Below are 57,194 nucleotides of genomic sequence, written 5' to 3'. Positions count from 1 at the left end.
TTGACCGGGTCGTACCAGTGGCGCGCGTTCGATGCGTTGATCGCGTATTCGCGCGTATCGGCCGGGATCTGCATGTTGCTCTGCGTGAGCACCCACGAGCCGACTTCGCGGTCGAGCGTGAAGCAGTTCACGCCGTTGCCGGTCGTCAGCACGAACACCGTCTGCGGGCCGTATACGGCATAACCCGCGGCGACCTGTTCCGTGCCGGGCTGCAGGAACGATTCTTCGGTCGCCTGCTTGCCGTCCGGACAGCGCAGCACCGAGAAGATCGTGCCGATCGACACGTTCACGTCGATGTTCGACGAGCCGTCGAGCGGATCGAACACGAGCAGGTATTCGCCGCGCGGGTAGTTCGCCGGGATCGGGAAGAACGTTTCCATTTCTTCCGATGCCATCGCGGCGAGGTTGCCGCCCCATTCGTTCGCGTCGAGCAGGATCTCGTTCGACAGGATGTCGAGCTTCTTCTGCACTTCGCCCTGGACGTTCTCGCTGCCGGCGGTGCCGAGCGCTTCGCCGAGCGCGCCCTTCGACACGTTGTAGCTGATCGCCTTGCACGCGCGTGCGACGACTTCGATCAGCAGGCGCAGGTCGGCGGGGAGGTTGTTGGTCTCACGTTGCTGTTCGATCAGGAACTTCGACAGCGTGGTGCGGCGGGCAATGGACATGACAGACTCCGAAAGGCCAAAGAATCCTTGAATGGCCGCAATTTTACCTGTCGCGCCTCCCGCGCCGCCGGCTTTTTTCGTCCGGTTACATCGCCGGGCGGCCGGGCCGGCCCGGTTTCCGGCGGCGGAGGCGGGCGCGGCGCGTATCGCCACGGCGGCCAGCCGCGCGGTCAGACCCCGAGAATCCGCGCGATTTCATCCGCGTCCGCGCAATAAAAAAGCCGGCGCCGCATCGGGCGGCACCGGCTTCATCGCGCGAATGCGATGCGCGCGATGGCGTTATGCGAGCGCCTTCTCGACGATCTCGCGCACGTCGCGCGACTTCGCACCGGCCGCGACTTGCTCGAGCGCGCCGCGCATCCGGTCACGCAGCGCCGGCGTGAAGCGGCGCCAGAGTTCGAGCGAGCGCGCGAGGCGTGCGGCGACCTGCGGGTTGATCGCGTCGAGCGTGAGCACCTGTTCGGCCCAGAACGCGTAGCCCGAACCGTCCGCCGCGTGGAATTGCGCGGGGTTGGCGGCACAGAAGCTGAAGATCAGCGAGCGTGCGCGGTTCGGGTTCTTCAGGTTGAACGCCGGATGCGCGAGCAGCTTGCGCACCTTCGCGAGCGTCGGTTGCGCGGCCGTGCCGCGTTGCGCCGCCTGCATCGCGAACCACTTGTCGATCACGAGCGCTTCCTTCTCGAAACGACGGTAGAAGTCGGCGAGCGCCTGCTCGGCCGGCTCGTTCGCGCCCGCGGCTGCGGCGGACAGCAGCGCGCCGAGCGCGGCTGCGCGATCGGTCATGTTGTTCGCCGCGTCGTACTGCGCGGTCGCGAGGCGTACGGCATCGGCCGGATCCTCGAGTTCGGCGAGATACGCGAGCGCGAGGTTCTTCAGCGCGCGGCGGCCCGAGGCCTCCGGTGTCGGCTCGTAGGCGCCGGGCGTCTGGTGCTGCTCGTACGCGGCGAGCCATTCGGCGCGCAGCGCGGTCGCGAGCTGGCGACGCACGAACAGGCGCGCACGATGCACGGCGGCCGGATCGGCCTCGGCCATCTGGTCGGCGAGATAGGTTTCCGACGGCAGCGTCAGCGCGAGTTCGCGGAACGCGGGCGACAGCGTCGCGTCGGTCAGCACGCGGCGGAATGCGGCGACGAAGTTCTCGCCGAGCGTGAGCGGTTCGTCCGCGGCGGCACGCGAGGCGAGCGTCAGCAGCGCGCGCGTCGCGAGGCGCTGGCCGGCCTCCCAGCGGTTGAACGGATCGCTGTCGTGCGCGAGCAGGAACGCGAGATCGTCGTCGCTGTAGTCGTACTCGACGATCACCGGCGACGAGAAGTTGCGCAGCAGCGACGGCAGCGGCGCTTCCGGTACGTCGACGAACGTGAAGGTCTGCTCGGTGTCGGTGAAGTCGAGCACGCGCGTCGTGCCCGACGCGGCGGCTTCGCCGTCGAGGCGCAGCGGCAGGTCGCGGCCGTCGCGGCCGATCAAGCCGATCGCGAACGGAATCAGCAGCGGCCCCTGCTGCGTTTCACGCGCGGCCGGCGACGCGTCGCCGTAGCCCTGCGCGAGCGTGACCGTATAGCGGCGCGCGGCCGCGTCGTACGCGGTGCGCACCGACACGCGCGGCGTACCGGCCTGGCTGTACCAGCGCTCGAACTGCGCGAGGTCGCGCCCGTTTGCGTCGGCCATCGCGTGACGGAAGTCGTCGCACGTCACCGCATGGCCGTCATGACGCTTGAAGTACAGGTCCATCCCCTTGCGGAAGCCGTCGCGACCGAACAGCGTCTGGTACATCCGCACGACTTCCGAGCCTTTCTCGTAGACGGTCATCGTGTAGAAGTTGTTGATCTCGACGTAGCTTTCCGGGCGCACCGGGTGCGCCATCGGGCCCGCGTCCTCGGCGAACTGCAGCTGGCGCAGCACGCGCACGTCCTCGATGCGCTTGACTGCGCGGGCCGCCGAGTTGATCTCGTCGCCCGCGGCCATGTCGGCCGAGAATTCCTGGTCGCGGAACACCGTCAGGCCTTCCTTCAGGCTCAGCTGGAACCAGTCGCGGCAGGTCACGCGGTTGCCGGTCCAGTTGTGGAAGTACTCGTGGCCGACCACCGATTCGATGTTCGCGAAATCGGTGTCGGTCGCGGTCTCGGGGTTCGCCAGCACGTACTTCGTGTTGAAGATGTTGAGCCCCTTGTTCTCCATCGCGCCCATGTTGAAGTCGCCCACCGCGACGATCATGAAGCGGTCGAGATCGAGCTCGAGGCCGAAGCGCTTTTCGTCCCAGCGGATCGAGTGGATCAGCGAATCCATCGCATGACGCGTCTTGTCGAGATCGGCCGGTTCGACCCACACCTGCAGCAGCTTTTCCTTGCCCGAGCCGGTCGTGATCTTTTCCTCGATCGCGACGAGCTTGCCGGCGACCAGTGCGAACAGGTAGCTCGGCTTGCGGAACGGGTCTTCCCACTTCGCGAAGTGGCGGCCGTCGGGCAGGTCGCCCGAATCGACGAGGTTGCCGTTCGACAGCAGCACCGGGTACGCGGCCTTGTCGGCACGCAGCGTGACGATGTACGACGCCATCACGTCGGGGCGGTCGAGGAAGTAGGTGATGCGGCGAAAGCCTTCGGCTTCGCACTGCGTGAAGAAGTTGCCGCTCGACACGTAGAGGCCCGACAGCGTCGTATTCTGGTCGGGTGCGCATGCGCTTTCGAGCGTCAGCTCGAACGCATCGGGCACGTTCTCGACCGTCAGCCCGTGCTCGTGCGTGCGCACGGCGCCATACGGCGCGCCGTCCAGCCATGCGCCGACGAATTCGAGCGCTTCGCCCATCAGCTCCAGGTGCGGCGCGGGCGCGGCGTCCGGATTGCGGCGCACGCGCATCGTATTCCTGACGATCGTGCGGGCCGGCGCGAGATCGAATTCGAGCGCGACGGAATCGATGAGGAAGGCCGGCGGCGTGTAGTCGGCGCGGCGGATCACGGTGGAGGAGGCGTTGTCGGACATGGTCGTCGAGATCGGTGGAGTGGGGGGCGGGCCCGTCACGCGGGCCAGGCGAACCGGGCCATTGTACAAAGGCTTGCGGCTGCGTGCCGGGCGAACTTTTTACCGCTTCCGGCAGTCCGCGTATTATCGGCATCCCGTTACGGTTCGCACGGTGCGACGAACGGGTGACGGATCGACGAGGATCAACATGAAACGCGATTGGATTTTTCGCGGTGCGGGCTGGGCGGCGGCGCTGTGCGTGGCGCTGCTGACGGGCTGCACCAGCTATGTGACGACCCAGGTCACGGCCTTCTCCGACTGGAGCGGCAGCGACGCGACACGCACCTATGCGTTTACGCGCACCGATGCGCAGAAGAACAGCATCGAGCAGTCGACCTACGAGCCGATCGTCGCGAACGAGCTGTCCGCGTATGCGTTCCGGCAGGTGCCGCCGGCGCAGGCGCGCTATCTCGTCGGACTGACCTATGCGGTCGGCAGCGATCTCGTGACGGTGCCGCAGCCTGTCTATTACGATCCGTGGTTCGCGCCCGGGCCGTACTGGCGGCGCGGCCCGTGGGGCCCGTGGGGTCCCTGGGGGCCGATGCCGGCCGGCTATGTCGCGCAGACTTACCAGGTGTTCGACTACACGCTCGGCATTCGCATCACCGAGCGGGCGACGGGCAAGGAGGTGTACAACGTGTCCGCGCGCACGACCGGCGACAACGGCACGCTGCTGTACGCGATGCCGTTCCTCGCGCGTAGCGCGCTCGCCGATTTCCCGCTGTCGAACGGCGCGGTCCGCTCGGTCCGGCTGCCGGTCGACAAGCGCGGCGGGCCGGCGGCGCCGGCCGCCAACGAACGCGCGGTGCCGGTTGCACCGGCTTCGGGCGCGGCCGTCGCGAAGTAACGCGGTATCCATTTCGGCGCGGCCGTCCGGCCGCGCCAGCCAACCCTTTCCGTCAGACCCCGATACCCAGCAGCGCCAGCGCGCCGAGCACGACGAACAGCACGGCCGCGATCCCGTGCACGAGCTTGGTCGGCAGGCGGTGCGCGAAGCGGTCGCCGAGCAGGATCGCCGGCACGTTCGCGAGCATCATCCCGAACGTCGTGCCGGCCACCACGCCGATGTAGTCCTGGAAGCGCGCGGCCAGTGCGACGGTCGCGATCTGCGTCTTGTCGCCCATTTCCGCGAGGAAGAACGCGACGAGCGTCGCGCCGAACACGCCGAGCCGCGAACGGTTGGCGTTGGCTTCGTCGGCGTCGAGCTTGTCCGGCACGAGAATCCACAACCCCATCGCGATGAACGAGAACGCGAGCGCCCAGCGCATGATCGACGGCGTGACGAGCGCGCCGAGCCATTCGCCGAGCGCGCCGGCGAAACCGTGGTTCACGAGCGTCGCGACGAGCACGCCGAGAATGATCGGCACCGGCTTGCGATAACGCGCGGCCAGGACGAGGGAAAGCAGTTGGGTCTTGTCGCCGATTTCAGCGAGGGCGACGGCGCCGGTGGAGATCAGGAAGGCTTGAGACACGGATGGGGTTCCACGGGCCGATGTTGTGCGTGCGAGCGACGATCCACGGCGCGCCGGGCCCTGATGCGGCGCACTGTGAACCATCGGTCTCGCCAGGCCCAGGTGGCTGCGTCCGCCATGGCCGTACGGCCAAGTCTGTTGACGGACGCCTCCGTCACGATGCGCGCCGGGGGCGCGGGACATCGAGCGGAGCGGCTACTCCCCAATGAGCGGCGAATTCTAGCACGGCGCATTGCGTGCTGGAAGGCGGTCGGGCAGAGAGTCGGGGCCCGATCTGCGTCCGGCTGCCCGGCAGGCGCGGCGGCGAATGTGCCGCGCCTGCCGGGGCAGCGTTCCGGCGGGCCGTTACCGTTACGTTACGCGGCGGCCGGGCGGCGCGCGGCGCCGCGCTCGTGGACGAGCTCGCCGGCCGCATAGGTGCGGTACACCGCGCGGTCGTCGCCGAGCAGTGCGAACGCGAACAGCAGTTCCTCCAGCGAATCCGCGCGCTTCGTGCGGCGCGCGAGCAGCGGCGTGGCCTGAGGGTCGAGCACGACGAAGTCGGCCTCAGTGCGCGGCTTGAGCGTGCCGACCGTGTCGGCGAGGTCGAGCGCCTGCGCGGCGCCGGCCGTCGCGAGCCAGAACATCCGCGTCGCGGTCAGGTGGTGGCCCGACAGCCGCGCGACCTTGTGCGCCTCGTTCATCGTCTGCAGCATCGAGAACGACGTGCCGCCGCCGACGTCGGTCGCGAGCGTGACGGGCACGTCGTGCTCACCGGCCTTGTCGAAGTCGAACAGTCCGCTGCCGAGGAAGAAGTTCGACGTCGGGCAGTGCGCGACGACGGTGCGCGTCTCGGCCATCCGGCGGCGGTCCTCGTCGTCGAGGTGGATGCAGTGGCCGTACACCGCGCGCGGACGCAGCAGACCGTAGCGGTCGTAGATGTCGAGATAGCTGCGATGGCCCGGGAACAGCTCGGCCACCCATTTCACCTCGTCGACGTTTTCCGCGACGTGGCTCTGCACGAACACGTCCGGATGGCGGCGCGCGAGTTCGCCGCACGCTTCGAGCTGGGCCTCGGTCGACGTCGGCGCGAAGCGCGGCGTGAGCGCGTACATCTGGCGGCCCTTGCCATGCCAGCGGTCGATCAGCTCGGCGCTGTCGTCGTAACCCGATTGCGCGGTGTCGCGCAGGAACTCGGGGCAGTTGCGGTCCATCAGCACCTTGCCCGCGATCATCCGCAGGTCGCGCGCGTCGCTCGCCGCGAACAGCGCATCGGCCGACTGCTTGTGCACCGTGCAGTAGACGAGCGCGCTCGTCGTGCCGCACGCGAGCAGTTCGTCGACGAAGAAATCGGCGACTTCGCGCGCATGCTCGGGGTCGCCGAACTGGCGCTCGGTCGGGAACGTGTACTTGTCGAGCCACGGCAGCAGGCCCGGCGCCGGCGACGCGATCATGTCCGTCTGCGGGTAGTGGATGTGCGTGTCGATGAAGCCGGGCACGATCAGCTTGTCGCTCAGGTCGTGGACGACCGCGTCGCGCGCGAGCGTCGCCGCGAGCTGTGCATACGGGCCGGCCGCGACGACCTTGCCGTCGGCGACGATCAGGAGGCCGTCGGTCTCGTAGTTCGCGGCCTGGCTCGATTGCGCCGGGTCGCCGTTGAAGGTCAGCAGCTGGGAACGGAAAGCGGTTTGCGTCATGACGAATGGTCCTGCATCAAGGTAAGGCGAACAGAAGAAAGCGATCGACGCCGCACGGGGGCGGGACGGTGCTTCGCGAGCGGTTGCGGCACGCTGCGTGCGGCACGACCGAAGGCGATTGCGCGGGCGAACGTGGCGGCCGAAGCCGCCAGCCAGTGGTTGCCGGCTAACCTCGCAGCCGTTGCGCTCGCGACCGATGCGGCGGCGAACGGAACGGCACACCGCGACGGCAGGCACACGCGGGCGACGACGAACCGTGCCGTCGCCACGCGCGCACGCCCGCGACCGGCCCGGCGCAAGGCCGAACCGATGGTCGCGAAGCGGATGCCGTTTCCGTGTCTCATCTGTCAGCGTTCCTCGATGCGGGCCGTCACGCGGCCTGCCAGTACGCGTCGAGGCGCGCGTACAGTGCGTCGCGCTGCGCCGGTTCGATGAACGACGCTTCGAAGCCGTTGCGGATCACCGCATGGACTTCGGCATCCGTGAGCTGCAGCCCTTCGGCCGTCGCGAAGTAGTTTTCATTGACGTAGCCGCCGAAATAGGCCGGATCGTCGGAGTTGATCGTCACCGCGACGCCGCGATCGAGCAGCGCCTTCAGCGTGTGCTTCGTCATGTCGTCGAACACGCACAGCTTCAGGTTCGACAGCGGGCAGACGGTCAGCGCGGTGCGCGTTTTGGCGAGGCGTTCGACGAGCGCCGCGTCTTCGATGCTGCGCACGCCGTGGTCGATCCGGTCGACCTTCAGGACATCGAGCGCTTCGTAGATATATGCGGGCGGGCCTTCCTCGCCCGCGTGCGCGACGAGCTTCAGCCCGAGCGCGCGCGCTTTCTCGAACACGCGCGCGAACTTGACGGGCGGATGGCCGAGCTCGGACGAGTCGAGGCCCACGCCGATCAGCCGGTGGCGATAGCGCTCGAACAGCGGCAATGCGGATTCGAACGTCGCGAGCGCGTCCTCTTCGGACAGGTGACGCAGGAAGCACAGGATCAGCTTGCTCGACAGCCCGCGCTGTTCGGCATCGGCGAGTGCGCGCTCGATGCCCGCAACGACCGTCTCGATCGGCACGCCACGCTCGGTGTGCGTCTGCGGATCGAAGAACAGCTCGGTGTGGACGACGTTGTCGGCAAGCGCGCGTTCGCAATACGCAGCCGTCATGTCGTAGAAATCCTGCTCGGTCAGCAGCACGCTCGCGCCGGCGTAATAGATGTCGAGGAACGACTGCAGGTCGGTGAACGCGTACGCGGCGCGCAGCGCGTCGATCGAGTCGTACGCGAGCTTCACGCCGTTGCGCTGCGCGAGCGCAAAAATCAGTTCGGGCTCGAGCGAGCCTTCGATGTGGATGTGCAGCTCCGCTTTCGGCGCACGGGCAATCTTGTCCTTGAATGTCGGGGTCATGGCGTCGTTCTTGGTCGGTCAGTAGGTAGGGGAAGCCTGCACGGACGCATTCGCCTCGACGGCCTGCAGCAATTGCGCAGCCACCGAGATCGCGATCACTTCGGGCGCCTTGTCGATGATGCCTTCGACACCGATCGGGCAGCGCATCCGCGCGACCTGGGCCGGGTCGATGCCGATCGCCGCGAGGCGATGATCGAACTGCACGCGTTTGGCGTGCGAGCCGGTCATCCCGAAGTACGCATAGTCGCCGCGACGCAGGATGCGCTCGGCCAGCACGAAATCGAGTGCGTGGTCGTGCGTCATCACGACGAAGTAGGACTGCGGCGGTGCTGCGTCGACTGCGTCGGCCGGGGCAGCGGCCGCTTCGATCGCGAGGTTGCCGATGCCGGCGAGCGCGTCGGCCGGCGGGAACACCGCATCGGGCCCGTCGATCCAGCGCACGTGGCAAGGCAGCGTCGCCAGCACCTTCACGAGCGCGGTGCCGATGTGCCCGGCGCCGAACAGCACGACGGGGAACGCATACGGCGCGATCGTTTCGGTCATCAGCGACACGCCGCCGGTTTCCCACAGCAGGCAGTCGGCACGCGCGGCTTCCGATTCGGGCTCGCTCAACAGCGGCGCGCCCGGCGAGGGGCCGAATGATACGCTACGCACGGTCGCGGCGCCGGCCGCGACGCGCTTTGCGAGCGACATGATCCAGCCGAGATCGCCGACGTCGAGCCGCTCGAACGCGAGCACCACGGCGCCGCCGCAGCACTGGCCGAGACTCGGGCCGAGCGCGAGCCGTTCGAGCCGGCGCGCGTGCGGCACGTGCGCGCCATCCTTCAGCAGATGCCGCGCGATCTCGATCGCCTTCCATTCCAGATGACCGCCGCCGATCGTATGGCGGGCCATGTCGCGCGTGACGAGCATCTTGGTGCCGGCTTCACGCGGCGCCGAGCCGTCGGTATGCGCGACCGTCACGAGCACGGCCGCTTCGCCGTGCGCAAGCAGTTGCTGCAGATCGCCGAGCCAGGCTTCCATCAGCACACCCCGTGCGAAACGACGCGGCACGACACGCGGCGCGGGCTGGCGGGCGTGGCGATGACGAGGACAGACGGGAGCAGGGCAGGCCGGCCGCACGGCTGATGCAGTGCGACGGCAGCGCGCTGACGACGCGCGCGAACGGCGCCGCCGGACACGCGGACGCCATGAGGGTGACGGATGCGGATGGTTTGCGTTGTCATGATGAATCCAGTCGACATTGCGGATCGGGCGCGCGTTACGCAGGGGTGGTGAGACCGCCTGGCCTCGCGCACGTAGATCGCCATCCAGTCCCGAAGATAGCACCGCCATGCGGCGCGAACATGGCCGGGCGGTGATCCGGGCTATCAGGAGGCGATCATGTCGATCATAGGCCCGCCGCGCGGGATCGGGGCGCCGATGCGTGCACATCGGGCTGAAACGCACGCGTGACGGGGCGTGGGCGCGACGGTCGCGCGCCGCGCGTTTGCCCGTTGATCGGGGCGGCGGCGGAGTAGGTGTTTACACGCGACCGGCCGGATGCGGCCGGCAAACGCGTGAATCTGAGCCGGGGGACGTGTCGGCGACGTGCGGCCCGATCGGTCGGGCCGCACATGCCAGGGGCCGGCAAAGCGGCCGTCAAAGCGGCCGTCGGGTCAGCCCGCGAGCTTGCGGCGATGGCGCCAGAGGCTCGCGACGACGGCAACCAGGATCACGGCGAAGCCGATCAGCGCCCAGCCCGGCAGCAGGATGCCGAAGATCGGCGGATAGACGGTCTCGCACAGCCCGGCGACCTTGAACATGCCGGGGAACCACTGCGCGGGCGGCAGGCTGTCGACGATCGGCTGCAGCGTGTCGAAGCCGCAGCTGAAGCCCGGATTCATCTGGATCGACAGGTGTCGCGCGGCCGTGCCGACGCCGCCGGCCGCCGCGATCGCGATCAGCAGTTCGAGCACCCAGATGCCGCGCCAGTTGCGGATCCCGGCGGCCAGGAACGCGAAGATCCCGATCGCGGAGAAGAAGTAGCGCTGGATGATGCACAGCGGGCACGGATCCTCGTTCTTCACGTACTGCAGGTACAGCGCACCGGCCAGCAGGGCGATGCAGCCCCATCCGAGCAGCATCAGCAGGCGGCGTTCACGGCGTAGCGCAAGCGTGTAGTCGTTCATGTCAGCGGGGTTCCTCGTCGGTCGGTCCGGAAAACAATCGCGCGATTTTAGCGCGAACGGTCTGGCACGAAACTGACAGCGCGCGTGCGGCACCCTGCCGCACCGCGCGCGTTGCCCGCCGGCGACCGGCCGGTGCGGTCAGCGGATCGTGTTCAGCACGGCCTCGACCGCCTGGCCGATCGCGAGCAGCGCGTCGTCCCGATGCGGCGCCGCCGCGAGCATCAGGCCGACCGGCGCCGCGTCGCGCGGATGGCACGGCAGCGACAGGCCGCACGCGTCGAGGAAGTTGAACGCGCTCGGATTGCGCAGGATCAGCGCATTGGTGCGCGTGAACGCGTCGTCGTCCGTTTCGAGGTCGGCGATGCGCGGCGGCACGACCGGCACCGTCGGCGCGACGAGCGCATCGAAGCGTGCCCAGACCGTGTGCGCGGCTTCGTCGAGCATCGCGGCGCGCGCGGCGAGCAGGTCGAGATAGTCGGCCGCGCTCGCGGGTTCGCCCTTCAGGATCCGCGTCAGCACGCGCGGGTCGTACTGGTCGCGATGCTGCGCGAGCAGCGGACGATGCCAGGCGTACGCCTCGATCGGCGAGAAGCCGAAGCGGTTGATCTCCGGCAGCCGGTCGAGCGCGGGGAAGCGCACTTCGGTGACGATCGCGCCGGCGGCTTCGAGATGCTTGAGCGCGGTGTCGAGCGCGGCCGCGACGTCGGCATCGACACCGTCCGTCACGTAGTTCGTCAGCACGCCGAGCCGCACGCCTTCGAGCGGCCGGGCGGCCGGCACGTGCGGCTCGAGGCCCGCGAGCATCCGGTCGACGAGCGCGCAGCACGCGACCGTCAGGCCGATCGGGCCGAACGAGTCGAGCGTCGTCGACAGCGGCACGCCGCCTTGCGTCGGAATCCGGCTCGCGGTCGGCTTGAAGCCCGTCAGCCCGCACAGCGCGGCCGGAATGCGGATCGAGCCGCCCGTGTCGGTGCCGAGCGCGACGGCGGCCATCCCGTCGGCGACGGAGGCCGCCGCCCCCGACGACGAGCCGCCGGAAATCCGCGCATCGCCCGGTACGTCGCGGTGGTATGGCGAGCGCGGATTGCCGAAGTGCGGATTTAGTCCGAGCCCCGAGAACGCGAACTCGCTCATGTTGGTGCGGCCGACCAGCACCGCGCCCGCACGCTTGAGCCGCGCGACGGCGACCGCATCGGTGCGCGCGGCCGGCGCGCCGTCGAGCACGCGCGAACCCGCGCGCGTCACCTGGCCCGCGACGTCGAACAAGTCCTTCACCGACACCGGAATGCCCGCAAGCGGCGACAGCACGGTGCCTGCGGCGCGCAACCGGTCGTGCGCGTCGGCGGCTGCGCGCGCGTTGTCGGCGTCGACTTCGGTGAAGACGGCAGCGCCCTGGCCCGACGGATCGGCGATCCGGTCGAGCGCGGTATCGACGAGCGCGCGGCTCGTGGTGCGGCCGGCCGCGAGGTCGGCGGCGAGCTGGGCGAGCGGGGGGAAGGGCGTGAAAGTGGTCATGGGCGGCTCAGGGGCGAAGATGTTGAAGAAGCGTGGAGCGGAACGAATCGATATGGCCTTCGACGGCCGCGCGCGCACCGGCGGCATCGCGTGCGGACAGCCGTTCGAACAGCTCGCGATGCTCGTGCTGGACGTCGGCGAGGTGGTGCGGTTCGGACAGCGTGACGAACCAGAAGCGTAGCGAGCGTTCGTGCAGTGCGCGCAGGATTTCGGCGAGAACCGCGTTGCGTGCGGCCACGGCGATCGCCTGATGAAATGCGCGGTCGAGTTCCATCATTCCCTCGACGTCGTGCGTGTCGACGCGTACCTGTCCGTCGTCGAGCAGCGCGGCCATGCGCGCGAGGTCGTCCGGCGTCGCGTGGCGCGCGGCGAGTTCGGCGCAGTGCGCTTCGTTGATGCGTCGCACGTCGATCACCGCGACGATGTCGTCAAGTGACAGCGGCTGCACCATCAAGCCCTTGCGCGGCATCACGGACAGCAGCCCCTCGAGCACGAGCCGATGCACGGCCTGGTGCACCGGCGTGCGGCCGATCCCCGTGCGCGCGACGAGGTCGGCTTCATTGAGTGCGGCGCCCGGCTTCAGGCGCATCGTGATGATGTCGCGCTGGATCAACGCGTACGCACGGTCGGCGAGGCTGGCCGCGGGCGTGGCGGGACGGTCGTGGGTGACGTCGGTCAGGGTGCTCATGCGAGGTGCGGCGGGGCGGCTGGACGGGGCGCGATCATGGCGCGGGCGATCGGGAAGCGTGGACGATGTCTGGATATTATTGTGATATATCACAGATGTCCAGTGCGGGCGGCAAGACGCCGGTGGCGCCGACTCACGAACTGGGACGCGCCCCGGCGTCGCCTGCATCCACTTGCAACAATGGCGACAGGATGTTGCAGGTTTGCCGCGCGATCGTGCACTGAAGCATAATGAATCCTCGTCTATCCATACGCGTGAGCGACGTACCAGACCATCGTCATGAGCGAACACACGCCTTCCCCGGCCGGTCTGCCCGGCACCTCTTCCGCTTCTTCCGATTCCCTCCGTCCCGATCCGGCGCAAACGCCCGATGCGCCGGCCGTGCAAGCCACCGCGCCGAACGTTGCTGCGGACGGCGCGTCGCCGGTCACGGCCGCGTCCGAGCCCGGTGCGCCCGGCGCGGCGGCTGCCGCCGTCGATGGCGTTGCCGCGCCGCCGAAGCCGGGTGCGCCGCCGCCCGGCTTCGGCGCGCAGCCGGATTTCGAAACGGCGCGCCCGCCGCCCGCGAGCGCGCAGAATGCACCGCCGGCCTACCTGAAGCAGAGCGACACGCCATGGTCGGTGTTCGGCCGGATCATCGCGGCGCGGGCCCGCCGGCTGTTCGATCGCGCCGGCCAGCGCATTACGCAACGCACGCTGCGCATCGGCGTGTCGGCGCGGATCTTCCATCCGGAGCCGGGCGCGAAAGGGCTGCGCGGCAAGACGCTGCAGTATCTCGAGGAATCGATCGCCCACTGGGTGATGTCGCGCGACGTGCTCGTGTTCATGATTCCGACCGTCGGCCACCAGGGGATGATCCACCCGAGCAACATCCGCCTGCGTGACTATGCGAAGCATCTCGACGGTCTGCTGCTGCAAGGCGGCGCCGATGTGTCGCCGCAAACCTACGCGGCATCGGATGTGCGCCCGGAATGGCCGGGCGATCGCGTGCGCGACATGTACGAACTCGAGCTGCTGCATGAATTCGTCGAGTCCGGCAAACCCGTCCTCGGCGTGTGCCGCGGCTGCCAGTTGATCAACGTCGCGTTCGGCGGCTCGCTGTACCAGGACATCGCCACCGATGTGCCGACCGCGAATGCGCACGTGAGCGAGCACTACGACCAGCATCGCCACGCGATCCGTTTCCCGGATTCGTCGACGCTGGCGAGCATGTTCCCCGGGCGCAACGAAGCGATCGTCAACTCGATCCATCACCAGGCGATCCGCGATCTCGGCCGCGACCTGAACATCGAGGCCGTGTCGGCTGGCGACGGGATCATCGAGGGCATACGCCATCGCCGTTCGCCGTTCGTCGTCGGCGTGCAATGGCACCCGGAGTTCCATCGCGCGGGCGGCTCGGAGCTGCTGGACTGCACGCCGCTGCTCGATGCGTTCCTGCGCGCGGCGCGCGAAACGCGCCTGTAGCAGCGCGCATGCTTCGCGTCGCGCGAAGGCCGGCCGCATCCCGATAAATTCGAGATGCGGCCTTTTCGTTTTGAACGATAATCGCGAGTTCCGATTCGTTCGCCGGAGTCTGACGTTGGCTTTCCGAAATTTTTCCCCTGCCCGATGCGCAACGTGGATCGTAGCGCTGGCGGCCTGCGCGCAAACGGGTGCGGCTTGGTCTGCCGACGCGACCGCCCCCGTCGCCGGTACGCGTCCGGCGGTGACGAGCCTGAGCGGCGGCGCAGCGCCGGCGGCCGCGTCGACGGACGCCGCCACGCAAGGCAACGTCGCCGAACTGACGCAGATGCTGCACGACGGACGGATCGTCGAGATGCGCACCACGTACAACGGCAGCTACGGCGCGAGCCTGCTGTTCGATCCGCGCGAGATGACGTACTACGTCGCGCTGTTCCAGGACAAGAATCTGTGGCGTGTGATCCGCTCGCAGGAGAAGAACCGCGCGGAGATGGTGTACGCGAACTTCGTCCAGCAGACCGTGCAACTTGCCGATATCGAAATTCGTCGTACTGAACTGCAGGCGCAGAAGGCGTTTCTCGAACGCGTGATCGCGCTGCAGTCGAATCGTGCGCAGCAACTGCAGGCCGACCTGAGCGTCGCGCGCAGCCAGCAGGCCGAAGTCGCGCAGCGTCAGAAGTCGGCGCAGGAGCAGACGCAGGCGCTGCAGGTCGAGAAGCGCGCCGCGCAGTTGCAGTTGCGCGATCTGCAAGAGCAGGTGCGGCAACTCGAGAAGCAGACCGAGACGGGGCTGCCCGCGCACAAGTAACGAATCGTCTGATGGACGGCGGAGACGAGCGAAACCCGGCGAAGCGATCTTCGCCGGGTTTTTTATTGGGCGGGTGTTATCGGGAAATCGTCAGCGCGCGAATGCGCCGGGTGCGTCGATCAATCGGCGGTGGGACAGTTGCGACGTCCAGTCGAAACCGGTGGCGCTCGCGTGCGTCGTGCGGGCAGGTTCGGTGCCGCGCAGTGCGTTTGCCATTGCGATCAGCGTGAGCGGATCGTCGAGCGCGTCGGTCGTGAGCGGCGGCAGGGCGCGTCGCTCGCGCGTCGCGACGGTGGCTGCGGTGTGCCGGAGCGGTGAATGTGCGGTGAGCCGCCTGACGGCCGGCGTTCGGGCCGGCGTCGTTGCCGGCTGACGACCGTCTGTCCGATGCAGCGATGCCGCGGCCGTGCGTTGCGTGTCGAACGTTGCCTGCGGGGGAAGCGGTGTTGGACGACGGGCGACGCGGTGCAGGGCCGGCTGCGATTCGGCCAATTTCGTGACGGGTGTCGCCACCGTGTGCGGCGGCGCGGTGTGCATCGGCTGAACGGGCTGAACGGGCTGAACGGGCTGAACGGGCTGAACGGGCTGAATGGGCTGAACGGGTTGAACGGGTTGTACGGGTTGTACGGGTTGTACGGCGGCGACGCGCACAGTGCCGTTGAACGAGGTAGCGTGATCCGGCACGGTGCTCGCCGTATGAATCGCATGCGTGGACCCGAAACCCGTGGGCGGCTCATGCACGGCGATCAGCCAGCCGATGATGCCGAGCGCGCCGATGCTCCAGCAGGTTGCGTACGTCGCGCGCCGGTCTCGACGGTTGCCGGCGGAGCGGCGGAAGCGCCAGCCGGTGACGGCAGGCGCGACAGGCGCCCCGGCCGACGCAGGCACCGGTTGCCAGTGACACGCGCGGTGCGGCCGGTCGACGTCGATGCAGGACGTCGTCAGCGTCGCGAGGCAGTTCCTGCTGGGCCGCGCGCCGGGCGCGCCGCGAAATTTCCATTCACGGCCGAACGGCGGGACGTTGTCGAGCGGGGCGACGCGAGGGCGGGCGAGCGCGCCTTCGACGGGGACGAGGGGCGTTGGGGTCATGAGGGCGGTGCGCCGTGCGACACGGGCAACCGTGCCGGCGCGGCGCGGAAATGTCGTCGCAAATCGTGACATTGTGGTCAGTCAGCGAAGGCCGGTCGATCAGATCAATCTGATTCTTGTGCCCGTTTCAGGGCGACTCGTACGAGGCGGATGCCGCGACCGCAACGACAGCGGCGCTACAAGGCAAATGTCGGCTTCGCGTGGCATCATGCGCGGACCATACCGGTGCACGCGTCGTTGTGCGATGCGCCGCCGGAGGGCACCGATGCCCGTGCGCGCCAGCCAGGCGCGTCGCGTATCGCCGGGTCCACGCGGCGCGAATTCGCGCCATCCGAGCTGAGCGAGAAAAACATGTCCACAGCGTCACACGCCATCGCGCAGGAATCGAAAGTCCGCACCGTGTTCCGGGTCGTCAGCGGCAACTTCCTGGAAATGTACGACTTCATGGTCTACGGGTATTACGCGTCGGCCATCGCGAAAACCTACTTCCCGAGCGGCGACGCATTCGCGTCGCTCATGCTGTCGCTGTCGGTGTTCGGCGCGGGCTTCCTGATGCGGCCGGTCGGCGCAATCGTGCTCGGCGCGTACATCGACCATCACGGCCGCCGAAAGGGGCTGATCCTGACGCTCGGGCTGATGGCGATCGGCACGCTCGCGGTGGCCGCGATACCGGGCTACGCGACGATCGGCGTGCTCGCACCGGTGCTCGTGCTGCTCGGCCGGCTGCTGCAGGGCTTCTCGGCCGGCGTCGAACTCGGCGGTGTGTCGGTCTACCTGTCGGAGATCGCGACGAAGGGGCACAAGGGGTTCTATACGTCGTGGCAGTCGGGCAGCCAGCAGGTGGCCGTCGTGTTCGCCGCGCTCGTCGGCGTGCTGCTGAACCGCGCGCTGCCGGCCGAGGAGATGACGGCGTGGGGCTGGCGCATTCCGTTCCTGATCGGCTGCCTGATCGTGCCGTTCCTGTTCCTGATCCGCCGTTCTCTGAAGGAGACCGACGAATTCCTCGCGAAGCGTCATCGCCCGACGATGGGCGAGATCATGCGCTCGATGCTCGACAACTGGGGCGTCGTGGTTGCCGGCATGGGGATGGTGATCATGACGACGGTGTCGTTCTACATGATCACCGCCTATACGCCGACCTTCGGCAAGGAAGTGCTGCACCTGTCGTCGCTCGACGCGCTGGTCGTGACCGTCTGCGTCGGTATCTCGAACCTCGTGTGGCTGCCGCTGTCCGGTGCGCTGTCCGACCGCATCGGCCGCCGGCCGGTGCTGATCGCGTTCACCGTGCTGACGCTGTTGACGGCTTACCCGGCCGTGCTGTGGCTCGTCGGCGATCCGTCGTTCCTGCGGCTGCTCGCGGTCGAGCTGTGGTTGTCGTTCCTGTACGCGTCGTACAACGGCGCAATGGTCGTCGCACTGACCGAAGTGATGCCGGCCGACGTGCGCACGGCCGGCTTCTCGCTCGCGTATAGCCTCGCGACGACGATCGGCGGCTTCACGCCCGCGATCTCGACGCTGCTGATTCACCAGACGGGCAACAAGGCGGCGCCGGGGCTGTGGCTGAGCGTGGCGGCTATCTGCGGGCTGATCGCGACGCTCGTGCTGTATCGCACGACCGAGGCGCGCAACCAGTACAAGGCGGCCTGACGGGCGCCGTTACATCGCGCCAGAACGCGCGGCACGGGCCGCGCGGATCACATTGAAAAAGGGAGCGCCGCGCGCTCCCTTTTTTTGTCTGCGTTCAGGCTTCGCGCAGTTTGCCGGCAACCGCGGCCGCGACGTCGAGCCATTCGCCCGGCGCGGGCTGGCGGGCGATCCGGGCCTGCGGATACCACGGGCAGTCGTCGCCGGTGAACCAGCGCCAGTCGGGCGCGAACGGCAGCATGACCCACAGCGGTTTGCCGAGTGCGCCCGCGAGGTGCGCGACGGCCGTGTCGATCGTGACGACGCCGTCGAGCCGCTCGATCAGTGCGGCCGTATCGGCAAAGTCGTTCAGCCGGCCGTCGAGGCGATGCACGCGCGGATGCGCGTCGACGCGCATGCGTTCGTCGTCGTCGAGGGCCGGTTGCAGCACGATCCAGTCGATGTCCGGCAGTGCGAGCAGTGGCGCGAGTGCATCGAACGGCATCGAGCGGTTTTCCTGCGCCTGCCGGCGCCCCGACCAGGCGAGGCCGAACTTGCGCTTCGATTGCCCGCCGAGCGAGCCGCGAAAGCGCCGGCGGGCGCCGTCGGGCGCGTCGAGGTAGCGCGAGCCGCCGACGATGTCGTCCGGTTGAAGCCCGAGCAGGAACGGCAGGCTCATCAGCGTGCAGGCGACCTCCGCCGCAGGCGGCCTGGCCGTGCCCTGCGCGACGAGCGTCACGCGCCAGCGTGACGCAGCCGGCGCCAGCAGCGGCACGAGTTCCGGCTGGACTTCGAGCACGACGTGCGCGCAGCGCGCGCGGGCAAGCGGCACGAAGCGGACGAACTGCAGCGTGTCGCCGAACCCCTGTTCCGCACGGATCAGCAGCGTGCGTGACGCAATCGGCTCGCCTTGCCAGCGCGGCAGCGTGCCGAGCGGTGTGGCGCCCGGCGTGTCGTGGCGCGCTTCGTATGCAGGCAGGCCGCGCGTGAAGTCGCCGAGCGTCAGCAGCGTGACCGCGCGGTGCAACCGCGCGAGCGTGAGATCGGGCGCGACGCGCAGCGCCTGGTCGAATGCGCGCAGCGCCATCTCGTGTGCGCAGAGCGCGTGATGCGCGTTGCCGAGATTCAGCCATGCGAGGCCGAACGACGGATCGAGACCGACGGCGCGCTCGTAGTAGGGCAGCGCATCGCGGTGGCGCGCCTGCGCGCACAGGGCATTCGCGAGCCCGAACAGCGCGAGCGGAAACGGCGGGTGCAGCGCGAGCGCGGTTTCGAACGCAGCTGCCGCTTCGGCATGCCGGCCGACCGCATCGAATGTATTGCCGAGATTGAAATGCGCGGCGACGAAACGCGGTTGCGCGGCGATCGCAGCCTGGAAGTGCGCGATCGCATCGTCGGCGCGGCCGGTCGCGTTCAGCGCCATCGCGAGGTTGTTGTGCGCGCCCGCATGCCCGGGGCGCAGTTCGAGCGCACGGCCGAACGCGGCGAGCGCGTCGTCGTGGCGGCCGAGCGCGTTCAGCGCGTTGCCGAGATTGTTGTGGATCGAAGCGTCATCGGGCGTGAGCCGCAGCGCGCGGCCGAACGCATCGATCGCATCGTCGTGACGCTGCAGTGCCGCATACGCGTTGCCGAGGTTGTAGTGCGCGAGCGGAAATTCGGGCGCGAGCGTCAGCGCGTTGCGAAAGCGGTCGATCGCTTCGTCGAGCCGGCCGAGCGCCTTCAGCGCGTTGCCGAGATTGAGCTGCAGCGCGGCATCGTCCGGGCGCAGCGCGACCGCGCGGCCGACGAGATCGGCTGCTTCGGCATGCTGGCCCTGCTGGTGCCGCAGCACGCCGAACAGGTGCAGCGCGTCGGCGTCGGCGGGGTTGGCGGCGAGCGCGTTGCGATAGCCGTGCTCGGCCTCGGCGAGGCGGCCCGCGCGGTGTGCGGCATATGCCCGGTCGAATACGGAATCCATGACGCGAAAACTGACGGAAAGCCGGTATTTTCCCACACCGCGAGCCGCGGCCGCGCTTCGGCCGGTCGGCATATGGCCCCGTCACGCCGAGCGGCGTAGACTTGCAGGGTCGCGGAGGTTCTCATGGCTGACACACTGCCCGATATCCCGCCCGTGCTGATCGTCGGCGCGGGGCCGACCGGTCTTGCCGCGGCGATGAGCCTCGCGCGGGCCCGCGTGCCGGTGCGCATCATCGATCGCCTCGCGGTGCCCGCGCCGTATTCGCGCGCGATCGGCATCCAGGCGCGCACGCTCGAACTGCTGGAGCAGCATCGCACGGTCGAGCCGTTTCTCGCGCTCGGTCATCGTGCACATGCGGCCGCGCTGCACGCCGACGGCCGCGTGATCGCGCGGCTCGATTTCGATCCGCTGCAAACGCGCTATCCCTATCTGCTGTTTCTCGACCAGAGCATCACCGAGCGCCTGCTGGCCGAACACCTGGCGCGGCTCGGCGTGACGGTCGAGCGCGGCGCGACGCTGACCGCGTGCGACGCGGGCGGCACGTCGCTCGACGTGTCGATCCGCCGCGCGGACGGCCGCGACGAGTCGTTCGCGCCGTCGTACCTGATCGCGGCAGACGGCGCGCACAGCACGGTCAGGCATCTGCTCGGCCTGGGCTTTGCCGGGCAGGCATTCGAACAGACGTTCCTGCTGGCCGATTTCGCGGCGATACCCGACTGGCCTGACGAAGAGATCCACCTGTTCACGTCGCCCGAAGGCATGGCCGGCCTGTTTCCGATGGGCGACGGCCGTTACCGGCTCGTGGCCGACCGTCCGCCCGGCAGCGACGCGTCGTCCGATGCGCCGACGCCGACGCTCGCGGAGTGCGACGCGATCGTGCGCAAACGTGCCGGCGTGTCGATCTCGCCGAGCGATCTCGCGTGGTCATCCTATTTTCACCTGCATAGCCGGATGGTCGACCGGTTGCGTCACGGGCGCGTGTTTTTCGCGGGCGACGCCGCGCACGTCCACAGCCCGGCCGGCGCGCAGGGCATGAACACCGGCATCCAGGAAGCGTTCAATCTCGGCTGGAAGCTCGCGCGCGTGCTTGGCGCCGGCACGCCCGAGCGGCTGCTCGACACGTACCACGCGGAACGCCATCCGATCGAGCGCGACGTGTTGCGGCAGACCGGTTTCGTCACGCAGATGGTCGAAGCCGAGCGCGGCGCGATGAGGCTGCTGCGCGATCATGTCGTGCCGCTGCTGGCGTCGTTCGGGCCGATGCGCGACGCGGTGCGGCGCACGGTCAGCGAGCTTGGCGTGCAGTACCGGAAGAGTCCGCTCACGCTCGAACGCGTGCTCGACGGCGGGCCGCGCGCAGGCGAGCGGGCGCCCGATGCACTCGTCCATGTGCTCGACGGGCCGCTCGGCCGCGCGCCGGGAACGGCGCGGCTATACGATCTTCACGATCCGGCGAGCTTCGCGCTGTTGCTGCTGGAAGAGCCGGTGAATGAAGATGCCGGCGGCGCACCGGCCATCGCGGCCGATGCGCAGGCGCTCGTGCAGGGGCTCGAGCGGATCATGCCGGATGCGGTGCGCGTGTGGCGCGTCACCGATACCGCCGGCGACGGGGCCGCCGGGCTGGCGCAGGAATACGGCCGCTCGCGGCCGTCGTTCTACCTGCTGCGGCCCGACGGTTATGTTGCCGCGCGCGGGCGCACGGCAACCGACGCGAACGCGCTGCTGCGCCACTGCGAAACCTGGTTCGCGGGCATGACGCAGTCCGCGTAGCGGTGCGGTCAGGCGCTCGCGGCGGCGGGCACGAGCGATGCGCGGTGCGCGGCGATCGCGTCGCGCACGATCGGTGCCGCGCGTTGTGCGCCTTCGCTCGACGGATCGTCGAGCGCGGCGAGAAACGCACGGCGCATCCGCGGTTCCCAGAAGCGCCGGATATGGTCGGCGATGCCGGCCAGCGCTTCGTCGCGATCGGGCATCGATTCGAAGAATGCGCCGATCTGGTTGGCCATGTCGATCAGGTGTTCTTGGTCCATCGCAGCCTCACTTGCCTGTCGTCACGGTGTCGGGCGTGGCCGCGCGGCGCTCGAGCAGGTCGATCTGCTCCGCGTTGAAGCGCGCGTACGCGCGCTGCCAGTCGGACGGTTGCGCAACCGGCAGCACCTGCACCGCCGTCACCTTGTATTCCGGGCAGTTCGTCGCCCAGTCGGAGCTGTCGGTCGTGATCACGTTCGCGCCCGATTCGGGGAAGTGGAACGTCGTGTACACGACACCCGGCTGCATGCGCTCCGTCACGAGCGCGCGCAGCACCGTGTGCCCGGCGCGCGATTCGATGCCGACCCAGTCGTCGTTCCGGATCCCGCGATCCTGCGCGTCGTGCGGATGGATCTCGAGACGGTCCTCTTCGTGCCACCGGACATTTTCGGTCCGGCGCGTCTGCGCGCCGACGTTGTATTGCGACAGGATGCGGCCCGTCGTCAGGATCAGCGGATAACGCTGAGTGACCTTTTCCGGCGTCGGAATGAACTTGGTGATCACGAACCGGCCCTTGCCGCGCACGAACGCGTCGATGTGCATCGTCGGCGTGCCTTCCGGCGCGTGTTCGTTGCACGGCCACTGGATGCTGCCGAGCGCGTCGAGCTTCTCGTACGACACGCCCGAGAAGGTCGGCGTGAGCCGCGCGATCTCGTCCATGATTTCCGACGGATGCGTGTAGTGCATGTCGTAGCCGAGCGCCTGCGACAGCAGCAGCGTCACTTCCCAGTCCGCATAGCCCGCGAGCGGCGGCATCACCTTGCGCACGCGCGAGATGCGGCGCTCGGCGTTCGTGAACGTGCCGTCCTTCTCGAGGAACGTCGAGCCCGGCAGCAGCACGTGTGCGTATTTCGCGGTCTCGTTCAGGAAGATGTCCTGCACGACGATGCATTCCATCGCCGACAGCGCGGCCGATACGTGCTGCGTGTTCGGGTCCGACTGGACGATGTCCTCGCCCTGGCAGTAGAGCCCCTTGAAGCTGCCGTCGAGCGCGGCATCGAACATGTTCGGGATGCGCAGCCCCGGTTCCGGTTGCAGTGTGGCCGACCAAGCCTGCTCGAACTGCGTGCGCACGACCTCGTCGCTGATGTGCCGGTAGCCGGGCAGTTCGTGCGGGAACGAGCCCATGTCGCACGAGCCCTGCACGTTGTTCTGGCCGCGCAGCGGATTGACGCCGACGCCTTCGCGGCCGATGTTGCCGGTCGCCATCGCGAGGTTCGCGATGCCCATTACCGTCGTCGAGCCCTGCGCGTGTTCGGTGACGCCCAGCCCGTAATAGATCGCGGCATTGCCGCCGGTCGCATAGAGACGCGCGGCCTCGCGCACGCGTTCGGCCGGCACGCCGGTCACGTCGGCGGTCGCCTCCGGCGAATTCTCCTCGCGCGACACGAATTCGCGCCATTGCTCGAATGCGCGCGTGTCGCAGCGCTCGGCGACGAATGCGTCGGCTACGAGCCCTTCGGTGACGATCACGTGCGCGAGCGCGTTGACGATCGCGACGTTGGTGCCGGGACGCAGTTGCAGGTGATGCGCGGCCTTCACGTGCGGGCCGTCGACGACGTCGATGCGGCGCGGATCGATCACGATCAGCTTCGCGCCTTCGCGCACGCGGCGTTTCATCCGCGAGCCGAACACCGGATGGCCGTCGGTCGGATTCGCGCCCATCACGACGATCACGTCGGCCTGGCCGACCGACGCGAACGTCTGCGTGCCGGCCGATTCGCCGAGCGTCGTCTTCAGGCCATAGCCGGTCGGCGAATGGCACACACGTGCGCAGGTATCGACGTTGTTGTTGCCGAACGCGGCGCGCACGAGCTTCTGCACGAGATAGGTTTCCTCGTTCGTGCAACGCGACGACGTGATGCCGCCGATCGAATCGCGACCGTACTTCTGCTGCAGCTTGCGGAATTGCGTTGCCGCGTAGGTGAGCGCTTCGTCCCAGCTGACTTCGCGCCACGGGTCGGTGATCTTCTCGCGGATCATCGGCTTCGTGATGCGGTCCTTGTGCGTCGCGTAGCCCCAGGCGAAGCGTCCCTTCACGCACGCGTGACCTTCGTTCGCGAGGCCGTTCTTGTGCGGCGTCATGCGCACGACCTGCGTGCCCTTCATCTCGGCCTTGAACGAGCAGCCGACACCGCAGTACGCGCAGGTCGTGACCACGGAGTGTTCGGCCTGCCCGAGCTGCACGACGGATTTTTCCTGCAGCGTGGCCGTCGGACATGCTGCGACGCACGCGCCGCACGACACGCATTCCGACGCCATGAACGATTCGCTTTCGCCCGCGGCCACACGCGATTCGAAGCCGCGCGCGGCGATCGTCAGCGCGAACGTGCCCTGCGTTTCCTCGCACGCACGGACGCAGCGGTTGCAGACGATGCACTTCGACGGGTCGTACGTGAAGTACGGGTTCGATTCGTCCTTGCAGTCTTTCAGGTGATTCGCGCCGTCGAAGCCGTAGCGCACTTCACGCAGCCCGACGACGCCCGCCATGTCCTGCAGCTCGCAGTCGCCGTTGGCGGGGCAGGTGAGGCAGTCGAGCGGGTGGTCGGAGATGTACAGCTCCATCACGTTGCGGCGCAGCGACTGCAGCCGGTCCGACTGCGTGCGCACCTTCATGCCGGCTTCGGCAGGTGTCGTACACGACGCCGGATAACCGCGCCGGCCTTCGATCTCGACGAGGCACAGCCGGCACGAGCCGAACGGCTCGAGCGAATCGGTTGCGCAGAGTTTCGGGACGTTGACGCCGGCTTCGATCGCCGCGCGCATCACCGACGTGCCGGCCGGTACCGTCACCGGCTGGCCGTCGATTTCGAGCGTGACGTCGGTATCGGCATGCCGTTGCGGCGTGCCGTAATCGGTATCGTCGAACGGGTCGCGCTCGCGCGCCTGTGCGGCGCTCTTGCACGCGCATTGGCCCGAGCCGCAGCCGCCTTGGCGGACGTTGTTCGTGTCGAGGGACATGCAGGGCTCCTTCTGGGTCAGGCCGCAGCCTTGACCGGGCCCGACGCGGCATCCTTGCCGGCAGCGAGCCCGAAATCTTCGGGGAAATGGTCGAGTGCGGACAGCACCGGGTACGGCGTCATGCCGCCCATCGCGCACAGCGAGCCGGCCAGCATCGTGTCGCACAGGTCGCGCAGCAGCGTGACCTGGCGCTCCGACGTGTCGCCGTCGCGGATGCGTGCGATCGTCTCGACGCCGCGCGTCGAGCCGATCCGGCACGGCGTGCACTTGCCGCACGATTCGATCGCGCAGAACTTCATCGCGTATTCGGCCAGCTCGGCGAGGTTCGACGTGTCGTCGTGCAGCACGATCCCGCCATGGCCGACGACCGCGCCGATCGCCGTATACGCCTCGTAGTCGAGCGGCACGTCCCACTGATGGTCGGGCAGGTAGGTGCCGAGCGGGCCGCCGACCTGCGCGGCGCGAGCGGGCCGGCCGCTGGCCGTGCCGCCGCCGAAATCGAACAGCAGTTCGCGCAGCGTGACGCCGAACGCGAGTTCGACGAGGCCGCCTTGACGGATGTTGCCCGCGAGCTGGAACGGCAGCGTGCCGCGCGAGCGGCCCATCCCGTAGTCGCGATAGAACGCCGCGCCGCGCGCGAAGATCACGGGCGCCGTCGCGAGCGTGATCACGTTGTTGATGACGGTCGGCTGGCCGAACAGGCCGGCGAGCGCGGGCAGCGGCGGCTTCGCGCGCACGACGCCACGCTTGCCCTCGAGCGATTCGAGCAGCGCCGTTTCCTCGCCGCACACGTACGAGCCCGCGCCTTTCGCGACGTGCAGCTCGAACGCGTGCGCGGAGCCGAGTACGTGGTCGCCGAGCCAGCCGGCTTCGCGGGCGCGGACGATCGCGGCTTCAAGCGTGGCGATCGCGTGCGGGTATTCGCTGCGCACGTAGATGTAGCCGATCGTCGCGCCTGTCGCGATGCCGGCGATGATCATCCCTTCGATCAGGCAGTACGGATCGCATTCCATGAGCAGGCGGTCGGAGAACGTGCCCGAATCGCCTTCGTCCGCGTTGCAGACGATGTACTTCTGCGTGGCGCGCGCGTTCCGCACGGTGCGCCACTTGATGCCGGCCGGGAACGCCGCGCCGCCGCGGCCGCGCAGCCCCGATTCGAGCAGCGTCTCGCATGCGGCATCGCCGTCGAGCGCGAGTGCGTTCTTCAGGCCCGCGAGGCCTTCGTGCTGCAGGTAGTCGTCGATCGACAGCGGATCGGTCAGGCCGATCCGCGCGAACGTGAGGCGTTGCTGGCGCGCAAGATAGGGCAGCGCATCGACGAGGCCGACGGCGCTCGGGTGCGTGCCGCCGTCGAGCCAGCTGGCGTCGAACAGGGAAGGCACGTCGGCGGCCGACAGGTTCGCGTAGCCGACGCGGCCCGCGGCCGTGCCGACCTCGACGAGCGGCTCGAGCCACAGCAGCCCGCGCGAGCCGTTGCGGACCAGTTCGATCGCGACGCCGCGCCGTTCGGCTTCGGCGACGATCGCGGCTGCGAGCGCGTCGGCGCCGAGCGCCAGCGCGGATGAGTCGCGCGGAACGTAGATGCGGGTCGTCATGCGGCCTCCGGCGTGTGGGCGACCGCGTCGGCGAGCAACGCGTCGAACTTCGCCGGCGTGACCTTCGCGTGCAGCACGCCGTTGACCGTCAGCGACGGCGACTGCGCACACAGGCCGAGGCAGTACACCGATTCGAGCGCGATGGCGTCCGGCGCGTGCGCAGCCGCGGTTTCGCCGTGTGCTGCATCGAACCGGCAGCCCGTGCGCGCTTCCGCGTGTGCGGCCAGCGTTTCGCAGCCCATGCTGCGGCACGCTTCGGCGCGGCACATCTGGATCGTCACACGCGCGGGCGGCGCGGTGCGGAAGTGGTGGTAATAGGTCAGTACGCCGTGCACTTCCGCGCGCGACAGGTTGAGTGCCTTGGCGAGCGGCGCGACGCAGCCCGGCGGCACGTAGCCGGCGTCGTCCTGGATCGCGTGCAGGATCGCGACGAGCGACCGGCCGGCGCGCGCATGACGCTCGACCAGCGCGTCGGGCGCAGGGGAATTCGGGGACATCGGTTATGCTCCTCCAAAGTCTCATATGCGCTCGAAATTCATATAGTGCGCACCGTGACTTCGTTTAGATTGATTTTGACCAACGATAAGCGGAAGATTTCGCGGTCGCAATAGGAAATCGGAGTGCATAATTGATTCGAATCGAATGCGACGCGTATCTGACCGTACGCGACACGGAAGGCCGGTCGGCCAGCCTGTCGGACGTTGCGCCGTTACTGGAACTCGTGGCCGACACGGGCAGCATTGCGCAGGCGGCGCAAGCCAAAGGACTGTCGTACCGGCACGCTTGGGGCCTGCTCCGCGCGCTGGAGGCATGCATCGGCGGTGAGCTGATCGAAACGGCACGCGGCAAGGGATCGACGTTGTCGGCGCTCGGGCAGGCGGTCGTCGATGCGCAGCGCCTCGCGCGCAGCCGGCTCGACGGGAATTTGCGCACGCTCGCGGCCGAAGTGGCGAGCGACCTGAACCGGCGGCTCGCGCAGCGCGACGGCGCCGTGCGCATCCACGCGTCGCACGGCTACGCGGTCGCGACGCTCGTCTCCGCACTCGTCGATGTGCAGGCCGCCGTCGACATCAAGTATCGCGAGAGCGTCGAAGCCGTACAGGCACTCGCGCGCGGCGAATGCGACCTGGCCGGCTTTCACCTGCCGCGCGGCGCGTTTCGCGCGCAGTGCGCGCAGATCTACCGGCCGTGGCTCGACGACACGCGCCATGTGCTGATCCACCTGACGCGCCGCCAGCAGGGGTTGTTCGTGCCACGCGGCAACCCGAAGCAGGTCCGCGGGCTCGCGGATCTCGCGCGCAACGACATCCGCTTCGTCAACCGGCAGCCCGGGTCGGGCACGCGCATGCTGCTGGACCTCGCGCTGCGCGCGATCGGCATCGATCCGGAGCGCATCGACGGCTATGCATCGGCCGAGCTCACGCATTCGGCGATCGCGGCGTTCGTCGCGAGCGGGATGGCCGATCTCGGCTTCGGCGTCGAGCCGGCCGCCCATCATTTCGGGCTCGATTTCATCCCGGTCGTCGACGAGGACTATTACTTCGCGTGCGAACGCGCGCGGCTCGACGCGCGGCCGCTCGCCGGCGTGCTGGCGCTGCTGCGCGACGCACGTTTCGTCGAGCGCGTCGCGCATCTGGACGGCTACGATCCGGCCGCGTGCGGCACGCTGACGAGCGTTGCGACCGGGCTGGCCGGCGGCGACGGCACGCATGCGCAGGACGGCAACTCCCGGTAACGGGGACACGATCGAGCCGCGCTGCAGCAGTAGGGGATTTGCGCTACGCTTGCCGCTTGATCAACGTTCCAACAAGCACGCCGTTCAGGCGTCATTCCGCCATGAAATTTTCCGTTTCCCTCGCCGCGGCAGCGTTGACCGCGGGGCTGCTGGTCGTCGCTTCGCCGTTTGCGCTCGCGCAGAATTCCCCAGGTGTGCCGGGCGGCATCCTGAGCGAGCAGTTTCGTTTGAACGAACATCCGCAGATGCCTTTCGCGGCGTCGGCGCCGTCGCAGAAATACCAGGGCAGCAAGAAGTCGGCGTTGCGCCGCAAGGGCGACCTCGGCGATCCGAACGGCTGCAACCTGAAGTGCCCGATGGATACGCAGTAATGCGCTGACTGGCGCGTTTGCGCCCGGGGTGGGGCGCCGTGCTTTCGCACAGCGCCAAGTCACCTGACCGACAGGCGTACGAGCGCCGTCCCCGGATCTGACCATGTTCGAGCCCCGCGAAGCGTTGCCGCTTCGCGGGGCTCGTGCTTTTCGGCGAGGCTGCATGCAATGGGTTGCCGGACGAAGCCGCCGTTTGCACGCGTCGCCGCCGTGGCAACTGATCTAGGGTTAACCCGTAATCCAGGAAGGATGTCTTCCAGAAACCTGCCTTATTCTTAAGCATCCGCCTACATAAACTTCGGTTTGTCAGCGATGAACAAGGTGTTCACCGCGAACACAGACAAATCTGGAGGTAGGTCATCATGAAGTCGCTCGTTCAAGCTGTTGTCGTTGCCGCCGCTCTCGTTGCCCCGGTCGTGTCGTTCGCCCAGCCGGGCTCGACGATCACCCGCGCGCAGGTCCGTGCCGAACTGGTCCAGCTCCAGCAGGCCGGTTACAACTCCGCCCGCGGCGAAGATCCGCACTATCCGGAAGCGATCCAGGCCGCCACGGCCCGTGTTGCAGAGCAGCAGCGTGCGCTGGCGCAAGCGCAAGGCGCCGACGCCAGCGGTTACGGTGCACAGGCTCAGGGCGCATCGGCGTCGGGTTCGCGCGCGATGGGCGTGCGTCCGGCCAGCGCTGAAGAAATGAAGTCGCTGTATCGCGGCAGCTAAGTCGCGCATCGCTCGGCGTGCGTGAGCGCCGGGTGCGACGACGCGTCGTGCCCGACGCTGCGGTAGCCGGGCAGGCCGCGGTCAGGCGCGGCCAATCGCTGCGCGGGCGCGGCCGACCATCCGTCACCTCCTGCCGCCGGAGCACCGGTGGCATTCCGCCCGGCCGCCCGTCCGTGGCTGGGCGCTTTTTCGGCAGGAGAGGGGTGCATGCGTTTCGCCGGCAACAAAAAACCCCGCAGACTTGCGTCATGCGGGGTTCGTGCGACGAGCGCGGAATTTGGTGGAGGCGGCGGGAATCGAACCCGCGTCCAGAAGCGCTCCACGACTAGTTCTACATGTTTAGTCCAGTCTTTTGATTTAACCGCAGCGACGCGGACGAACACGCTGCACTACGGCGATTCGCTAGGTTTTCGACCCTGGCGTCGCGACGCCGACAGGGCTTAACTGACGTAAATGACCTCTGGCGGTATTGCTACCGGTCTTGCGACACTAGCCCGTCAGTGAACTAGGCAGAGGACGGCGGCCGTTAGGCTGCCAGTGCGAACGTATCGTCGTTTGCAGTTACGATTTTCCCATTGATTAACGAGGTGACGGGTCCTCGACATGCCCTAGCCGCTTCACAACCCCTGTCGAAACCAGGTCGCCCCCGCGGATAAGATCAAACATTATAGCCCAACATCGCGCAACAGTTCGCGCAGTTCCTGCGTCGTATCGACGAGATGCTGCGCCTGCCAGTCGGCCGGTGCGACGCCGTCGCCGCAATAACCGTACGCGGCGGCGACCGTCGCCATGCCGGCAGCGCTGCCGGCCTGAATGTCGCGCAGGTCGTCGCCGACGTAGACGATGCGCACGGGCGCGAGCGTCAACTGGTCGGCTGCGTGCAGCAGCGGGGCCGGGTGCGGCTTCGGGTGCGGCGTTGTGTCGCCCCCGACGACGCAGGCGGCGCGCGGCGCGAGGCCGAGCAGGTCGACGAGCGGCGCCGTGAGTCGCATCGCCTTGTTCGTGACGATGCCCCAGCGCACGCCGCGCGCGTCGAGTTCGTCGAGCACGTCACCGATGCCGGGGAACAGCACCGTATGCACGCAGAGATCCGTCGCGTAGTTGGTCAGGAACTCGTCTCGCATCGCTTCATAGCCGGGCGTGTGCGGATCGATGCCGAACGCGCCGCCGAGCAGGCCGCGCGCGCCGGCCGAAGCCAGCGGCCGCAACACGTCGAGCGACGTTTCGGGCAGGCCGCGCTCGCGCTGCATCTTGTTGACGGCCGCCGCGAGATCGGGCGCCGTATCGGCAAGCGTGCCGTCAAGGTCGAACAGCACGGCATCGCAGTGCAGCAGGCGCGGTTCGTCTGCAGCCCGCGCGGTCGAGAGGGGAGTCGTCATGCCGGTAGGAAGGTCACGCGGCGCGGCGGCACGCGATGAGGTAGTTGATGTCGGTGTCGTTCGACAGCGCGAAGCGCTTGCCGATCGGGTGGTACGTGATGCCCTTGATCTCCACGATGTGCAGATCGGTCGCGCGCACGAAGCCGGCGAGTTCCGACGGGCGGATGAAGCGCGCGTAGTCGTGCGTGCCCTTCGGCAGCATCTGCGCGATGTACTCCGCGCCGATCACCGCGAACAGGTAGGACTTCAGGTTGCGGTTCAGCGTCGAGAAGAACACCCAGCCGCCCGGTTTCACGAGCGTCGCGCATGCGGCGACGACATCGCCGGGCGACGGCACGTGCTCGAGCATCTCCATGCACGTGACGACGTCGTAGGTGCCCGGTTCGCGCGCGGCGATTGCTTCGGCGGCGATGGCCTCGTAGTCGACCGTGATGCCGCTTTCGAGGCTGTGCAGGTCGGCGACGCCAAGTGCTTCGGTCGACAGGTCGATGCCCTTCACGTGGGCGCCGAGTCCGGCCATCGATTCGGACAGGATGCCGCCGCCGCAGCCGATGTCGAGTGCGCGCTTGCCGGCCAGGTGCGCATGCGCATCGATCCAGCCGAGCCGGACCGGGTTCAGGTCGTGCAGCGGCTTGAATTCGGCATTCGGATCCCACCACAGGTGGGCGAGGTCGCTGAATTTCTGGAGTTCGTGCGGATCGGCGTTGGTCATGTCGGCAAACGGGCTACGGAAGGAGGGCGGTGCTGCGGTTCGTCAGACCCGAGTATATAAGAAGCGGACGAGCGGCGAAGCGGCGAGCGCCCGGACGGGCATCAAAGAAAAAGCCCCGCCGGAGCGGGGCTTTGAAGCAGTCGAAAACCGCGGCTTAGTTTGCCGGAACGGTCGTCTTCTGGACTTCTTGCGTACCAACCACTTCGACTTCCACGCGGCGGTCCGGTGCGAGGCAGGCGATGAGTTGCTTGCGGTTCTTCTGGTTGCAGCCAGTCGTAACCGGGTTGCGCTTGCCCTTGCCTTCCGTGTAGATCTTGTTGGCCGGCACACCCTTGGTGACCAGGTACGACTTCACGGCTTGCGCACGGCGCAGCGACAGACGGTCGTTGTACTTGTCCGAACCGATACGGTCCGTGTAGCCCGTTGCAACGACGACTTCCGTGTTCATGCCTTCGATCTTCGAAGCCAGTTCGTCCAGCTTCTGCTTGCCCAGCGGCTTGAGCGTTGCCTTGTCGAAGTCGAACAGTGCGTCAGCTTGATACGTGATCTTCTGGCTCGTGATGGCCGGAGCGACCGGAGCGACCGGCGGCTGCGGTGCCTGGGCGACCAGTGCGCCATCGCACTTCGCGTTGGCGGTGGCCGGCGTCCAGAATGCATCGCGCCAGCAGAGCTCGTTCGTGCCGTTCATCCACACCCATTCGCCCGTGCCGTTCACCCAGTTGTCATTGACGGCTTGACGCGACGCCGGCACCGACTGTGCCGAAGCGGATGCAGCCATAACTGCGGTAGCTGCAATGAACGCGAGCTTTGAAAGTTTATTCATATTTCTCCTCTCGAAATTGAGATTACCGCAGGTTTACTGCGAGCCTGTTGACGGTGACAAGTCATACATTGCTCGAAGTATAACATTGGTGCGGTACAAAAAACGCGGCACCGCTCTGTGTAGACTTTAGACTTCGAGCAGCGTCTAACCCTCAGTGCGTTGGCATTTTGCCATATCGTTCCCTTCCTACGAAAAAAAATCCTCCCCACCCTAAGATCGCTTCAACTTTGTGGTGCATGCGCAACACCGGCCTGCCGCAACTTTTAGAGATTGTCAAGAGTGTGTCGGCGAAATTGCGCGAATGTGTGCAGTTGTTTACTCGTGCGCGTGAAACGAGCGTGACGGGATGGCCTGCGACGTCGAGTCGCGTGCGATTTCCGTCGAATCGCCGGCGCCGCGATTTTTGCTATTTATATATAGAGGGGGTGGCGAATTGGCGGCTGATGGGCGCATGTTAGAATCTTGCGTTGCGTTGCGCATGCAGCGCCCACGCGAAAGGCGTTCGCCGTCTTCGCTCCGAAACGATACGGATACATGGATCAATTCGCCAAAGAGACCCTGCCCACCTCCCTAGAGGAGGAAATGCGCCGTTCGTATCTCGATTACGCGATGAGCGTGATCGTCGGACGTGCCCTCCCGGATGTCCGCGATGGCCTGAAGCCCGTGCACCGGCGCGTGTTGTTCGCGATGCACGAACTGAACAACGACTGGAACCGTGCGTACAAGAAGTCGGCGCGTATCGTCGGCGACGTGATCGGTAAATACCACCCTCACGGCGATACCGCGGTCTACGACACGATCGTGCGGATGGCGCAGGACTTCTCGCTGCGCTACATGCTGATCGACGGGCAGGGCAACTTCGGCTCGATCGACGGCGACAACGCCGCGGCGATGCGTTACACCGAAATTCGCATGGCGAAGATCGGTCACGAACTGCTCGCCGACATCGACAAGGAAACGGTCGATTTCGAGCCGAACTACGACGGCAACGAAACGCAGCCGTCGGTCCTGCCGTCGCGCATCCCGAACCTGCTGATCAACGGCTCGTCGGGCATCGCGGTCGGCATGGCGACCAACATCCCGCCGCACAACCTGAACGAAGTCGTCGACGCGTGCCAGCACCTGCTGGGCAACCCGGAAGCGACGATCGACGAGCTGATCGAGATCATCCCGGCGCCGGACTTCCCGACGGCCGGCATCATCTACGGTGTCGCCGGCGTGCGCGACGGCTACCGCACCGGGCGCGGTCGCGTCGTGATGCGCGCGGCCACGCACTTCGAGGAGATCGACCGCGGCCAGCGGATGGCGATCATCGTCGACGAACTGCCGTACCAGGTGAACAAACGCTCGCTGCTCGAGCGGATCGCCGAGCTCGTCAACGAGAAGAAGCTCGAAGGCATCTCCGACATCCGCGACGAGTCCGACAAGAGCGGCATGCGCGTCGTGATCGAGCTCAAGCGCGGCGAAGTGCCGGAAGTGGTGCTGAACAACCTGTACAAGGCGACGCAGCTCCAGGACACGTTCGGCATGAACATGGTCGCGCTCGTCGACGGCCAGCCGAAGCTGCTGAACCTGAAGGAAATCCTGCAGTGCTTCCTGTCGCATCGACGCGAAGTGCTGACGCGCCGCACGATCTACGAACTGCGCAAGGCCCGCGAACGCGGCCACGTGCTCGAAGGTCTCGCGGTCGCGCTCGCGAACATCGACGATTTCATCGCGATCATCAAGGCCGCGCCGACGCCGCCGATCGCGAAAGCGGAATTGATGGCGAAGCCGTGGGATTCGTCGCTCGTGCGCGAAATGCTGACGCGTGCCGAAGCCGAGAACGCATCGGCGGGCGGCCGCTCCGCGTATCGTCCGGAAGGCTTGAACCCGGCGTTCGGCATGCAGGGCGACGGGCTGTACCGCCTGTCCGACACGCAGGCCCAGGAAATCCTGCAGATGCGTCTGCAGCGCCTGACCGGCCTCGAGCAGGACAAGATCATCGGCGAGTACCGTGAAGTGATGGCGCAGATCGCCGACCTGCTGGACATCCTCGCGCGCCCCGAGCGGATCACGACGATGATCGGCGAGGAGCTGACCTCGGTGAAGGCCGAATTCGGCGACGCGCGCCGCTCGAAGATCGAGCTGAACGCGACCGAGCTGAACACCGAGGATCTGATCACGCCGCAGGACATGGTCGTCACGATGTCGCATGCGGGCTACGTGAAGTCGCAGCCGCTGTCCGAGTACCGCGCGCAGAAGCGCGGCGGCCGCGGCAAGCAGGCGACGCAGATGAAGGAAGACGACTGGATCGAGACGCTGTTCATCGCGAACACGCACGATTACATCCTGTGCTTCTCGAACCGCGGTCGCGTGTACTGGGTCAAGGTCTATGAAGTGCCGCAGGGTTCGCGCAACTCGCGCGGCCGCCCGATCGTCAACATGTTCCCGCTGCAGGAAGGCGAGAAGATCAACGTCGTGCTGCCGGTCAAGGAATTCTCGGCCGACAAGTTCATCTTCATGGCGACGTCGCTCGGCACCGTGAAGAAGACGCCGCTCGAGGCATTCAGCCGTCCGATGAAGAAGGGCATCATCGCGGTCGGCCTCGACGACGGCGACTTCCTGATCGGCGCGTCGATCACCGACGGCGCGCACGACGTGATGCTGTTCTCCGATTCCGGCAAGGCCGTGCGTTTCGACGAGAACGACGTGCGTCCGATGGGGCGCGAGGCGCGCGGCGTGCGCGGCATGCAGCTCGAGGACGGGCAGCAGGTCATCGCGCTGCTGGTTGCCGGCAGCGAGGAGCAGACCGTGCTCACCGCGACCGAGAACGGTTACGGCAAGCGCACGCCGATCACCGAATACACGCGTCATGGCCGCGGCACGAAGGGTATGATCGCGATCCAGACGTCCGAGCGTAACGGCAAGGTGGTGGCCGCGACGCTCGTCGACGCCGAGGATCAGATCATGCTGATCACGACGGCCGGCGTGTTGATTCGCACCCGTGTGTCCGAGATTCGCGAGATGGGGCGTGCTACGCAAGGTGTTACACTCATCAGTCTCGATGAGGGTACCAAGCTCTCCGGCCTGCAGCAGATCGCGGAGGCCGAGGAGGGCGATGGCGAGGCCGACGAGGCGTCGGACGGCGAAGCCTGAAGAACGGATGAGACTCTGGCCGCCGCGGGCGAAAAGCGCCGCGGCCGGCGAGCAACCATTCATATTTCCAAAAGGGAGTGATGATGCAAAAGCAATTCAAGCAACTGGTCCTGCTGGCTGCACTGGTGCCGACGTTCGCGATGGCGCAAGCGCTGTCGAATTCCGCACCGGCGCCTGCCGCGGCAGCTGCGCCGATCGACGCCGACAAGAAGGCGGCGATCAAGGATCTGCTCGACGCGATCGACGCGCCGAAGCTCGTGTCGGCAATCGGCAACAGCGCCGAAATGCAGGCCAAGCAACTCGTGCCGGCGATCCTGTCGGACGCGCTGTCGGAAAACAAGACGCTGAACGACAAGCAGAAGCAGGCTGCCGTTCCGACGCTGCAGAAGAACGCCGTGCCGAAGCTGGTTGACGGCGCAGGCAAGGTGTTCGGTACGCAACAGTTCCAGAACGACGCAATGTCGGCTCAGTACGACGCCTACGCGAAGTACTACAGCACGTCGGAGATCAAGGATCTGACGACGTTCTACAAGAGCCCGACGGGCCGCAAGTTCATCCAGGTTCAGGATCAGGTCGGTCGCGACGTGGTCAACGGCCTGATGCAGAAGTACATGCCGCAAGCGATCCAGGCAACGCGTACGCAGGCTGACAAGGAAGTCGCAGCAGTCAAGCCGGGCAAGTAAAGCCGTCCGGGCACGCCACCGGCCGTTCGGCCGGGTTTGGCGGGAGCCTGACGACAGTGCGATAATGGCCGTTTGCGCGTGAGCGCAAGCGGCCATTTCTTTTCTGGCGCGTTCTGCCGGCGGCGAGCCGGTCGCGTCCCTCCGAGGTTTTCACGATGCGCGTCTTTAATTTCTCCGCCGGCCCTGCGGCGATGCCCGAGGAAGTGCTGCGGCAAGCCGCCGACGAAATGCTCGACTGGCACGGCAGCGGCATGAGCGTGATGGAGATGAGCCATCGCGGCAAGGAGTTCATGTCGATCCACGAGGCCGCGCTGACCGACCTGCGCGACCTGCTCGGCGTGCCGGCCAGCCACCGGATCCTGTTCCTGCAGGGGGGTGGTATCGCCGAAAACGCGATCGTGCCGATGAACCTGCTCGGCTCGCGCAAGACGGCCGACTTCGTCGTGACGGGCTCGTGGTCGCAGAAATCGTTCAGCGAAGCGAAGAAATACGGCACGCCGCATCTCGCCGCAACCGGCAAGACCGAAGACGGCTTCACGCGCGCACCCGCACGGGCCGAATGGCAGCTGTCGGACGATCCGGCCTACGTGCATCTGTGCACCAACGAGACGATCGACGGCGTCGAGACGTTCGAGATTCCGGATCTCGGCGACGTGCCGCTGGTCGCGGATGTCTCGTCGCACATCCTGTCGCGCCCGATGGACGTCGCGAAGTACGGCGTGCTGTTCGGCGGCGCGCAGAAGAACATCGGGATGGCCGGCGTGACGGTCGTGATCGTGCGCGAGGATCTGCTCGATCGCGCGCTGTCGATCTGCCCGTCCGCATTCGAATGGAAGACGATTGCCGCGAACAACTCGCTGTACAACACGCCGCCCACCTACGCGATCTACATCGCGGGCCTCGTGTTCCAGTGGCTGAAGCGGCAGGGTGGCCTCGAAGCGATCGAGGCCCGCAATACCGAAAAAGCGAAGCTGCTCTACGACACGATCGACGCGAGCGGCTTCTATCTGAACAAGGTCGAGCCGTCGGCGCGTTCGCGGATGAACGTGCCGTTTTTCCTGGCCGACGAAACGCGCAATGAAGACTTCCTTGCCGGCGCAAAGGCGCGCGGGCTGCTGCAGCTGAAGGGCCACAAGTCCGTCGGCGGCATGCGGGCGTCGATCTACAACGCGGTGCCGCTCGAGGGCGTGAAAGCGCTCGTCGAGTACATGAAGGACTTCGAGCAGCGCGGCGCCTGACGGCGGCGCTGTTCAAACAGCACGGCAAAACGCATGGACGACGAACTGAATTCCCGCCTGAAACCGCTGCGCGATCGCATCGATGCGATCGATGCGCAGCTGATCGCACTCCTGAACCAGCGCGCCGCGGTGGCGCTGGAGGTGGGCGAGGTCAAGAAGCATTTCAACGCACCGGTGTTCCGGCCCGAGCGCGAGCTGCAGGTGATCGCGCGGCTGCAGGACATGAGTGCGGGGCCGCTCGCGAGCGAGCATATCAGCGCCATCTGGCGCGAGATCATGGCCGCGAGCCGCGCGCTCGAGCAGACGATCCACGTCGCGTTCCTCGGGCCGGTCGGCACGTACAGCGAACAGGCGATGCTCGAGTATTTCGGCCAGTCGATCGAAGGGCTGCCGTGCCCGTCGATCGATGAGGTGTTCCGCTCGGTCGAGGCCGGTGCGTCCGCGTTCGGCATCGCACCGGTCGAGAATTCGACCGAAGGCGCCGTGTCGCGCACGCTCGACCTGCTGCTGCAGACGCAACTGCTGATCAGCGGCGAACTCGCGCTGCCGATCCACCACAATCTGCTGACGCAAAGCGGCACGCTCGACGGCGTGAAGCGCGTCTGCGCGCATGCGCAGGCGCTCGCGCAATGCCAGCAGTGGCTCGCGGCGAATGCGCCGCAGCTCGAGCGGCAGGCGGTGGCGAGCAACGCGGAAGCTGCGCGTCTCGCGGCGGCCGACCCGAGCGTCGCGGCGATCGCGGGCGATCGCGCGGCCGCGCACTACGGCCTGCAGATCGCGTTCTCGCTGATCCAGGACGATCCGCACAACCGCACGCGCTTCGTGATCATCGGCAAGCAGCCGGCCGGGCAAAGCGGTCACGACCAGACGTCGCTGATCGTGTCGGTGAAGAACGAGCCGGGCGCCGTGTTCAAGCTGCTCGAGCCGCTCGCGCGGCACGGCGTGTCGATGACGCGCTTCGAGTCGCGTCCGGCGCGCGTCGGCACGTGGGAGTACTACTTCTACATCGACATCGAAGGGCATCGCGACGATGCGTCGGTGGCGGCCGCGCTCGCGGAACTCGGCCAGAAAGCCGCGTTCCTGAAGATACTCGGTTCGTATCCGCGCGCACGTTGACGCGCGGCGGTCCGTCGCCTGCACGTGCAGGCGCGGCGGCCAGGCGGGCAGGGCAGGCCGGTCGGCGCTGCCGAAGGCGGGTTCGGGCGGCATTCGGTGCAGGTTGCGCCGGGTGCGGGCCCGTTGCCCGGAATCTGGAATTCCGCGTGCGGGGCAACGCTTCGCGCGCGTAACTTGGCTCTTGTCGTGTCAGGCTTTGCATTCAACAAACTGGTCATCTTCGGTGTCGGCCTGATCGGCGGATCGCTGGCCCGCGCGCTGCGCGAGCGTGCGCCGGGCGGTGCGGGCGAGATCGTCGGCGTGGGCCGTTCGCGTGCATCGGTCGAGCGCGCACTGTCGCTCGGCGTGATCGACCGCGCGGCGGCGCTCGACGACGATGCGCAATTGCGCGCCGCGCTTGCCGGCGCCGATCTCGTGTTGCTGGCCGCACCCGTCGCGCAGACGGGCCCGTTGCTCGCGCGCATCGCGCCGTGGCTCGACGATGCGACGATCGTCACCGATGCGGGCAGCACCAAGTCCGACGTCGTTGCGGCCGCGCGTGCAGCGCTCGGCCCGCGGATCGCGCAGTTCGTGCCGGGGCATCCGATCGCCGGCCGCGAGTCGAGTGGCGTCGAGGCCGCGCTGCCGGACCTGTACGTCGGGCGCAACGTCGTGCTGTGTCCGCTGCCGGAGAACGCGCCGGAATCCGTCGCGCGCATCGAAGCGATGTGGCGTGCGACCGGCGCCGACGTGCGCATGATGAGCACCGAGCAGCACGATCGCGTGTTTGCATCGATCAGCCATCTGCCGCACGTGCTGTCGTTCGCACTCGTCGAGCAGATCCTCGGTGAGACCGACGCGGAACTGAAATTCTCGTACGCGGCGGGCGGCTTCCGCGATTTCACGCGCATCGCCGCGTCGAGCCCGGAAATGTGGCGCGACGTATGCGTCGCGAACCGCACGGCGCTGCTCGACGAACTCGACGGCTACACGCGCGTGCTCGCGCGGCTGCGTGAGGCGATCGACGCCGGCGACGGCGCGGCGCTCGAAGCCGTGTTCACGCGCTCGCGCGCCGCACGCAAGGCATGGCAGGAGCGCGGCGGCGCGCCCGTTGCCGAACCGGTCAAGAAATAACAGGACGATTCCCATGGACTATCTCGATCTCGGCCCGTACTCCAGCGCATCGGGCACCGTGCGCCTGCCCGGCTCGAAAAGCATTTCGAACCGCGTGCTGCTGCTTGCGGCGCTGGCCGAAGGCGAAACGACGATCACCAACCTGCTCGACTCCGACGACACGCGCGTGATGCTCGATGCACTCGGCAAGCTCGGCGTGAAGCTCGCGCGTGACGGCGACACCTGTGTCGTCACGGGCACGCGCGGCGCGTTCACCGCGAAGACGGCCGACCTGTTCCTCGGCAACGCGGGCACGGCCGTGCGGCCGCTGACCGCCGCGCTCGCGGTAAACGGCGGCGACTATCGCGTGCACGGCGTGCCGCGCATGCACGAGCGGCCGATCGGCGATCTCGTCGACGGCCTGCGCCAGATCGGCGCGCAGATCGACTACGAGCTGAACGAAGGCTTTCCGCCGCTGCGGATCAAGCCGGCGGCGATCTCGGTCGATGCACCGATCCGCGTGCGCGGCGACGTGTCGAGCCAGTTCCTCACGGCGCTCCTGATGACGCTGCCGCTCGTGAAGGCGAAGGACGGCCGGACCGTCGTCGAAGTCGACGGCGAGCTGATCTCGAAGCCGTACATCGACATCACGATCCGGCTGATGGAGCGCTTCGGCGTGACCGTCGAGCGCGACGGCTGGCAGCGCTTCGTCGTGCCGGCCGGCGTCCGCTACCGCTCGCCGGGGCGGATCATGGTCGAGGGCGACGCGTCGTCCGCGTCGTACTTCCTCGCGGCCGGCGCGCTCGGCGGCGGCCCGCTGCGTGTCGAGGGCGTGGGGCGCGCGAGCATCCAGGGTGACGTCGGCTTCGCGAACGCGTTGATGCAGATGGGTGCGAACGTGACGATGGGCGACGACTGGATCGATGTGCGCGGCATCGGCCACGACCACGGCAAGCTCGAGCCGATCGACATGGACTTCAACCTGATCCCCGATGCGGCGATGACCATCGCGGTCGCGGCGCTGTTCGCGAACGGTACGAGTACGCTGCGCAACATCGCGAGCTGGCGCGTGAAGGAGACCGACCGCATCGCCGCGATGGCGACCGAGCTGCGCAAGGTCGGCGCGATCGTCGAGGAAGGCCCCGACTATCTCGTCGTCACGCCGCCGGAAAAGCTCACGCCGAACGCGGCGATCGACACGTACGACGATCACCGGATGGCGATGTGCTTCTCGCTCGTCAGCCTGGGCGGCGTGCCCGTGCGGATCAACGATCCGAAGTGCGTCGGCAAGACGTTCCCCGACTATTTCGACCGCTTCGCCGCGCTCGCCAAAGCATGACCCGACTGTTCCGATGAAATCGACCCGACCCTTTCACCCGACTCCCGTCATCACGATCGACGGCCCGACCGCTTCCGGCAAGGGCACCGTCGCCGCGCTCGTCGCCGCGAACCTTGGCTTCCACCTGCTCGACAGCGGCGCGTTGTACCGGCTTGCCGCACTCGCGAGCGTGCGCTACGGCATCGCGGCGGAGGATATCGACGCGCTGGTGAAGCTGATCGACGATCTCCACATCACGTTTCGCGAAGGCTGTGCGCAGCTCGACGGCGTCGACGTGTCGAACGACATCCGCGCCGAAGCGGTTGGCAACCGCGCATCGGCCATTGCCGTGCACGGGCCCGTGCGCACCGCGCTCGTCGCGCGCCAGCGCGCGTTCCGCAAGACGCCGGGCCTCGTCGCAGACGGGCGCGACATGGGCACGGTGATCTTCCCGGATGCCGTGCTGAAGGTGTTCCTGACGGCCAGCGCCGAGGCTCGCGCGACCAGACGGCATAAGCAATTGATGCAAAAAGGTTTTTCTGCTAATATAGATGACTTGCTCCGGGATCTTCGTGAACGTGACGCGCGCGACAGCAATCGCGCAGCCGCGCCGCTGAAGCCTGCAGCAGATGCCAAGCTGCTCGATACGTCGGCGCTTTCGGTCGATGAAGCCGTCGATCAAGTGCTGCAGTGGTACCGGGCGCTCGGCCAGCCCGCCTGAGAAGGCGGGTCGCGGTAGGTGCTCCGCGTCGTAAGCGCGGAGCGTGTTTCGAACCCTTAACCCCGTGTGGTCATCGATCTGGCCCTTTCAGCCTGCCATTCCGGCCGGCGTGGCACAGCGACCCATGCACAATCAGATTTTTATGTCCGACCTGCAAACCTCTACCCCGAATACTGAATCTTTTGCGGCTCTGTTCGAAGAGTCGCTGACCCGCCAAGACATGCGCGCCGGCGAAGTGATTTCCGCCGAAGTCGTGCGCGTCGACCACAACTTCGTGGTCGTCAATGCAGGCCTGAAGTCCGAGGCTTACATTCCGATCGAGGAATTCCTGAACGATCAGGGCGAGGTTGAGGTGCAGTCGGGCGATTTCGTGTCCGTCGCGATCGACGCACTCGAAAACGGCTACGGCGACACGATCCTGTCGCGCGACAAGGCGAAGCGCCTTGCATCGTGGCTGTCGCTGGAAAAGGCGCTCGACAACAACGAACTCGTCACCGGCACGATCACCGGCAAGGTGAAGGGCGGCATGACCGTGATGGTCAACGGCATCCGCGCGTTCCTGCCGGGTTCGCTGGTCGACACGCGTCCGGTCAAGGACACGACCCCGTACGAAGGCAAGACGCTCGAGTTCCGCGTGATCAAGCTCGATCGCAAGCGTAACAACGTCGTGCTGTCGCGTCGTGCAGTGATCGAAGCGACCCAGGGCGAAGAGCGCGCGAAGCTGCTCGAGACGCTGAAGGAAGGCGCGATCGTCAACGGCGTGGTCAAGAACATCACCGACTACGGCGCGTTCGTCGACCTCGGCGGCATCGACGGCCTGCTGCACATCACCGACATCGCATGGCGTCGTGTGCGTCACCCGAGCGAAGTCCTGTCGGTTGGCCAGGAAGTCACCGCGAAGATCCTCAAGTTCGACCAAGAGAAGAACCGCGTCTCGCTGGGCATCAAGCAACTTGGCGACGATCCGTGGGAAGGCATCTCGCGCCGTTACCCGTCGGGCACGCGCCTGTTCGGCAAGGTCACGAACATCACCGACTACGGCGCATTCGTCGAAGTGGAATCGGGCATCGAAGGCCTCGTCCACGTGTCGGAAATGGACTGGACCAACAAGAACGTTGCACCGTCGAAGGTTGTCCAGCTGGGCGACGAAGTCGAAGTCATGGTCCTCGAGATCGACGAAGACCGTCGTCGTATCAGCCTCGGCATGAAGCAGTGCAAGCCGAATCCGTGGGATGACTTCAGCCGCAACTTCAAGAAGGGCGACAAGATCACGGGCGCAATCAAGTCGATCACCGACTTCGGCGTGTTCATCGGTCTGCCGGGCGGCATCGACGGCCTGGTCCACCTGTCGGACCTGTCGTGGAGCGAAACCGGCGAAGAAGCCGTTCGCAAGTACAAGAAGGGCGACGAAGTCGAAGCAATCGTGCTCGGTATCGACGTCGAGAAGGAGCGTATTTCGCTCGGCATCAAGCAGCTCGAAGGCGACCCGTTCAGCAACTACGTTGCAATGAACGACAAGGGCTCGATCGTCGACGGCGTCGTGAAGACGGTCGATGCGAAGGGTGCGGTCGTCACGCTGACGGGCGACATCGAAGGCTACCTGCGTGCGTCGGAAATCTCGCAGGATCGCGTCGAAGATGCACGCAACGTGCTGAAGGAAGGCGACAAGGTCAACGCGATGGTGATCAACATCGATCGCAAGTCGCGCGGCATCAACCTGTCGATCAAGGCGAAGGATTCGGCTGAACAACAGGAAGCGATCCGCGGCCTGCAGTCGGACACCAGCTCGGCTGCGACCGGTACGACCAACCTCGGCGCGCTGCTGAAGGCGAAGCTCGACGGCCAGAACCAGTAAGCCTCACGAGGTCTGCTGAAGTATGACCAAATCCGAGTTGGTCGCGCAGCTGGCATCGCGATTTCCGCAACTTGTCCTCAAGGATGCGGATTTCGCGGTGAAAACGATGCTCGATGCGATGTCCGATGCCCTGGCGAAAGGGCATCGCATCGAAATTCGGGGTTTCGGCAGCTTCGGCCTCAATCGTCGCCCGGCGCGCGTCGGACGCAACCCGAAGTCAGGGGAGAAAGTGCAGGTGCCCGAGAAGTTCGTGCCGCACTTCAAGCCTGGTAAGGAATTGCGTGAACGCGTCGACGGCCGCGCCGGTGAACCGCTGAAGGCTGACGATCCGGACGACGAGCGTTGAACGTCGTTCGGAGTGCCCGGAACCCGTCCGGCGAAGGCTGAAAAGAAAAGCGCCCCCTGGGGCGCTTTTTTCATTTCCGGCGGCAGCGACGCAACGGCTGGCGCAGGATGTGCGCAGCCGCGGAAACGCTTCCTTTACAATACGGGTCGATTCGGTGCGACGAAGGGGAGTCGCGCGCCGCAGCAAACCTCAACAAAGAGAGGGCTTCATGAAGTTTATCGTCTGGCTGATCCGGGTATTGGTGTTCGTCCTGCTGCTGGTGCTCGCGCTGGCCAATACGCAAACCGCGACGCTGAATTTCGTTGCCGGCTACACATGGCAAGCGCCGCTGATCCTGATCGGCCTGGCGTTCTTCGCCGTGGGGTTGCTGGCGGGCCTGCTGTCCGCGCTGCCTTCGATTTTCCGCCTGCGTCTCGAGAACGGGCGCCTGAAGCGCGATCTGCGTGCGGCGCGCGAAACGCCCGCCGTCATCGATCAGCCGCCGATGCCGCCCGTCATTTAACACGGACGCCGCGCGATCATCGCGCGGTTTTCGTCTCTGCTTCGATATTTCGCATGGATCTGGATTTTTGGTGGTTGCTCGCGATTCCGGTCGCGTTCGCGCTCGGTTGGGCGGCGTCACGCTATGACCTGAAGAATCTCCTGTCGGAGAGTGCCAACCTGCCGCGCTCGTATTTCCGCGGCCTGAATTTTCTGCTGAACGAACAGCCCGACAAGGCGATCGACGCGTTCATCGAGGTCGCCAAGCTCGATCCCGAGACGGTCGAGCTGCACTTCGCGCTCGGCAACCTGTTCCGCCGCCGCGGCGAGACCGACCGCGCGATCCGCGTGCACCAGAACCTGCTGAGCCGCACGGACCTGCCGGTCAACGAACGCGACCACGCGCTTTACGAGCTCGGCCAGGATTTCCTGAAGGCCGGCCTGCTCGATCGCGCCGAGGAGGCGTTCCACAAGCTCGCCGACGGCGACTACGCGCTCGGCGCGCAGCGGGCGCTGCTGACGATCTACGAGATCGAGAAGGACTGGAACAAGTCGATCGATACCGCGAAGCGCATCGAATCGATGAGCGACAAGCCGCTCGGCGTCGAAATTGCGCAGTTCCACTGCGAACTCGCGCAGGAAGCGCTGCAGCGCAAGAATGCGGCTGCGGCAGCCGAACAGTTGCGCCTGGCGCTGACCGTGAACCCGCAGAACGTGCGTGCGACGGTGCTGTCCGGCGACGCAGCGGAGGCGGCGGGCGACCACGCAGCCGCGATCGAGCACTGGAAGCGCGTCGAAGCGCAGAACCCCGCGTACCTGCCGCTCGTCGCCGACAAGTTGATGAAGGCTTATGTCGCGCTTGGCAAGAACGCCGAGGGCGCCGAGTTGCTGATGGGGTATGTCGACCGCTATCCGTCGAACGATCTGCTCGACATCGCGTACCAGCACATCGCCGGGTTGCGCGGCCAGGAGGCGGCGCACACGCTCGCGCGCATGCAGATGGAGAAGTCGCCGAACCTGTCGGGGATGCTGCACCTGCTCGATGCGCAGATCGCGGCGGCCGACGAGCCGCGCCGTAAGGAACTTGAAATGATGCGTGCGCTGATCAAGCAGCGCACGAAAAATCTGCCACGGTATACGTGCCAGAATTGCGGTTTCCGGGCACGGCTCTTTTACTGGCAGTGCCCCGGATGCAGCGGCTGGGAAACCTATGCGCCGCGCCGCGTCGAACCTGCGATGCCGGGCTGATCCCGGCACGCGGAGCCAACGCGCTGCGGTTGCCGCCGGGCTCGTCCCGGCGGCCAAGTTAGTCAATCACCGGGAAGTACCGGAACATCTATGAAAATCACCATCATCGGCACCGGCTATGTCGGTCTCGTCACGGGCGCCTGCCTCGCGGAGATCGGTCACGACGTCTTCTGTCTCGACGTCGATCCGCGCAAGATCGACATCCTGAACAACGGCGGGATGCCGATTCACGAACCGGGGCTGCTGGACATCATCGCGCGCAACCGCGCGGCGGGGCGCCTGCGCTTCTCGACCGACATCGAGGCGAGCGTCGCGCACGGCGAGATCCAGTTCATTGCGGTCGGTACGCCGCCCGACGAGGACGGCTCGGCCGACCTGCAGTACGTGCTCGAGGCCGCACGCAACATCGGCCGCTACATGACGGGCTTCAAGGTGATCGTCGACAAGTCGACGGTGCCGGTCGGCACCGCGCAGCGCGTGCGCGGCGTGGTCGACGAGGCGCTGGCCGCACGCGGGCTCGCGGGCAGCGTCGCGCATCGCTTCTCGGTCGTGTCGAACCCGGAATTCCTGAAGGAAGGTGCCGCGGTCGAGGACTTCATGCGTCCGGACCGGATCATCATCGGCGTCGATGACGACGAGACGGGCACGATCGCGCGCGAGAAGATGAAGAAGCTCTACGCGCCGTTCAACCGCAACCACGAGCGCACGATCTACATGGACGTGCGCTCGGCCGAATTCGCGAAGTACGCGGCGAACGCGATGCTCGCGACGCGCATCTCGTTCATGAACGAGATGTCGAATCTCGCCGACAAGGTCGGCGCCGACATCGAGGCCGTGCGCCGCGGGATCGGTTCCGATCCGCGCATCGGCTATCACTTCCTGTACGCCGGCGTCGGCTACGGTGGCTCGTGCTTCCCGAAGGACGTCCAGGCATTGATTCGCACCGCCGGCGAGAACGGCCAGCCGCTGCGTATCCTGGAAGCCGTCGAGGCTGCGAACCATGCGCAGAAGGACGTGCTGATCGGCAAGATCGAGCAGCGCTTCGGCGCCGACCTCAAGGGCCGCGAGTTCGCCGTATGGGGCCTGGCGTTCAAGCCGAATACCGACGACATGCGCGAGGCGCCGAGCCGTCGCCTGATCGCCGCACTGCTCGAGCGCGGCGCGACCGTGCGCGCGTACGATCCGGTCGCGGTCGACGAAGCGCGACGTGTGTTCGAGCTGGATTTCGGCAACGATGCCGACGCGCTGGCGCGGCTGCATCTCGTCGAGACGCAGGACGTCGCCGTGACGGGTGCGGACGCACTCGTGATCGTGACCGAGTGGAAGGAATTCCGGAGCCCCGATTTCACGCGCCTGAAGGCCGAACTGAAGGCACCGGTGATCTTCGACGGGCGCAACCTGTACGAGCCGGACGCGATGGCCGAACTGGGCATCGACTACTACGCGATCGGCCGGCCGTATGTCGATCCCCAGTCGTCCTCCCGTGGCTGACCACACGATGAATACACTTCGCGAAATCGTTCCGGTGCCGCGTGCGCAGCTTGCGCGCTCGCGCGTGCTCGTCGTCGGCGACGTGATGCTCGACCGTTACTGGTTCGGCAACGTCGATCGCATTTCGCCTGAGGCGCCAGTGCCGGTCGTGCACGTGCAGCGTCAGGAGGAGCGGCTCGGCGGCGCAGCCAACGTCGCGCGCAATGCCGTGACGCTCGGCGGCCAGGCCGGGTTGCTGTGCGTCGTCGGGTGCGACGAGCCCGGCGAGCGGATCGTCGAGCTGCTCGCCAGCAGCGGCGTGACGCCGCATCTCGAGCGCGACCCGGCACTGCCGACCACGATCAAGCTGCGCGTGCTCGCGCGCCAGCAGCAACTGCTGCGCGTCGACTTCGAGGCGATGCCGACGCACGAGGTGCTGCTCGCGGGGCTCGCGCGCTTCGACGCGCTGCTGCCCCAGCACGACGTCGTGCTGATGTCGGATTACGCGAAAGGCGGCCTGACGCACGTCACGACGATGATCGAGAAGGCGCGTGCGGCCGGCAAGTCGGTGCTCGTCGATCCGAAGGGCGACGACTGGGCGCGCTATCGCGGCGCGTCGCTGATCACGCCGAACCGCGCGGAGTTGCGCGAAGTAGTCGGCCAGTGGAAGTCGGAAGACGATCTGCGCGCGCGCGTCGCGAACCTGCGTGGGGAACTCGGCATCGACGCGCTGCTGCTCACGCGCTCGGAAGAGGGCATGACGCTTTTTTCCGCCACCGGCGAACTGCATGCACCGGCGCTCGCGCGCGAGGTGTTCGACGTGTCGGGCGCGGGCGATACCGTGATCGCGACGGTCGCGACGATGCTCGGCGCCGGCGTGCCGCTGGTCGACGCGGTCGTGCTCGCGAATCGCGCGGCTGGCATCGTGGTCGGCAAGCTCGGCACGGCCACGGTGGACTACGACGAACTGTTTCACTGAGCGCATTCGGCGGCGCGACCAGCGCGTCGCACGAGTGGCTCGCACTTTTCAGGCAGGACGATCATGACCCTCATCGTCACCGGCGCAGCCGGTTTTATCGGCGCGAACATCGTCAAGGCGCTCAACGAGCGCGGCGAGTCGCGCATCATCGCGGTCGACAACCTGACGCGCGCGGACAAGTTCCGGAATCTCGTCGATTGCGAGATCGACGACTATCTCGACAAGACGGAATTCGTCGAACGCTTCGCGCGCGGCGATTTCGGCAAGGTGCGTGCGGTGTTCCACGAAGGCGCCTGTTCGGACACGATGGAAACCGACGGCCGCTACATGATGGACAACAACTTCCGCTACAGCCGCGCGGTGCTCGATACCTGCCTCGCGCAGGGCACGCAGTTCCTGTACGCGTCGTCGGCCGCGATCTACGGCGGCTCGACGCGCTTCGTCGAGGAGCGCGACGTCGAGGCGCCGCTGAACGTGTACGGCTATTCGAAGTTCCTGTTCGACCAGGTGATCCGTCGCGTGCTGCCGAGCGCGAAGAGCCAGATCGCGGGCTTCCGCTATTTCAACGTGTACGGCCCGCGCGAGACGCACAAGGGGCGCATGGCGTCGGTCGCGTTCCACAACTTCAACCAGTTCCGCGCGGAAGGCAAGGTGAAGCTGTTCGGCGAGTACAACGGCTATGCGCCGGGCGAGCAGACGCGTGACTTCGTGTCGGTCGAGGACGTGACGAAGGTGAACCTGTTCTTCTTCGATCATCCGGAGAAGTCGGGCATTTTCAACCTCGGCACGGGCCGGGCGCAGCCGTTCAACGATATCGCGTCGACGGTCGTGAACACGCTGCGCGCGCTCGACAACCAGCCGCCGCTGACGCTCGCGCAGCAGGTCGAGCAGGGGCTGATCGAATACGTACCGTTCCCCGATGCATTGCGCGGCAAGTACCAGTGCTTCACGCAGGCCGACCAGACGAAGCTGCGCGCAGCCGGCTACGACGCACCGTTCCTGACCGTGCAGGAAGGGGTCGACCGCTACGTCCGTTGGCTATCCGGCCAGGTTTAAACAGCGGCGTTGTCTCGCTAGACTGGGTCTCACGGTCGGCAGCCGCCGGCCGTTTTTCTTCGGAGATCCAGCACATGATCAGGAAATGGTTTGCTGCAGCGGTCATGCTCGGCGCAGTCGCGTCGGCCTGGGCGGCCGTCGACGTCAACACCGCGAGCGAGGATGCGCTCGTCGGCATCAAGGGCATCGGTCCGGCACGGGCGAAGGCGATCCTCGATGAACGCGGCACGCGCGGTCCGTTCAGGAATGCGGACGATCTCGCCGCGCGCGTGAAAGGCATGGGCGGGCATACCGTCGAGCGGCTTCAGAAGGAAGGGCTGACGATCGGCGCGGCAGGCGCAGCCGGCACGGCTGCGGCGCTACCCGCCGCGGGCAAGCCGACGGCCGCCAAGCCTGCTGTTGCGCCGGCCCGCACCGCACAGAAGTAACGCGTCGCGCGCGACCGACAACGAGCTCCTTCAGTCGCCGTCGTCATGACGGCTTCCCGCGGCATGCCGCGGGTTTTTTGCGTGGGGGCGGCGTGTGCGATACCGGCGGCGACCACGTATCGCGCGGCATGCGTATTCCTTCGTCGTAATGGGGTTGCCGGCGCGAGTGGCGGCGCTGGTTTACAATCGATTGATTGATCGGCCTCGTACTGACGGTATATCCATGGCTTACAAAACTATCGAAGACACGATCGGCAATACGCCGCTCGTGCAACTGGTCCGCTTGCCGGACGACGAGATTCGCGCGCGCAACAACGTGGTGCTCGCGAAGCTCGAAGGCAACAACCCGGCCGGTTCCGTGAAGGATCGTCCCGCGTTGTCGATGATCAGCAAGGCCGAGGCGCGCGGGCGCATCAAGCCGGGCGATACGCTGATCGAGGCGACGAGCGGCAACACCGGCATCGCACTCGCAATGGCAGCGGCGATTCGCGGCTACAAGATGGTGCTGATCATGCCGGAGGACCTGTCGGTCGAGCGCCGCCAGAGCATGGCCGCTTATGGCGCCGAGATCATCCTGACGCCGGTGAAGGGCGGGATGGAACTGGCGCGCGATCTTGCGGACGAGATGCAGCGCGAAGGCAAGGGCGTGATCCTCGACCAGTTCGCGAACCCCGACAATCCCGTCGCGCACTACGAAGCGACGGGGCCGGAGATCTGGCGCGATACCGAAGGGCGCATCACGCACTTCGTGTCGGCCATGGGCACGACGGGCACGATCATGGGCACGTCGCGCTATCTGAAGGAGCAGAATCCGGCGATCGAGATCATCGGTGCGCAGCCGGAAGACGGTTCGCGCATTCCGGGCATCCGCAAGTGGCCGGAAGCGTACATGCCGACGATCTTCGATCGCAGCCGCGTCGACCGTGTCGAAAGCGTGAGCCAGGCTGCGTCGGAAACGATGACGCGCCGGCTGGCGGCGGTTGAAGGCATCTTCGCGGGCATTTCGTCGGGCGGCGCGTGCGAAGTCGCGATGCGCATCGCGCGTCAGGTCGAGAACGCGACGATCGTGTTCATCGTCTGCGACCGCGGCGACCGCTATCTGTCCACCGGCGTGTTCCCTGCCTGAACACGGGCTGGCGTGCGCAGCGCGCCGGCGATAAAAAAAGCGCCGCTTGTGCGGCGCTTTTTCTTTGGGCGGGCAGATCTTACTGCGACTGCGCGTCGTCGGTGTCGGCCGGCTTCAGCGCGCCGCTCGCTTCCATCTGCGCCTTCACGGCTTCGCCGAGCTGGTACACGGTGAGCGCGTAGAAGAAGCTGCGGTTGTAGCGCGTCAGCACATAGAAATTCTTGAGCCCGAGCATGTACTCGGTCGCGCGCCCCGGCGACGGCAGGTCGACCACGGTCACCGGCGTGCCGGCTTCGGTCGTGATGTTGACAGTCGGCTCGTTCAGCGTCATGCCCGCGCGCATCAGTTGCGACAGCGCCCAGTGCGGTTCCGGCTGGCCGTCGGCGGCGGCCTGCGCGATGCCCAGGCTGCCCGTATCGGGCGTGATCTGCCAGACCACCGGTCGGTCGGTTTCCCAGCCGTGCTGCTTCAGGTAGTTCGCGACGCTGCCGATCGCATCGACAGGACTGCTGCGCAGATCGACGTGGCCCGTGCCGTCGAAGTCGACCGCATATTCGCGGATGCTGCTCGGCAGGAACTGCGGAATCCCGATCGCGCCCGTGTAGGAGCCGAGCACGGTGGTCGGGTCGAGCTGGTTGTCGCGGGTCCAGACCAGGAAGTCCTCGAGATTCTTGCGGAACGTGGCCTGGCGGCTGTCGCGATTCGGCGTGTCCGGATAGTCGAACGTGAGCGTCGTCAGCGCGTCGAGCACGCGGAAATTGCCCATGTAGCGGCCATAGATCGTCTCGACGCCGATGATGCCGACGATCACCTCGGGCGGCACGCCGAACTGCTCGGACGCGCGCTGCAGTGTCGCCTGGTTCGCCTTCCAGAACTTCACGCCCGCGTTGATCCGGATCGGCTCGATGAAGCGCGAGCGATAGACGCGCCAGTTCTTGACCGTCGGCGACGGGGCGGGCCTCACGAGCTTGACGGCCGTCGCCGAGTAGCTGATGCGCGAGAACAGCGCATGCAGGCTTGCGGAGTCGAAGCCGTTGCGGCTCACCATCTCGTCGATGAAGGCGTCGACCTTCGCGTTGTTCGCGTAACGCTGCGGGACAATTTCCTCTTCGAAGGTCTGGCCTTGCGGCACCGGCTGCTGCGGCTGGGCCTGAGCGACGAGCTTGCCGGCGGGCTTCGCCGGCTGCGTCTGCGCGCCGGCAGGCGCAGTGCCGAGGGCCGCGACGACAGCGGCGGCGACGAGCGGCACGCGAACACGGAACAGCGCGGAGAGGGGGGCGGCAGGCTTGCTGGAATTCATGTCGAAGCGGGCGGACAGGGCGATTGTGTTCGGCGCAGTATACCCGACGGATCCCGCGCGCCGGGGCGTAGCAGGCCCCCGTTGTGGTAAGTTAGCGGCGAATTCGCGGCAGACGATGGACATCATTGATGGAGACCTGCGGCGCACCGCGCGCCGCCGATGACAGCTTATGGCAACCGCTTTCTATACGCACCCCGACTGCATGCTGCACGAGATGGGGGAATGGCATCCGGAATGCCCGGCCCGCCTGTCGGCGATCCAGGATCAACTGATTGCGAGCCGCATCGACGATCTGATCGTGCATGAAACCGCGCCGTTCGCGAGCGAGGTCGCGCTGGGCCGAGTGCATACGCAGGCGCACATCGACTACATCCGCAGCATGACGCCGGTCGACGGCTACGTCGAGATCGATCCCGATACGCTGATGAATCGCGACACGTGGCGCGCGGCGCTGCGCGCGGCAGGCGCCGCGATCGCGGCGACCGATGCGGTGATCGAAGGCCGCTATGCGAATGCGTTCTGCGGCGTGCGTCCGCCCGGTCACCATGCGGAGCCCGCGCGTGCGATGGGCTTCTGCTTCTTCAACAACGTCGCGATCGCCGCGCGGCATGCGCTCGACGTACACGGCTTAGAACGTGTCGCGATCATCGATTTCGACGTGCACCACGGCAACGGCACCGAGGCCGCGTTCGCGAACGACGAGCGCGTGCTGATGTGCAGCTTCTTCCAGCATCCGCTGTACCCGTTCTCGGGCGTCGATCACCAGGCACCGAACATGGTCAACCTGCCGATGCCCGCACGCAGCAACGGGATGGCGATCCGCGAAGCCGTCGACATGTTCTGGCTGCCGCGCCTCGACGCATTCAAGCCGCAGATGCTGTTCGTGTCGGCCGGTTTCGATGCGCATCGCGAGGACGACATCGGCAACCTCGGGCTCGTCGAGGCCGACTTCGAATGGCTGACCGCGCAAATCGTCGACGTGGCGCGCCGGCATGCGCAGGGCCGCATCGTGAGCTGCCTCGAAGGCGGCTACAACCTGTCCGCGCTCGGGCGCAGCGTCGTCGCGCACCTGCGCGTGCTGGCCGGTATCTGATTCCCGGCTGGCAGGGCGCGCCGGGCGCGCTCAGCGTGCCGGCGCGCGCGCGTGAATCCACGCGATCAGCGCGTCGATCACGCGGTCGCGGTCGAGATCGTTCATCGTTTCGTGGAAACCGCCTTCATATAGCGTCAGCGTACGATCGGGCGAGCCGACGCGCGCGCCGAACGCGCGGCTGCCGTCGGGTTCGGTCAGCTTGTCTTCGGTGCCGTGATAGACGAGCACCGGCACGCGCAGCGCGCCGCGGCCGCTTTCGATACGCGCCATCGCGTCGAGAATCTCCGCGCCGGTGCGCGCGGGCACCGCGCCATGGTGCACGAGCGGATCGGCGCGATTGGCCGCGACGATGGCCGGATCGCGCGACAGCAATGCCGCATCGATCTTGATCGCGGGAAACGTCGGCCATACGCGGCTGATGATGCGGCTCACCGCGAGCATCCAGCGTGGCACGTCGCGCCCCGGTACGAGCGCCGGGCTCGACAGCACGAGGCCCGTCAGCGCGTGGCCGCGGGCCGGCGCGCGCTCGATCGCGTAGAGCGCCGCGACTGCGCCGCCCATGCTGTGACCCATCAGGAACAGCGGCGAATTGCCGCGTGCGGCTTCGGCCACCAGCGCATCCGCATCGTTCAGGTAGCCGTCGAAGCGGTCGACCCACGCGCGCTTGCCGGGCGACTGGCCGTGCCCGCGCAGGTCGATCGCGAGCACGTCGATACCGGCCGCATTCAGCCGGCCGGCGAGCGCGGCATAGCGGCCCGCGTGTTCGGCAAGGCCATGCACGAGCGCGACAGTCGCGCGTGGCGGCGCGCTGCCGTCGCCAGCCGGCCAGCGGTACGACGCCAGTTCGAGCCCGTCGGCGGTACGCAGCCGGCCCATTTTCGGTGCGGGTACCGACGAAGGCGCGACGCCGGCGGTGGCGGGCGCGGCGGCCGGCGTGGTGGTGGCGGTCATCTGGCGTGTCCCCTGTTTGTTGGTCGGTGTTCCGGATCATAGACGCGGCCTTTGCGCGGCGGGCCAGCGGCGCCCCTCTAATTTCGTGTAGTTATGAAAAGATCGAAATCGATTATTAAGGGGAATGAGGGGTTTGCGGTAAAATCGACGGTTATTCCAGATGCATCGGCGGCCGACTGGCGGGCCATCTCGCCGGCCGGCCGCCGTTTTGTTTACATGATCGAATTACGCAATCTTTCGCAGCGTTTCCCCGGGCCGAGCGGCTGGGTCGAGGCGCTGCACAACGTCAACCTGACGATCCCGCAGGGCGAGGTGTTCGGCATCATCGGCCGAAGCGGCGCCGGCAAGAGCACGCTCGTGCGCACCATCAACCTGCTCACGCGGCCGACCGAAGGCAATGTCGTCGTCGGCGGGCGCGATCTCACGCTGCTGCCGGCTGGCGCGCTGCGCGAGGCGCGCCGCGAGATCGGCATGATCTTCCAGCACTTCAACCTGCTGTCGTCGCGCACGGTGTTCGACAACGTCGCGCTGCCGCTGGAGCTGGCCGGCGCAAGCCGTGCCGAGATCGAGGCCGCCGTGCTGCCGCTGCTCGACCTCGTCGGGCTGTCCGCGCAGAAGGATCGCTACCCGTCGCAGATCAGCGGTGGGCAGAAGCAGCGTGTCGGCATTGCGCGCGCGCTCGCGAGCCAGCCGAAGGTGCTGCTGTCGGACGAAGCGACGTCCGCGCTCGATCCCGAAACCACGCGTTCGATCCTTGATCTGCTGAAGCGCATCAATCGCGAACTCGGCCTGACGATCGTGCTGATCACGCACCAGATGGAAGTGATCAAGCAGGTCTGCGATCGCGTGGCGGTGCTCGATGCCGGGCGCGTGGTCGAGGAAGGCCGCGTGATCGACGTGTTCCTGCAGCCGCATCACGAAGTGACGCGCGCGCTGATCGGCGACGTGATCGCACAGGAGCTGCCGTCCGCGCTGAAGGCACGCGTGGCCGAACGCCTGAAGACGGGCCGCGGGCATCTGCTGCGGCTCGCGTTCACGGGCTCGGGTGTCGACCAGCCGATCCTGTCGGAGACGATCCGCCGGTACGAACTCGATTTCAACATCCTGCACGGCCAGATCGACGAGATCCAGGGGCAGGCATTCGGTTCGCTCGCGGTGCTCGCGGGCGGCGAGCCGGGCAAGGTCGGGCAGGCGCTCGCGTTCCTGCGCGAGCAAGGTGTGGTGGTAGAGGAGCTTTCGTATGTTGAGTGAGATGTTCGATATGTTCGTGCAGTCGTTCTGGGAGACGCTGATCATGGTCGGCATCTCCGGAGTGGTCGGCGCGCTCGTCGGCCTGCCGCTCGGCGTGCTGCTCTACCTGACCGACCGCCAGGGCGTGCTGCAGAACCTCGCGGTGAATCGCGTGCTCGGCGGCATCGTGAACGCCGTCCGCTCGACGCCGTTCATCATCCTGCTGGTCGCGGTGATTCCGTTCACGCGTCTCGTCACGGGTTCGTCGATCGGCACGGCCGCGGCGGTCGTGCCGCTGACGCTCGCAGCCGCGCCGTTCATCGCGCGTCTCGTCGAGACGGCGCTGCGCGAAGTCGACCGCGGGCTGATCGAGGCCGCGCAGTCGATGGGCGCGACCACGTCGCAGATCGTCTTCAAGGTGCTGCTGCCCGAATCGCTGCCGGGCGTCGTCGCGGGCCTGACGATCACGTTCGTGTCGCTGGTCGGTTATTCGGCGATGGCCGGTGCAATCGGCGGCGGCGGGCTCGGCGATCTCGGGATCCGCTACGGTTACCAGCGCTATCTGCCTGAAGTGATGTGGACGGTCGTCGCGATCCTGATCGTGTTCGTGCAGATCGTGCAGTCGTTCGGCGACTGGCTCGTGCGCCGGCTGAGCCACAAATAAGACGAAACCGATCCGTTAGGGGAGACACGATGCAACGACGTTTCATGCTGAAGTTCGCGGCGGCACTGGGTGCGGCCGCGCTGTTCGCGGGCGCGCACGCGCAGGCCGAAACCATCAAGGTGGGCGTGACGGGCGGACCGCACGCGCAGATCATGGAGGCGGTGAAGAAGGTCGCGGCGAAGAACGGCCTCGAGATCCGCATCGTCGAATTCTCCGATTACGTGCAGCCGAACGCGGCACTCGCGTCGGGCGACCTCGACGCGAACAGCTACCAGCACGATCCTTATCTGCAGGCGCAGGTGAAGGATCGCGGCTACAAGCTGATCAAGGTCGCGGATACCGTGACGTTCCCGATGGGCATCTATTCGAAGCGCGTGAAGTCGCTGGCCGAACTGAAGCCGGGCGCGCGCGTCGCGGTGCCGAACGATCCGACCAACGGCGGCCGCGCGTTGCTGCTGCTGCAGAAGCAGGGTCTGCTGAAGCTGCGCGCGGATGCGGGGCTGAAGGCCACGCCGCTCGATATCGTCGACAATCCGCGCAAGCTGAAGATCGTCGAACTCGATGCGGCGCAGATTCCGCGCTCGCTCGGCGATGTCGACGCGGCCGCGATCAACACCAACTACGCGATGGAAGCGGGGTTGAAACCGAAACAGGACGCGATCGCGATCGAGGGTCCGAACGGTCCGTACGCGAACATCCTCGCGATTCGCGAGGCGGACCGGAACAAGCCCTGGGTCGCGAAACTGATCGCGGCCTATCATTCGGCCGACGTGAAGCAGTTCATCGAAGGCAAGTTCGGCGGTGCGGTCATCGCCGCCTGGTAACGGGCGGAGGACGGGCGCCCGGCGGGATTAGAGTTGGTGATCGAAAACCCGGGCTTTGCGTCCGGGTTTTTTCTCTTTTAAAATAGAACGATCGTTCGCTATCATTGGCGCGTCGCCAAGAAGCGGTATCCTCGACAGCCACGATGGATGGGTCCGCTTGGCCGCGCAGTCATGAGGCCTCGCTATAGAATGGCCTCTGGTCGTATTCGTAACTTTGGAGCGTGTGCATGAAAATCCTGGTGCCAGTGAAAAGAGTGGTCGATTACAACGTGAAGGTCCGCGTGAAGTCGGACAACACGGGTGTCGACATCGCGAACGTGAAGATGTCGATGAACCCGTTCGACGAAATCGCCGTTGAAGAAGCCGTGCGCCTGAAGGAAGCGGGCGTCGCGACCGAAGTGATCGCCGTGTCGGTGGGTGTCACGCAGGCGCAGGAAACGCTGCGTACGGCGCTGGCGATCGGCGCGGATCGCGCGATCCTCGTCGAATCGACCGACAGCGTCGAGCCGCTGGCCGTCGCGAAGATCCTGAAGGCGCTGGTCGACAAGGAACAGCCGCAACTGGTGATTCTCGGCAAGCAGGCGATCGACGACGATTCGAACCAGACCGGCCAGATGCTGGCCGCGCTGGCAGGCCTGCCGCAAGCGACGTTCGCGTCGAAGGTGACGGTGGCTGACGGCAAGGCAACGGTCGCACGTGAAGTCGACGGCGGCGCGGAAACGCTGTCGCTGACGCTGCCGGCCGTGATCACCACGGACCTGCGCCTGAACGAGCCGCGTTACGTGACGCTGCCGAACATCATGAAGGCGAAGAAGAAGCCGCTGGAAACCGTGAAGCCGGAAGACCTCGGTGTGGACGTCGCACCGCGTCTGAAGACGCTGAAGGTCGTCGAGCCGCCGAAGCGCGCAGCCGGCGTGAAGGTGCCGGACGTGAAGACGCTGGTCGAGAAGCTGAAGACCGAAGCCAAGGTGCTGTAAGAGGGAGCGCA

50 protein-coding genes, 1 other RNA gene and 1 riboswitch (1 of these 52 running past the window's edge) are annotated in these 57,194 nt (G+C 66.8%); of the genes, 29 read left to right on the top strand and 22 right to left on the bottom strand.

The annotated features are described in order from the left end of the window. Together HWX87_RS22160 and pepN are read right to left on the bottom strand one after the other, a co-directional pair. Window positions 1–665, bottom strand: the 5' portion of a protein-coding gene (locus tag HWX87_RS22160; RefSeq protein ID WP_050011574.1) for a class 1 fructose-bisphosphatase. It extends 349 nt beyond the left edge of the window; the window shows 665 of its 1,014 coding nt (coding positions 1–665); its start codon is at window positions 663–665; the stop codon falls past the left edge of the window. Window positions 666–944: 279 nt separating this feature from the next. Further along, a complete protein-coding gene (pepN, locus tag HWX87_RS22155; protein WP_176049291.1) occupies window positions 945–3,638 on the bottom strand; it encodes an aminopeptidase N in 2,694 nt (897 codons plus the stop codon). A gap of 187 nt (window positions 3,639–3,825) precedes the next feature. Between pepN and HWX87_RS22150 the strand changes: the two genes are divergently transcribed. Continuing rightward, window positions 3,826–4,524 carry a DUF4136 domain-containing protein gene (locus HWX87_RS22150; protein WP_176049290.1) on the top strand — a complete coding sequence of 233 codons (699 nt, stop codon included), beginning with the start codon at window positions 3,826–3,828 and terminating at the stop codon, window positions 4,522–4,524. 52 nt (window positions 4,525–4,576) lie between these two features. Here the strand turns inward: HWX87_RS22150 and HWX87_RS22145 are convergent, their stop codons facing one another. The 8 genes from HWX87_RS22145 to HWX87_RS22110 all read right to left on the bottom strand — a co-directional run bounded on the left by HWX87_RS22145 (window position 4,577) and on the right by HWX87_RS22110 (window position 12,595). After that, window positions 4,577–5,149: a TMEM165/GDT1 family protein gene (locus tag HWX87_RS22145; RefSeq protein ID WP_047900090.1), complete on the bottom strand. Its 573-nt coding sequence runs from the start codon at window positions 5,147–5,149 to the stop codon at window positions 4,577–4,579. 78 nt (window positions 5,150–5,227) lie between these two features. After that, a riboswitch (yybP-ykoY riboswitch) is annotated at window positions 5,228–5,365 on the bottom strand. A 140-nt stretch (window positions 5,366–5,505) separates the two neighbouring features. Then, window positions 5,506–6,825, bottom strand: coding sequence for a guanine deaminase (guaD, locus tag HWX87_RS22140; protein ID WP_176049289.1), 1,320 nt, complete (start codon window positions 6,823–6,825; stop codon window positions 5,506–5,508). Continuing rightward, complete coding sequence (locus HWX87_RS22135; protein ID WP_176049288.1) at window positions 6,822–7,169, bottom strand: hypothetical protein; 348 nt, start codon at window positions 7,167–7,169, stop codon at window positions 6,822–6,824. Before HWX87_RS22135 ends, guaD begins: the two co-directional genes overlap by 4 nt. 26 nt (window positions 7,170–7,195) lie before the next feature. Further along, complete coding sequence (locus tag HWX87_RS22130) at window positions 7,196–8,221, bottom strand: adenosine deaminase (RefSeq protein ID WP_176049287.1); 1,026 nt, start codon at window positions 8,219–8,221, stop codon at window positions 7,196–7,198. An 18-nt stretch (window positions 8,222–8,239) separates the two neighbouring features. Continuing rightward, window positions 8,240–9,244, bottom strand: coding sequence for a xanthine dehydrogenase accessory protein XdhC (xdhC, locus tag HWX87_RS22125; RefSeq protein ID WP_176049286.1), 1,005 nt, complete (start codon window positions 9,242–9,244; stop codon window positions 8,240–8,242). 635 nt (window positions 9,245–9,879) lie between these two features. Further along, window positions 9,880–10,392: a disulfide bond formation protein B gene (locus HWX87_RS22120; protein WP_176049285.1), complete on the bottom strand. Its 513-nt coding sequence runs from the start codon at window positions 10,390–10,392 to the stop codon at window positions 9,880–9,882. Between the two features lie 138 nt (window positions 10,393–10,530). Then, window positions 10,531–11,907 (bottom strand): amidase, encoded by a 1,377-nt coding sequence (locus HWX87_RS22115; protein ID WP_176049284.1) that lies wholly within the window; start codon window positions 11,905–11,907, stop codon window positions 10,531–10,533. Between the two features lie 7 nt (window positions 11,908–11,914). Then, complete coding sequence (locus tag HWX87_RS22110; protein ID WP_176049283.1) at window positions 11,915–12,595, bottom strand: GntR family transcriptional regulator; 681 nt, start codon at window positions 12,593–12,595, stop codon at window positions 11,915–11,917. Window positions 12,596–12,874: 279 nt separating this feature from the next. On the opposite strand from HWX87_RS22110, the gene HWX87_RS22105 reads away from it, so the two are divergent. Beyond that, on the top strand, window positions 12,875–14,059 hold the full coding sequence (locus HWX87_RS22105) for a type 1 glutamine amidotransferase (protein WP_176049282.1): 1,185 nt from the start codon (window positions 12,875–12,877) through the stop codon (window positions 14,057–14,059). A gap of 115 nt (window positions 14,060–14,174) precedes the next feature. Next, window positions 14,175–14,864, top strand: coding sequence for a DUF2968 domain-containing protein (locus HWX87_RS22100; RefSeq protein WP_176049281.1), 690 nt, complete (start codon window positions 14,175–14,177; stop codon window positions 14,862–14,864). A 90-nt stretch (window positions 14,865–14,954) separates the two neighbouring features. On the opposite strand, the gene HWX87_RS22095 is transcribed toward HWX87_RS22100, so the two are convergent. After that, on the bottom strand, window positions 14,955–15,953 hold the full coding sequence (locus tag HWX87_RS22095; protein ID WP_176049280.1) for a hypothetical protein: 999 nt from the start codon (window positions 15,951–15,953) through the stop codon (window positions 14,955–14,957). 351 nt (window positions 15,954–16,304) lie between these two features. Here HWX87_RS22095 and HWX87_RS22090 point away from each other — a divergent pair, with 351 nt between their 5' ends. After that, entirely contained in the window at window positions 16,305–17,600 is a 1,296-nt protein-coding gene (locus HWX87_RS22090; protein ID WP_176049279.1) for an MFS transporter, read from the top strand. Window positions 17,601–17,694: 94 nt separating this feature from the next. Here HWX87_RS22090 and HWX87_RS22085 read toward each other — a convergent pair whose 3' ends face one another. After that, complete coding sequence (locus tag HWX87_RS22085; protein WP_176049278.1) at window positions 17,695–19,605, bottom strand: tetratricopeptide repeat protein; 1,911 nt, start codon at window positions 19,603–19,605, stop codon at window positions 17,695–17,697. Between the two features lie 51 nt (window positions 19,606–19,656). On the opposite strand from HWX87_RS22085, the gene HWX87_RS22080 reads away from it, so the two are divergent. After that, window positions 19,657–21,303, top strand: a complete 1,647-nt coding sequence (locus tag HWX87_RS22080; protein ID WP_176049277.1) for an FAD-dependent monooxygenase — start codon at window positions 19,657–19,659, stop codon at window positions 21,301–21,303. Between the two features lie 8 nt (window positions 21,304–21,311). Here HWX87_RS22080 and HWX87_RS22075 read toward each other — a convergent pair whose 3' ends face one another. Genes HWX87_RS22075 through HWX87_RS22060 form a run of 4 tightly spaced genes read right to left on the bottom strand, consistent with a single transcriptional unit; the run spans window position 21,312 to window position 26,614 of the window. After that, window positions 21,312–21,563, bottom strand: coding sequence for a formate dehydrogenase subunit delta (locus tag HWX87_RS22075; RefSeq protein WP_176049276.1), 252 nt, complete (start codon window positions 21,561–21,563; stop codon window positions 21,312–21,314). A gap of 7 nt (window positions 21,564–21,570) precedes the next feature. Then, the gene (fdhF, locus tag HWX87_RS22070) at window positions 21,571–24,522 is read right to left on the bottom strand and encodes a formate dehydrogenase subunit alpha (RefSeq protein ID WP_176049275.1); all 2,952 of its coding nucleotides are present in this window, start codon (window positions 24,520–24,522) and stop codon (window positions 21,571–21,573) included. Between the two features lie 17 nt (window positions 24,523–24,539). Further along, complete coding sequence (locus HWX87_RS22065) at window positions 24,540–26,117, bottom strand: formate dehydrogenase beta subunit (protein WP_176049274.1); 1,578 nt, start codon at window positions 26,115–26,117, stop codon at window positions 24,540–24,542. Beyond that, window positions 26,114–26,614: an NAD(P)H-dependent oxidoreductase subunit E gene (locus tag HWX87_RS22060; RefSeq protein ID WP_176049273.1), complete on the bottom strand. Its 501-nt coding sequence runs from the start codon at window positions 26,612–26,614 to the stop codon at window positions 26,114–26,116. The genes HWX87_RS22065 and HWX87_RS22060 overlap by 4 nt, the downstream gene beginning before the upstream one ends. A gap of 131 nt (window positions 26,615–26,745) precedes the next feature. Between HWX87_RS22060 and HWX87_RS22055 the strand changes: the two genes are divergently transcribed. From HWX87_RS22055 to HWX87_RS22045, 3 genes are all read left to right on the top strand, one after another. Next, the gene (locus tag HWX87_RS22055; protein WP_176049272.1) at window positions 26,746–27,852 is read left to right on the top strand and encodes a substrate-binding domain-containing protein; all 1,107 of its coding nucleotides are present in this window, start codon (window positions 26,746–26,748) and stop codon (window positions 27,850–27,852) included. 101 nt (window positions 27,853–27,953) lie between these two features. After that, a complete protein-coding gene (locus HWX87_RS22050) occupies window positions 27,954–28,223 on the top strand; it encodes a hypothetical protein (RefSeq protein ID WP_176049271.1) in 270 nt (89 codons plus the stop codon). 362 nt (window positions 28,224–28,585) lie between these two features. Beyond that, complete coding sequence (locus HWX87_RS22045; RefSeq protein ID WP_124448913.1) at window positions 28,586–28,936, top strand: DUF4148 domain-containing protein; 351 nt, start codon at window positions 28,586–28,588, stop codon at window positions 28,934–28,936. A gap of 278 nt (window positions 28,937–29,214) precedes the next feature. Here HWX87_RS22045 and ssrA read toward each other — a convergent pair. The 4 genes from ssrA to ompA all read right to left on the bottom strand — a co-directional run bounded on the left by ssrA (window position 29,215) and on the right by ompA (window position 31,850). Further along, window positions 29,215–29,584: a transfer-messenger RNA gene (gene ssrA, locus HWX87_RS22040) on the bottom strand. 17 nt (window positions 29,585–29,601) lie between these two features. Then, complete coding sequence (gene gph, locus HWX87_RS22035) at window positions 29,602–30,315, bottom strand: phosphoglycolate phosphatase (RefSeq protein ID WP_176049270.1); 714 nt, start codon at window positions 30,313–30,315, stop codon at window positions 29,602–29,604. 13 nt (window positions 30,316–30,328) lie between these two features. Continuing rightward, window positions 30,329–31,027 carry a bifunctional 2-polyprenyl-6-hydroxyphenol methylase/3-demethylubiquinol 3-O-methyltransferase UbiG gene (ubiG, locus tag HWX87_RS22030; protein ID WP_176049269.1) on the bottom strand — a complete coding sequence of 233 codons (699 nt, stop codon included), beginning with the start codon at window positions 31,025–31,027 and terminating at the stop codon, window positions 30,329–30,331. A 154-nt stretch (window positions 31,028–31,181) separates the two neighbouring features. Continuing rightward, the gene (gene ompA / locus HWX87_RS22025) at window positions 31,182–31,850 is read right to left on the bottom strand and encodes an outer membrane protein OmpA (protein WP_176049268.1); all 669 of its coding nucleotides are present in this window, start codon (window positions 31,848–31,850) and stop codon (window positions 31,182–31,184) included. A gap of 534 nt (window positions 31,851–32,384) precedes the next feature. On the opposite strand from ompA, the gene gyrA reads away from it, so the two are divergent. The 16 genes from gyrA (at window position 32,385) to cysM (ending at window position 50,144) form a co-directional block, all read left to right on the top strand. Further along, entirely contained in the window at window positions 32,385–34,988 is a 2,604-nt protein-coding gene (gene gyrA, locus HWX87_RS22020; RefSeq protein WP_176049267.1) for a DNA gyrase subunit A, read from the top strand. An 83-nt stretch (window positions 34,989–35,071) separates the two neighbouring features. Next, window positions 35,072–35,671 (top strand): DUF2059 domain-containing protein, encoded by a 600-nt coding sequence (locus tag HWX87_RS22015; RefSeq protein WP_021157463.1) that lies wholly within the window; start codon window positions 35,072–35,074, stop codon window positions 35,669–35,671. Window positions 35,672–35,826: 155 nt separating this feature from the next. Continuing rightward, on the top strand, window positions 35,827–36,909 hold the full coding sequence (gene serC / locus HWX87_RS22010) for a 3-phosphoserine/phosphohydroxythreonine transaminase (RefSeq protein ID WP_176049266.1): 1,083 nt from the start codon (window positions 35,827–35,829) through the stop codon (window positions 36,907–36,909). Between the two features lie 33 nt (window positions 36,910–36,942). Then, on the top strand, window positions 36,943–38,025 hold the full coding sequence (pheA, locus tag HWX87_RS22005; protein ID WP_176049265.1) for a prephenate dehydratase: 1,083 nt from the start codon (window positions 36,943–36,945) through the stop codon (window positions 38,023–38,025). 186 nt (window positions 38,026–38,211) lie between these two features. Next, window positions 38,212–39,138 carry a prephenate dehydrogenase/arogenate dehydrogenase family protein gene (locus tag HWX87_RS22000; RefSeq protein ID WP_176049264.1) on the top strand — a complete coding sequence of 309 codons (927 nt, stop codon included), beginning with the start codon at window positions 38,212–38,214 and terminating at the stop codon, window positions 39,136–39,138. A gap of 13 nt (window positions 39,139–39,151) precedes the next feature. Beyond that, complete coding sequence (aroA, locus tag HWX87_RS21995; protein WP_176049263.1) at window positions 39,152–40,456, top strand: 3-phosphoshikimate 1-carboxyvinyltransferase; 1,305 nt, start codon at window positions 39,152–39,154, stop codon at window positions 40,454–40,456. 13 nt (window positions 40,457–40,469) lie between these two features. Next, the gene (gene cmk / locus HWX87_RS21990; protein ID WP_176049262.1) at window positions 40,470–41,156 is read left to right on the top strand and encodes a (d)CMP kinase; all 687 of its coding nucleotides are present in this window, start codon (window positions 40,470–40,472) and stop codon (window positions 41,154–41,156) included. A 142-nt stretch (window positions 41,157–41,298) separates the two neighbouring features. Then, a complete protein-coding gene (gene rpsA, locus HWX87_RS21985) occupies window positions 41,299–43,011 on the top strand; it encodes a 30S ribosomal protein S1 (protein WP_166957495.1) in 1,713 nt (570 codons plus the stop codon). Between the two features lie 22 nt (window positions 43,012–43,033). Next, window positions 43,034–43,357, top strand: a complete 324-nt coding sequence (locus HWX87_RS21980; RefSeq protein ID WP_006486894.1) for an integration host factor subunit beta — start codon at window positions 43,034–43,036, stop codon at window positions 43,355–43,357. Between the two features lie 208 nt (window positions 43,358–43,565). After that, the gene (locus tag HWX87_RS21975; RefSeq protein ID WP_059779691.1) at window positions 43,566–43,859 is read left to right on the top strand and encodes a LapA family protein; all 294 of its coding nucleotides are present in this window, start codon (window positions 43,566–43,568) and stop codon (window positions 43,857–43,859) included. Between the two features lie 53 nt (window positions 43,860–43,912). Beyond that, complete coding sequence (lapB, locus tag HWX87_RS21970; RefSeq protein ID WP_124448893.1) at window positions 43,913–45,085, top strand: lipopolysaccharide assembly protein LapB; 1,173 nt, start codon at window positions 43,913–43,915, stop codon at window positions 45,083–45,085. Window positions 45,086–45,175: 90 nt separating this feature from the next. Next, window positions 45,176–46,576 (top strand): UDP-glucose/GDP-mannose dehydrogenase family protein, encoded by a 1,401-nt coding sequence (locus tag HWX87_RS21965; RefSeq protein WP_176049261.1) that lies wholly within the window; start codon window positions 45,176–45,178, stop codon window positions 46,574–46,576. A gap of 7 nt (window positions 46,577–46,583) precedes the next feature. Continuing rightward, complete coding sequence (gene rfaE1, locus HWX87_RS21960; protein WP_176049260.1) at window positions 46,584–47,534, top strand: D-glycero-beta-D-manno-heptose-7-phosphate kinase; 951 nt, start codon at window positions 46,584–46,586, stop codon at window positions 47,532–47,534. Between the two features lie 63 nt (window positions 47,535–47,597). Beyond that, the gene (gene rfaD / locus HWX87_RS21955; RefSeq protein ID WP_176049259.1) at window positions 47,598–48,590 is read left to right on the top strand and encodes an ADP-glyceromanno-heptose 6-epimerase; all 993 of its coding nucleotides are present in this window, start codon (window positions 47,598–47,600) and stop codon (window positions 48,588–48,590) included. A gap of 74 nt (window positions 48,591–48,664) precedes the next feature. Continuing rightward, a complete protein-coding gene (locus HWX87_RS21950) occupies window positions 48,665–49,018 on the top strand; it encodes a helix-hairpin-helix domain-containing protein (RefSeq protein ID WP_176049258.1) in 354 nt (117 codons plus the stop codon). Window positions 49,019–49,241: 223 nt separating this feature from the next. Continuing rightward, window positions 49,242–50,144 (top strand): cysteine synthase CysM, encoded by a 903-nt coding sequence (gene cysM / locus HWX87_RS21945; protein WP_124448883.1) that lies wholly within the window; start codon window positions 49,242–49,244, stop codon window positions 50,142–50,144. A 79-nt stretch (window positions 50,145–50,223) separates the two neighbouring features. Here cysM and mltB read toward each other — a convergent pair whose 3' ends face one another. After that, window positions 50,224–51,570 (bottom strand): lytic murein transglycosylase B, encoded by a 1,347-nt coding sequence (gene mltB / locus HWX87_RS21940; protein WP_176049257.1) that lies wholly within the window; start codon window positions 51,568–51,570, stop codon window positions 50,224–50,226. A gap of 43 nt (window positions 51,571–51,613) precedes the next feature. Between mltB and HWX87_RS21935 the strand changes: the two genes are divergently transcribed. Beyond that, the gene (locus HWX87_RS21935) at window positions 51,614–52,537 is read left to right on the top strand and encodes a histone deacetylase family protein (RefSeq protein WP_011351344.1); all 924 of its coding nucleotides are present in this window, start codon (window positions 51,614–51,616) and stop codon (window positions 52,535–52,537) included. 30 nt (window positions 52,538–52,567) lie between these two features. On the opposite strand, the gene HWX87_RS21930 is transcribed toward HWX87_RS21935, so the two are convergent. Further along, a complete protein-coding gene (locus HWX87_RS21930; protein WP_176049256.1) occupies window positions 52,568–53,488 on the bottom strand; it encodes an alpha/beta hydrolase in 921 nt (306 codons plus the stop codon). Window positions 53,489–53,704: 216 nt separating this feature from the next. Between HWX87_RS21930 and HWX87_RS21925 the strand changes: the two genes are divergently transcribed. From HWX87_RS21925 to HWX87_RS21910, 4 genes are all read left to right on the top strand, one after another. Next, the gene (locus HWX87_RS21925) at window positions 53,705–54,739 is read left to right on the top strand and encodes a methionine ABC transporter ATP-binding protein (RefSeq protein ID WP_176049255.1); all 1,035 of its coding nucleotides are present in this window, start codon (window positions 53,705–53,707) and stop codon (window positions 54,737–54,739) included. Then, window positions 54,729–55,382: a methionine ABC transporter permease gene (locus HWX87_RS21920; RefSeq protein ID WP_011351347.1), complete on the top strand. Its 654-nt coding sequence runs from the start codon at window positions 54,729–54,731 to the stop codon at window positions 55,380–55,382. Before HWX87_RS21925 ends, HWX87_RS21920 begins: the two co-directional genes overlap by 11 nt. A 29-nt stretch (window positions 55,383–55,411) precedes the next feature. Then, window positions 55,412–56,206, top strand: coding sequence for a MetQ/NlpA family ABC transporter substrate-binding protein (locus tag HWX87_RS21915; RefSeq protein ID WP_176049254.1), 795 nt, complete (start codon window positions 55,412–55,414; stop codon window positions 56,204–56,206). Between the two features lie 227 nt (window positions 56,207–56,433). Continuing rightward, entirely contained in the window at window positions 56,434–57,183 is a 750-nt protein-coding gene (locus HWX87_RS21910) for an electron transfer flavoprotein subunit beta/FixA family protein (protein WP_047900131.1), read from the top strand. Window positions 57,184–57,194: the final 11 nt, after the last annotated feature.

The organism is Burkholderia sp. BCC1644 (assembly GCF_902833225.1).
GTDB lineage: Bacteria > Pseudomonadota > Gammaproteobacteria > Burkholderiales > Burkholderiaceae > Burkholderia.
Note: the sequence above shows the minus strand (reverse complement) of the source record. Positions and strands in the feature narration are given on the sequence as shown.

Bases quoted from the DNA above. Each gene is read 5' to 3' on its own strand.
- pepN (WP_176049291.1), bottom strand. From the start codon at position 3,638: ATGTCCGACAACGCCTCCTCCACCGTGATCCGCCGCGCCGACTACACG.
- HWX87_RS22150 (WP_176049290.1), top strand. From the start codon at position 3,826: ATGAAACGCGATTGGATTTTTCGCGGTGCGGGCTGGGCGGCGGCGCTG.
- guaD (WP_176049289.1), bottom strand. From the start codon at position 6,825: ATGACGCAAACCGCTTTCCGTTCCCAGCTGCTGACCTTCAACGGCGAC.
- HWX87_RS22135 (WP_176049288.1), bottom strand. From the start codon at position 7,169: ATGAGACACGGAAACGGCATCCGCTTCGCGACCATCGGTTCGGCCTTG.
- HWX87_RS22130 (WP_176049287.1), bottom strand. From the start codon at position 8,221: ATGACCCCGACATTCAAGGACAAGATTGCCCGTGCGCCGAAAGCGGAG.
- xdhC (WP_176049286.1), bottom strand. From the start codon at position 9,244: ATGGAAGCCTGGCTCGGCGATCTGCAGCAACTGCTTGCGCACGGCGAA.
- HWX87_RS22120 (WP_176049285.1), bottom strand. From the start codon at position 10,392: ATGAACGACTACACGCTTGCGCTACGCCGTGAACGCCGCCTGCTGATG.
- HWX87_RS22115 (WP_176049284.1), bottom strand. From the start codon at position 11,907: ATGACCACTTTCACGCCCTTCCCCCCGCTCGCCCAGCTCGCCGCCGAC.
- HWX87_RS22110 (WP_176049283.1), bottom strand. From the start codon at position 12,595: ATGAGCACCCTGACCGACGTCACCCACGACCGTCCCGCCACGCCCGCG.
- HWX87_RS22105 (WP_176049282.1), top strand. From the start codon at position 12,875: ATGAGCGAACACACGCCTTCCCCGGCCGGTCTGCCCGGCACCTCTTCC.
- HWX87_RS22095 (WP_176049280.1), bottom strand. From the start codon at position 15,953: ATGACCCCAACGCCCCTCGTCCCCGTCGAAGGCGCGCTCGCCCGCCCT.
- HWX87_RS22090 (WP_176049279.1), top strand. From the start codon at position 16,305: ATGTCCACAGCGTCACACGCCATCGCGCAGGAATCGAAAGTCCGCACC.
- HWX87_RS22085 (WP_176049278.1), bottom strand. From the start codon at position 19,605: ATGCCGACCGGCCGAAGCGCGGCCGCGGCTCGCGGTGTGGGAAAATAC.
- HWX87_RS22080 (WP_176049277.1), top strand. From the start codon at position 19,657: ATGGCTGACACACTGCCCGATATCCCGCCCGTGCTGATCGTCGGCGCG.
- HWX87_RS22075 (WP_176049276.1), bottom strand. From the start codon at position 21,563: ATGGACCAAGAACACCTGATCGACATGGCCAACCAGATCGGCGCATTC.
- fdhF (WP_176049275.1), bottom strand. From the start codon at position 24,522: ATGTCCCTCGACACGAACAACGTCCGCCAAGGCGGCTGCGGCTCGGGC.
- HWX87_RS22065 (WP_176049274.1), bottom strand. From the start codon at position 26,117: ATGACGACCCGCATCTACGTTCCGCGCGACTCATCCGCGCTGGCGCTC.
- HWX87_RS22060 (WP_176049273.1), bottom strand. From the start codon at position 26,614: ATGTCCCCGAATTCCCCTGCGCCCGACGCGCTGGTCGAGCGTCATGCG.
- HWX87_RS22050 (WP_176049271.1), top strand. From the start codon at position 27,954: ATGAAATTTTCCGTTTCCCTCGCCGCGGCAGCGTTGACCGCGGGGCTG.
- HWX87_RS22045 (WP_124448913.1), top strand. From the start codon at position 28,586: ATGAAGTCGCTCGTTCAAGCTGTTGTCGTTGCCGCCGCTCTCGTTGCC.
- gph (WP_176049270.1), bottom strand. From the start codon at position 30,315: ATGACGACTCCCCTCTCGACCGCGCGGGCTGCAGACGAACCGCGCCTG.
- ubiG (WP_176049269.1), bottom strand. From the start codon at position 31,027: ATGACCAACGCCGATCCGCACGAACTCCAGAAATTCAGCGACCTCGCC.
- ompA (WP_176049268.1), bottom strand. From the start codon at position 31,850: ATGAATAAACTTTCAAAGCTCGCGTTCATTGCAGCTACCGCAGTTATG.
- gyrA (WP_176049267.1), top strand. From the start codon at position 32,385: ATGGATCAATTCGCCAAAGAGACCCTGCCCACCTCCCTAGAGGAGGAA.
- HWX87_RS22015 (WP_021157463.1), top strand. From the start codon at position 35,072: ATGCAAAAGCAATTCAAGCAACTGGTCCTGCTGGCTGCACTGGTGCCG.
- serC (WP_176049266.1), top strand. From the start codon at position 35,827: ATGCGCGTCTTTAATTTCTCCGCCGGCCCTGCGGCGATGCCCGAGGAA.
- pheA (WP_176049265.1), top strand. From the start codon at position 36,943: ATGGACGACGAACTGAATTCCCGCCTGAAACCGCTGCGCGATCGCATC.
- aroA (WP_176049263.1), top strand. From the start codon at position 39,152: ATGGACTATCTCGATCTCGGCCCGTACTCCAGCGCATCGGGCACCGTG.
- cmk (WP_176049262.1), top strand. From the start codon at position 40,470: ATGAAATCGACCCGACCCTTTCACCCGACTCCCGTCATCACGATCGAC.
- rpsA (WP_166957495.1), top strand. From the start codon at position 41,299: ATGTCCGACCTGCAAACCTCTACCCCGAATACTGAATCTTTTGCGGCT.
- HWX87_RS21980 (WP_006486894.1), top strand. From the start codon at position 43,034: ATGACCAAATCCGAGTTGGTCGCGCAGCTGGCATCGCGATTTCCGCAA.
- HWX87_RS21975 (WP_059779691.1), top strand. From the start codon at position 43,566: ATGAAGTTTATCGTCTGGCTGATCCGGGTATTGGTGTTCGTCCTGCTG.
- lapB (WP_124448893.1), top strand. From the start codon at position 43,913: ATGGATCTGGATTTTTGGTGGTTGCTCGCGATTCCGGTCGCGTTCGCG.
- HWX87_RS21965 (WP_176049261.1), top strand. From the start codon at position 45,176: ATGAAAATCACCATCATCGGCACCGGCTATGTCGGTCTCGTCACGGGC.
- rfaE1 (WP_176049260.1), top strand. From the start codon at position 46,584: ATGAATACACTTCGCGAAATCGTTCCGGTGCCGCGTGCGCAGCTTGCG.
- rfaD (WP_176049259.1), top strand. From the start codon at position 47,598: ATGACCCTCATCGTCACCGGCGCAGCCGGTTTTATCGGCGCGAACATC.
- HWX87_RS21950 (WP_176049258.1), top strand. From the start codon at position 48,665: ATGATCAGGAAATGGTTTGCTGCAGCGGTCATGCTCGGCGCAGTCGCG.
- cysM (WP_124448883.1), top strand. From the start codon at position 49,242: ATGGCTTACAAAACTATCGAAGACACGATCGGCAATACGCCGCTCGTG.
- mltB (WP_176049257.1), bottom strand. From the start codon at position 51,570: ATGATGTCCATCGTCTGCCGCGAATTCGCCGCTAACTTACCACAACGG.
- HWX87_RS21935 (WP_011351344.1), top strand. From the start codon at position 51,614: ATGGCAACCGCTTTCTATACGCACCCCGACTGCATGCTGCACGAGATG.
- HWX87_RS21930 (WP_176049256.1), bottom strand. From the start codon at position 53,488: ATGACCGCCACCACCACGCCGGCCGCCGCGCCCGCCACCGCCGGCGTC.
- HWX87_RS21925 (WP_176049255.1), top strand. From the start codon at position 53,705: ATGATCGAATTACGCAATCTTTCGCAGCGTTTCCCCGGGCCGAGCGGC.
- HWX87_RS21920 (WP_011351347.1), top strand. From the start codon at position 54,729: ATGTTGAGTGAGATGTTCGATATGTTCGTGCAGTCGTTCTGGGAGACG.
- HWX87_RS21915 (WP_176049254.1), top strand. From the start codon at position 55,412: ATGCAACGACGTTTCATGCTGAAGTTCGCGGCGGCACTGGGTGCGGCC.
- HWX87_RS21910 (WP_047900131.1), top strand. From the start codon at position 56,434: ATGAAAATCCTGGTGCCAGTGAAAAGAGTGGTCGATTACAACGTGAAG.